This is a genomic window from Paenibacillus sp. CMAA1364 (assembly GCF_054373195.1).
Genome location: NZ_JBITNB010000002.1, coordinates 288358 through 343225, shown reverse-complemented (window position 1 = coordinate 343225; position 54868 = coordinate 288358). Strand labels below are relative to the sequence as shown.

57 protein-coding genes and 5 tRNA genes (1 of these 62 cut by a window edge) are annotated in these 54868 nt (G+C 40.8%); 7 read left to right on the top strand and 55 right to left on the bottom strand.

Going from position 1 to position 54868, the window contains the following annotated elements; all coding sequences use genetic code 11:
• Positions 1-111 precede the first annotated feature (111 nt).
• From ACH8E3_RS03355 to ACH8E3_RS03290, 14 genes are all read right to left on the bottom strand, one after another.
• The gene (locus tag ACH8E3_RS03355) at positions 112-873 is read right to left on the bottom strand and encodes a hypothetical protein (protein WP_458631175.1); all 762 of its coding nucleotides are present in this window, start codon (positions 871-873) and stop codon (positions 112-114) included.
• 114 nt (positions 874-987) lie between these two features.
• A tRNA-Pro gene (locus tag ACH8E3_RS03350) sits at positions 988-1059 on the bottom strand.
• Positions 1060-1488: 429 nt separating this feature from the next.
• Positions 1489-2040, bottom strand: coding sequence for a hypothetical protein (locus ACH8E3_RS03345; protein WP_458631174.1), 552 nt, complete (start codon positions 2038-2040; stop codon positions 1489-1491).
• Between the two features lie 322 nt (positions 2041-2362).
• Positions 2363-2461 carry a terminase small subunit gene (locus ACH8E3_RS03340; protein ID WP_458631173.1) on the bottom strand — a complete coding sequence of 33 codons (99 nt, stop codon included), beginning with the start codon at positions 2459-2461 and terminating at the stop codon, positions 2363-2365.
• Positions 2462-2671: 210 nt separating this feature from the next.
• Complete coding sequence (locus ACH8E3_RS03335) at positions 2672-3208, bottom strand: hypothetical protein (RefSeq protein WP_458631172.1); 537 nt, start codon at positions 3206-3208, stop codon at positions 2672-2674.
• A gap of 68 nt (positions 3209-3276) precedes the next feature.
• Entirely contained in the window at positions 3277-4383 is a 1107-nt protein-coding gene (locus ACH8E3_RS03330) for a hypothetical protein (RefSeq protein ID WP_458631171.1), read from the bottom strand.
• A 168-nt stretch (positions 4384-4551) separates the two neighbouring features.
• A complete protein-coding gene (locus ACH8E3_RS03325) occupies positions 4552-4980 on the bottom strand; it encodes a hypothetical protein (RefSeq protein WP_458631170.1) in 429 nt (142 codons plus the stop codon).
• Positions 4981-5306: 326 nt separating this feature from the next.
• The gene (locus ACH8E3_RS03320) at positions 5307-7751 is read right to left on the bottom strand and encodes a virulence-associated E family protein (protein ID WP_458631169.1); all 2445 of its coding nucleotides are present in this window, start codon (positions 7749-7751) and stop codon (positions 5307-5309) included.
• 5 nt (positions 7752-7756) lie between these two features.
• On the bottom strand, positions 7757-7975 hold the full coding sequence (locus tag ACH8E3_RS03315) for a hypothetical protein (protein WP_458631168.1): 219 nt from the start codon (positions 7973-7975) through the stop codon (positions 7757-7759).
• Positions 7976-7988: 13 nt separating this feature from the next.
• Positions 7989-8174 carry a helix-turn-helix domain-containing protein gene (locus tag ACH8E3_RS03310; protein WP_458631167.1) on the bottom strand — a complete coding sequence of 62 codons (186 nt, stop codon included), beginning with the start codon at positions 8172-8174 and terminating at the stop codon, positions 7989-7991.
• Positions 8167-8451: a hypothetical protein gene (locus ACH8E3_RS03305; RefSeq protein WP_458631166.1), complete on the bottom strand. Its 285-nt coding sequence runs from the start codon at positions 8449-8451 to the stop codon at positions 8167-8169. Before ACH8E3_RS03305 ends, ACH8E3_RS03310 begins: the two co-directional genes overlap by 8 nt.
• Positions 8444-8797 carry a hypothetical protein gene (locus tag ACH8E3_RS03300; protein ID WP_458631165.1) on the bottom strand — a complete coding sequence of 118 codons (354 nt, stop codon included), beginning with the start codon at positions 8795-8797 and terminating at the stop codon, positions 8444-8446. Before ACH8E3_RS03300 ends, ACH8E3_RS03305 begins: the two co-directional genes overlap by 8 nt.
• Positions 8798-8830: 33 nt before the next feature.
• Positions 8831-9160, bottom strand: a complete 330-nt coding sequence (locus tag ACH8E3_RS03295; RefSeq protein ID WP_458631164.1) for a hypothetical protein — start codon at positions 9158-9160, stop codon at positions 8831-8833.
• A 134-nt stretch (positions 9161-9294) separates the two neighbouring features.
• The gene (locus ACH8E3_RS03290) at positions 9295-9537 is read right to left on the bottom strand and encodes a helix-turn-helix domain-containing protein (RefSeq protein ID WP_458631163.1); all 243 of its coding nucleotides are present in this window, start codon (positions 9535-9537) and stop codon (positions 9295-9297) included.
• A 190-nt stretch (positions 9538-9727) separates the two neighbouring features.
• Between ACH8E3_RS03290 and ACH8E3_RS03285 the strand changes: the two genes are divergently transcribed.
• The 3 genes from ACH8E3_RS03285 (at position 9728) to ACH8E3_RS03275 (ending at position 12477) form a co-directional block, all read left to right on the top strand.
• Positions 9728-10306: a helix-turn-helix domain-containing protein gene (locus ACH8E3_RS03285; RefSeq protein WP_458631162.1), complete on the top strand. Its 579-nt coding sequence runs from the start codon at positions 9728-9730 to the stop codon at positions 10304-10306.
• Between the two features lie 282 nt (positions 10307-10588).
• Positions 10589-11929, top strand: a complete 1341-nt coding sequence (locus tag ACH8E3_RS03280) for a site-specific integrase (protein ID WP_458631161.1) — start codon at positions 10589-10591, stop codon at positions 11927-11929.
• Positions 11930-12198: 269 nt separating this feature from the next.
• Positions 12199-12477: a group-specific protein gene (locus tag ACH8E3_RS03275; protein WP_458631160.1), complete on the top strand. Its 279-nt coding sequence runs from the start codon at positions 12199-12201 to the stop codon at positions 12475-12477.
• Between the two features lie 152 nt (positions 12478-12629).
• Here ACH8E3_RS03275 and ACH8E3_RS03270 read toward each other — a convergent pair.
• Positions 12630-12701, bottom strand: a tRNA-Val gene (locus ACH8E3_RS03270).
• A gap of 362 nt (positions 12702-13063) precedes the next feature.
• On the opposite strand from ACH8E3_RS03270, the gene ACH8E3_RS03265 reads away from it, so the two are divergent.
• Complete coding sequence (locus tag ACH8E3_RS03265; RefSeq protein ID WP_458631159.1) at positions 13064-13516, top strand: GNAT family N-acetyltransferase; 453 nt, start codon at positions 13064-13066, stop codon at positions 13514-13516.
• 82 nt (positions 13517-13598) lie between these two features.
• Here ACH8E3_RS03265 and ACH8E3_RS03260 read toward each other — a convergent pair whose 3' ends face one another.
• From ACH8E3_RS03260 to ACH8E3_RS03245, 4 genes are all read right to left on the bottom strand, one after another.
• Positions 13599-13763, bottom strand: a complete 165-nt coding sequence (locus ACH8E3_RS03260; protein ID WP_458631158.1) for a hypothetical protein — start codon at positions 13761-13763, stop codon at positions 13599-13601.
• A gap of 61 nt (positions 13764-13824) precedes the next feature.
• Positions 13825-14271 (bottom strand): NucA/NucB deoxyribonuclease domain-containing protein, encoded by a 447-nt coding sequence (locus ACH8E3_RS03255; protein ID WP_458631157.1) that lies wholly within the window; start codon positions 14269-14271, stop codon positions 13825-13827.
• 73 nt (positions 14272-14344) lie between these two features.
• Positions 14345-15013, bottom strand: a complete 669-nt coding sequence (gene ung / locus ACH8E3_RS03250; RefSeq protein ID WP_458631156.1) for a uracil-DNA glycosylase — start codon at positions 15011-15013, stop codon at positions 14345-14347.
• A gap of 261 nt (positions 15014-15274) precedes the next feature.
• On the bottom strand, positions 15275-16162 hold the full coding sequence (locus ACH8E3_RS03245) for a hypothetical protein (RefSeq protein ID WP_458631155.1): 888 nt from the start codon (positions 16160-16162) through the stop codon (positions 15275-15277).
• A gap of 441 nt (positions 16163-16603) precedes the next feature.
• Here ACH8E3_RS03245 and ACH8E3_RS03240 point away from each other — a divergent pair, with 441 nt between their 5' ends.
• Complete coding sequence (locus ACH8E3_RS03240) at positions 16604-16792, top strand: IS3 family transposase (RefSeq protein WP_458631192.1); 189 nt, start codon at positions 16604-16606, stop codon at positions 16790-16792.
• Between the two features lie 645 nt (positions 16793-17437).
• Here the strand turns inward: ACH8E3_RS03240 and ACH8E3_RS03235 are convergent.
• Positions 17438-17523 (bottom strand) — tRNA-Leu (locus ACH8E3_RS03235).
• Between the two features lie 173 nt (positions 17524-17696).
• On the opposite strand from ACH8E3_RS03235, the gene ACH8E3_RS03230 reads away from it, so the two are divergent.
• Positions 17697-18470 (top strand): VCBS repeat-containing protein, encoded by a 774-nt coding sequence (locus ACH8E3_RS03230; RefSeq protein WP_458631154.1) that lies wholly within the window; start codon positions 17697-17699, stop codon positions 18468-18470.
• Between the two features lie 564 nt (positions 18471-19034).
• Here ACH8E3_RS03230 and ACH8E3_RS03225 read toward each other — a convergent pair.
• The 13 genes from ACH8E3_RS03225 to lspA form a co-directional block, all read right to left on the bottom strand.
• Positions 19035-19108, bottom strand: a tRNA-Ile gene (locus tag ACH8E3_RS03225).
• A 40-nt stretch (positions 19109-19148) separates the two neighbouring features.
• Positions 19149-19225 (bottom strand) — tRNA-Met (locus ACH8E3_RS03220).
• A 76-nt stretch (positions 19226-19301) separates the two neighbouring features.
• Positions 19302-19466, bottom strand: a complete 165-nt coding sequence (locus tag ACH8E3_RS03215) for a hypothetical protein (RefSeq protein ID WP_458631153.1) — start codon at positions 19464-19466, stop codon at positions 19302-19304.
• Between the two features lie 175 nt (positions 19467-19641).
• Positions 19642-20283 (bottom strand): orotate phosphoribosyltransferase, encoded by a 642-nt coding sequence (gene pyrE / locus ACH8E3_RS03210; protein ID WP_458631152.1) that lies wholly within the window; start codon positions 20281-20283, stop codon positions 19642-19644.
• Positions 20280-21017 (bottom strand): orotidine-5'-phosphate decarboxylase, encoded by a 738-nt coding sequence (pyrF, locus tag ACH8E3_RS03205; RefSeq protein WP_458631191.1) that lies wholly within the window; start codon positions 21015-21017, stop codon positions 20280-20282. The genes pyrE and pyrF overlap by 4 nt, the downstream gene beginning before the upstream one ends.
• Before the next feature lie 8 nt (positions 21018-21025).
• Positions 21026-24247 carry a carbamoyl-phosphate synthase large subunit gene (gene carB / locus ACH8E3_RS03200; protein ID WP_458631151.1) on the bottom strand — a complete coding sequence of 1074 codons (3222 nt, stop codon included), beginning with the start codon at positions 24245-24247 and terminating at the stop codon, positions 21026-21028.
• Positions 24240-25379, bottom strand: coding sequence for a carbamoyl phosphate synthase small subunit (locus ACH8E3_RS03195; RefSeq protein WP_458631150.1), 1140 nt, complete (start codon positions 25377-25379; stop codon positions 24240-24242). The genes carB and ACH8E3_RS03195 overlap by 8 nt, the downstream gene beginning before the upstream one ends.
• A gap of 71 nt (positions 25380-25450) precedes the next feature.
• Entirely contained in the window at positions 25451-26740 is a 1290-nt protein-coding gene (locus tag ACH8E3_RS03190; protein WP_458631149.1) for a dihydroorotase, read from the bottom strand.
• A 101-nt stretch (positions 26741-26841) separates the two neighbouring features.
• Positions 26842-27750, bottom strand: coding sequence for an aspartate carbamoyltransferase catalytic subunit (locus tag ACH8E3_RS03185; protein WP_458631148.1), 909 nt, complete (start codon positions 27748-27750; stop codon positions 26842-26844).
• The gene (pyrR, locus tag ACH8E3_RS03180; protein WP_458631147.1) at positions 27747-28334 is read right to left on the bottom strand and encodes a bifunctional pyr operon transcriptional regulator/uracil phosphoribosyltransferase PyrR; all 588 of its coding nucleotides are present in this window, start codon (positions 28332-28334) and stop codon (positions 27747-27749) included. The genes ACH8E3_RS03185 and pyrR overlap by 4 nt, the downstream gene beginning before the upstream one ends.
• 260 nt (positions 28335-28594) lie before the next feature.
• Complete coding sequence (locus ACH8E3_RS03175; protein ID WP_458631146.1) at positions 28595-29851, bottom strand: LL-diaminopimelate aminotransferase; 1257 nt, start codon at positions 29849-29851, stop codon at positions 28595-28597.
• A 96-nt stretch (positions 29852-29947) separates the two neighbouring features.
• Positions 29948-30874, bottom strand: a complete 927-nt coding sequence (locus tag ACH8E3_RS03170) for an RluA family pseudouridine synthase (RefSeq protein ID WP_458631190.1) — start codon at positions 30872-30874, stop codon at positions 29948-29950.
• 29 nt (positions 30875-30903) lie between these two features.
• Complete coding sequence (gene lspA / locus ACH8E3_RS03165) at positions 30904-31395, bottom strand: signal peptidase II (protein ID WP_458631145.1); 492 nt, start codon at positions 31393-31395, stop codon at positions 30904-30906.
• A gap of 228 nt (positions 31396-31623) precedes the next feature.
• Between lspA and ACH8E3_RS03160 the strand changes: the two genes are divergently transcribed.
• Positions 31624-32346 carry a TraR/DksA C4-type zinc finger protein gene (locus ACH8E3_RS03160; RefSeq protein ID WP_458631144.1) on the top strand — a complete coding sequence of 241 codons (723 nt, stop codon included), beginning with the start codon at positions 31624-31626 and terminating at the stop codon, positions 32344-32346.
• Here ACH8E3_RS03160 and ACH8E3_RS03155 read toward each other — a convergent pair.
• The 22 genes from ACH8E3_RS03155 to ACH8E3_RS03050 all read right to left on the bottom strand — a co-directional run.
• The gene (locus ACH8E3_RS03155; RefSeq protein WP_458631143.1) at positions 32343-32666 is read right to left on the bottom strand and encodes a DUF5665 domain-containing protein; all 324 of its coding nucleotides are present in this window, start codon (positions 32664-32666) and stop codon (positions 32343-32345) included. The two genes, ACH8E3_RS03160 and ACH8E3_RS03155, sit on opposite strands and share 4 nt — an antisense overlap.
• Positions 32667-32802: 136 nt before the next feature.
• Positions 32803-35892 (bottom strand): isoleucine--tRNA ligase, encoded by a 3090-nt coding sequence (gene ileS, locus ACH8E3_RS03150; RefSeq protein WP_458631142.1) that lies wholly within the window; start codon positions 35890-35892, stop codon positions 32803-32805.
• A gap of 152 nt (positions 35893-36044) precedes the next feature.
• Positions 36045-36209, bottom strand: coding sequence for a hypothetical protein (locus tag ACH8E3_RS03145; protein WP_458631141.1), 165 nt, complete (start codon positions 36207-36209; stop codon positions 36045-36047).
• An 816-nt stretch (positions 36210-37025) separates the two neighbouring features.
• Positions 37026-37511, bottom strand: a complete 486-nt coding sequence (locus ACH8E3_RS03140; protein ID WP_458631140.1) for a DivIVA domain-containing protein — start codon at positions 37509-37511, stop codon at positions 37026-37028.
• 103 nt (positions 37512-37614) lie between these two features.
• On the bottom strand, positions 37615-38400 hold the full coding sequence (locus ACH8E3_RS03135; RefSeq protein WP_458631139.1) for a YlmH family RNA-binding protein: 786 nt from the start codon (positions 38398-38400) through the stop codon (positions 37615-37617).
• A gap of 5 nt (positions 38401-38405) precedes the next feature.
• Positions 38406-38675 carry a YggT family protein gene (locus ACH8E3_RS03130; protein ID WP_458631138.1) on the bottom strand — a complete coding sequence of 90 codons (270 nt, stop codon included), beginning with the start codon at positions 38673-38675 and terminating at the stop codon, positions 38406-38408.
• Positions 38676-38682: 7 nt separating this feature from the next.
• Positions 38683-39126, bottom strand: coding sequence for a cell division protein SepF (locus tag ACH8E3_RS03125; protein ID WP_458631137.1), 444 nt, complete (start codon positions 39124-39126; stop codon positions 38683-38685).
• Positions 39127-39128: 2 nt separating this feature from the next.
• A complete protein-coding gene (locus ACH8E3_RS03120; RefSeq protein WP_458631136.1) occupies positions 39129-39818 on the bottom strand; it encodes a YggS family pyridoxal phosphate-dependent enzyme in 690 nt (229 codons plus the stop codon).
• A gap of 13 nt (positions 39819-39831) precedes the next feature.
• Positions 39832-40677, bottom strand: a complete 846-nt coding sequence (gene pgeF / locus ACH8E3_RS03115) for a peptidoglycan editing factor PgeF (protein WP_458631135.1) — start codon at positions 40675-40677, stop codon at positions 39832-39834.
• A 48-nt stretch (positions 40678-40725) separates the two neighbouring features.
• Positions 40726-41022, bottom strand: coding sequence for a YlmC/YmxH family sporulation protein (locus ACH8E3_RS03110; RefSeq protein WP_458631134.1), 297 nt, complete (start codon positions 41020-41022; stop codon positions 40726-40728).
• Between the two features lie 188 nt (positions 41023-41210).
• Positions 41211-41993, bottom strand: coding sequence for an RNA polymerase sporulation sigma factor SigG (gene sigG, locus ACH8E3_RS03105; RefSeq protein WP_458631133.1), 783 nt, complete (start codon positions 41991-41993; stop codon positions 41211-41213).
• A 114-nt stretch (positions 41994-42107) separates the two neighbouring features.
• Positions 42108-42833 carry an RNA polymerase sporulation sigma factor SigE gene (sigE, locus tag ACH8E3_RS03100; protein ID WP_458631132.1) on the bottom strand — a complete coding sequence of 242 codons (726 nt, stop codon included), beginning with the start codon at positions 42831-42833 and terminating at the stop codon, positions 42108-42110.
• 105 nt (positions 42834-42938) lie between these two features.
• A complete protein-coding gene (gene spoIIGA, locus ACH8E3_RS03095) occupies positions 42939-43913 on the bottom strand; it encodes a sigma-E processing peptidase SpoIIGA (RefSeq protein WP_458631131.1) in 975 nt (324 codons plus the stop codon).
• A gap of 232 nt (positions 43914-44145) precedes the next feature.
• The gene (gene ftsZ / locus ACH8E3_RS03090) at positions 44146-45261 is read right to left on the bottom strand and encodes a cell division protein FtsZ (RefSeq protein WP_458631130.1); all 1116 of its coding nucleotides are present in this window, start codon (positions 45259-45261) and stop codon (positions 44146-44148) included.
• Positions 45262-45323: 62 nt separating this feature from the next.
• Entirely contained in the window at positions 45324-46589 is a 1266-nt protein-coding gene (gene ftsA, locus ACH8E3_RS03085; protein WP_458631129.1) for a cell division protein FtsA, read from the bottom strand.
• Between the two features lie 214 nt (positions 46590-46803).
• Positions 46804-47577, bottom strand: coding sequence for a cell division protein FtsQ/DivIB (locus ACH8E3_RS03080; RefSeq protein ID WP_458631128.1), 774 nt, complete (start codon positions 47575-47577; stop codon positions 46804-46806).
• Positions 47578-47638: 61 nt separating this feature from the next.
• Positions 47639-48922 carry a UDP-N-acetylglucosamine 1-carboxyvinyltransferase gene (murA, locus tag ACH8E3_RS03075; RefSeq protein WP_458631127.1) on the bottom strand — a complete coding sequence of 428 codons (1284 nt, stop codon included), beginning with the start codon at positions 48920-48922 and terminating at the stop codon, positions 47639-47641.
• Positions 48923-48938: 16 nt separating this feature from the next.
• Positions 48939-49844: a UDP-N-acetylmuramate dehydrogenase gene (gene murB, locus ACH8E3_RS03070; protein WP_458631126.1), complete on the bottom strand. Its 906-nt coding sequence runs from the start codon at positions 49842-49844 to the stop codon at positions 48939-48941.
• A gap of 182 nt (positions 49845-50026) precedes the next feature.
• On the bottom strand, positions 50027-51124 hold the full coding sequence (gene spoVE / locus ACH8E3_RS03065) for a stage V sporulation protein E (RefSeq protein ID WP_458631125.1): 1098 nt from the start codon (positions 51122-51124) through the stop codon (positions 50027-50029).
• A gap of 52 nt (positions 51125-51176) precedes the next feature.
• Entirely contained in the window at positions 51177-52598 is a 1422-nt protein-coding gene (murD, locus tag ACH8E3_RS03060; RefSeq protein ID WP_458631124.1) for a UDP-N-acetylmuramoyl-L-alanine--D-glutamate ligase, read from the bottom strand.
• Positions 52599-52600: 2 nt separating this feature from the next.
• Complete coding sequence (mraY, locus tag ACH8E3_RS03055) at positions 52601-53566, bottom strand: phospho-N-acetylmuramoyl-pentapeptide-transferase (protein WP_458631189.1); 966 nt, start codon at positions 53564-53566, stop codon at positions 52601-52603.
• Between the two features lie 4 nt (positions 53567-53570).
• Positions 53571-54868, bottom strand: the 3' portion of a protein-coding gene (locus tag ACH8E3_RS03050) for a UDP-N-acetylmuramoyl-tripeptide--D-alanyl-D-alanine ligase (RefSeq protein ID WP_458631123.1). Its footprint extends 121 nt past the window's final position; 1298 of the gene's 1419 nt are visible here — the last part of the coding sequence; the start codon falls outside the window, past its right edge; the stop codon is at positions 53571-53573.

Genomic DNA, 54868 nt, shown 5'->3' with positions numbered 1-54868 from the left:
CTACTTCAAATTGCCTAGTCTTTTTTTAATTGTCCTTTACAAAGGGTACATTTTATGCACTAGGTTGGCTTTTTATGTTGCGACAAAAGAAAAAGCACCGGTTAAGGTGCTTTAGGATGTGGAATCGATAATCTGATAAATATCAAGTAGGGAATCTCCAATTCGTTTAAACTCCTTCTTCAACGCTAAAATATCTTCAGACGTAGTTGGCATAGGAGCTTTATGTCCAATTCTTAATGGGGTAATGAATACAAAATCATCAATTGAATTCTCAATCGTATAAATTGAAATTTTCAAGTCTTCTGGCAGTACGGATATGTATCGCTGTATGAACCCATCAATAACAGTTTGTATTTTCGCTTTAAAAATGTACTCGCAGAATTCTTGGTAATTAATAATACTTTCGTTCGGTATTGTCATTTTACTCTCATCAACAATATAACAACTGATAGGTTTTGATCGAAAGCCCGCAGCTACATGTTTATCCAAATCGTTTAAGATTTCCACTATTATATCTTTATATTCATGTAATTTAATATCCTTGCTCAATTCAGCTGGTTTCTTCAGCACAAAGTTCATATAGACTGTAGATACTTCTGTAAACAGCCTTCTGAGACGATTACCAAGAACGCCACTAATTAAGTCCTTATATTCCTCTTCCATTTGTTCTTTTAACTTTGTTTGTTTTTTAACCTCTGCCCGTTTCACAATCCGATCGATCAAAAAGACTGTAATAAAGATACTTATTAGCTCAGTTAATAAACTTCCAAGTAATGAGTCTGTATCTTGGATAGTCCAAGATGATATAAAACGCGTTTTCACTATAACTATCGAAATAGCCGCAACTGCAATTATCCAAAAACTATTCTTCACACTTCATCTCCCCCTATCTCTTGTCATATTTCGACGTTGGGGAAGGTTTTACCTGCAATAAAAATACCGACACCCGTGAAGTTGTCGGCAAGTTAGGAGGAAAACTATGAATAATACGAATGGCAGGATTTGACCCTGCGACTACTTGCTCCCAAAGCAAGTGTGCTACCGCTACACTACATACGTATAATGCGAAAAGAGTCCAATAGCCGAACTGCATAGCCTAAAGGTATGCTATCTACACTCTTATAATTATTGTCTAATTGCCTCTTCAGTACTGTTCTGTAACTTAGCATTACTTAGCATTGTTCTGTTGTCTTAACGCTCTCTAAACACTCCCTAGATAGTTCCAGCAACCTTATTTTCGTAACGTCCTCACTTCTGCTCTAAGGCTGTACAGTGCTCTGATAGCCGTCTCTGTGGGCGTTAGATTCTAACAGGCGTATTATGTTTGTGCGTCGGATCGCCTTCATGTAGACCCCTTTAAATGCCGATAGGCGCACCCCTTTGTTTGTGTGCACTCTTTTTACGTTCCATCCACGGTGTTGTGTTGGTTTTGTAAAATCCATACCTTGTGAAAAGCAAAAGAAAAAGCACCGTTAGGGTGCTCGAACATTAAATCGCTCCATTATTTCTTAAATTCACCATGATCTGCGGATTATCTTTTTCTACGCTGTAAAAAAACACTTCGTCTACGTTGTTCTCTACATCACACTCTTTTATGCTCCACTCATTTGTAGTAATCAGTATGACTTTTCTTGATTTTGTGTTTTTAAGTTCGGTTAGAAAATTATTATACCGCTTAGAATCATCTAATACTGATTGAACAGGAAAAAATAGTGTGAAACTACTATCGTTACCTTGGGGATTAGATCTGGTTGAGGTAACATAGCTGTTTATATTAACAGTCATCTTCCCTAGATCGTAATTAGTTGTTGACTTAATTGTATTCGGTAAAAGCTTTTTGTTAAATGCGCGGTTGATAAAGTTTGATATATCTGACATAGCAACCGTTCTAATTATCCCCTTATCAAACTCTCTATTCAAACAAGATAGAATAACCCTTAATTTGGCGTCACTATCATAACCTCTTACCAAAAGTATCTTTTTAGTGTCATCCTTTAAGAAATTTAGTACAGCTTCAATAGCTTGCTGTTCATCACTCACTACACTCGCCTCTCTCCCGTCGATATCCTAAATAAGGGGTAAGCTTCGCTTACCCCAAAACATATAAATTCTTATATATTAAAATACTTCGACTTCAGGAAGTCTTCACCTCTTACACACAATCTTTCTTACTAAAAATCTGTTTAGTTCCTGTCCATTCTCACTATATGCAACTAACGCACTTCTCCAGCTGTATGTTAGTTTAGTAAGGGAACCATCATCTTTTGTACCTCCAGTTGAGCACTGGGTTTTATTGGGATATTACACCCTGTTAATATCATCTTGAATGTCTGGTTTTGTTAGGTTGCCATCAAATTGACGATTAACCCATATCTACTTGAATAGCTTCTTGAATACTAACATTTGCTAACAACCTAGCCCCTTGTTCATTGGCTGTTTTGGCGCTAAATCCTGCGCGCACTGCCCCCACTGTCCATTAAGATCTACCATTATTCATTATGCTTATCATCTGCCTTCTCGGCTCCAACGCGTTGCAACGTTGCCAACCACAGCTTTAATAACCTTCATCGTAAGACTCTCTTATTTCTAAGGGGCTGCCAAAAGAAAAGGATCCCTTCGGGGACCCCTAAAACTTCTCCTTTCATACTAAGTGGATTTTAATAGAAATACGTTATTCCTTCAATCCTGTTATCTGAACCTCAATGTCAGCTAGTTGCTTTTGCGCATCTACTAGATCAGATCTATATTGCTCTAGGTCTTTATTTATACTTTCTAACCATTCTTTCCGTTGGGTTTCAACAGGAGAATCCTTAGCTTCTTCATATCGTTCTTTTGCCCTTGGAATAACATCAGTTTCATATTGCATTATTGCCGCTTCAGATATCTTTATTCTTCGTAATACGGCATCCTTTTGTATATTTATATCATCTAAAATGGCGTTATTTTGCTGAGTTCCACCCAATGTAATCACCTTTCCCTCGACTGTTATTGGTGTTCCAGTGGCTTCTGCCATCACGCGCACCGGGACATATGCCGAACCATTTATTATTGCGCTTTCAGCTATCTTCTTTCCGTTTTTCTCAATCGTGAATACCCCCGTAACCTTGGATCCCACTAAACTTTTAACACTGTTAGCGAGTGCTGGGATGGATCCGAACAACAATGCCCCAATAAAGATACCTATCACAAGTGTAGCTAATCTTTTCAATTCAATTCCTCCTCTTAAGCGTTAATCTAGTTAAACCTATTAACGCTTAAAAGAGGAAAAGGTTTCAATTATGGAATATTTACTTGTGCAAGAAGTTGCGACCCCTGACTCCACAGCTTCAAATTTCTTGTAGTGGGATCAAATGACATATTTATAGCTAACTTATCAAGAGCATCTTGAAGGGATCCACCATCACGTTCGGATTTTATAGTATCCCAGCTCAGGATACTTACCCCTATATAACCACGAAGGTATACATTAAGAAATTCCATAGTAAGACTAGAACCGTCCATATAAAGACCGGTAGATGCACTCGGCAAACTCATTTCAGCGTAATTACTACCATTTTGAAATCTGATATGTGATAAAGCGTTAGTCCCCGCTGAACTCATCTCAATACTTGAACTGGAAGAAGCAGCAACCTTGAACATTTTACTGGTATTACTCATCTCAGCTCTGGGGAAGATACCTGTTGCAGCTGTTTGGATCAATGCTCCGGTAAGATAAAGTCCTCCCCTAAAACCATTAAATACATCCTCGTAGTAACGCAATCTTACAGTCTCCTCAATTGGTCGTTCTGGTATGAATTCAATACCATCCTTATTAAGTATCGCAACAGTGATCATACCGCCCACACTCTCTCCTGAAAGCTCTTTAAATACATAATCTATCATCTCTGGAGCTGACTTGCCCCCATTACGTAGCATAGGGTCTAATAAGGACAAGGCTTCATCAGCGAACACTCCACCCGTATGGGGTCTAGTTTCTGAATCTGAGGCAGTATAAGAGTGAATTTCATAACCATCACTTGGTTGGATTGTATGAACTATTACACCACCATTCGAATACTCTGCTGCAAGCACCCCAACACCCCTATCGACTTCTTCCAGTGAGGCAACCACCTCAGGATGAGATTCTGAAAAGTCTTTGGAGCTACTCACCACAGCTTTTTTGAGGGTGTGTATTGTCTTTAGACTCTCTTGTTGGAATGTTTCCATCACTATCCTAGCCACATCTGCACTACCACTCATAAATATCAAGAGGTTACCTATCTCTACTAACTTTCTAAATGGCTTCTTAAATCTAAGAAGTTCGTCGTTATATTTCATTATTAATGCTGTATCTGCCGCGATCACTATCTCGTTATTATTCTGTAAACAAACACATAGACTCATATAATTCCCACCTCATGTTTTTTTAGAAAATATCCAGACTATTCTTAGGTTTTCTTAGGGTGTACAACATTAAAATTGATTGAGTTTGTTTTGAAAAGATGCACCCTTTTTTTAGGGTGCCGAAAGTGCCGATTTGCCATAAGTAAACGTAATGGATTATTCCATGTTTCATACGGTTTCCAACCCTAAAGCATACCCGATAATGGTCAATGCTCTATTCTTAATTACATCTAATTCAGAAAGTGTCAACTCTAAAGAGTTAGCAATATCATTCCTCTCCCAATCAAGTGAAAGGAACGTTCGGTTAATAATTGACAACTCAAGTGGATCTAAGACACTTAAGGCCTTTTTAATGACAGCAATCCTCCGATCCAATAGCTCAAGTTCATCCATAACACGCTGCCGTGATGTCTCTCGGTGAATAACCTCATTCTCTACAGTTGATTTAGGGAGCCCTCCTTGAGCCTTCGGCATGCCGTCGAGATTTGATATATTCGGTCTGATATCAGAGTCCATCTGGTAGAGCCTCTTTACTATATCCGCTCGATCCTCAGCCATAGTGTTGTAGGCCATCAACTCTTTACGAACAAAGCGCATCCTCTCCAACACCCTCTCTCACAAGAACATAAAACCTTAACAAACCTTAACAGCTTTCTTCAATACCAGAACTTTAAACCATACTGGCTGTGACAGGAGTAACAGTAAAGGGGGCATTTCTTAAGCACACCTTATATAATCCTGTTTAGGTTCATTAGCTTACGTTCTGCATATGCTCCTATAACCTTATTAACATTTAATCTCTTTAATATAGATATGGTGTCACACCTGTTACGAAGGGTCTTACGACCAACCGTAGTAAGTCTTTAGGTGTGACAGTAGCATTCTTTTTGCTGTCATACTTACTGTTACATGTGTTGCGCCTGTTACATCAACTGTGATGGCATGATTTCCTTTACTGTTACACTGTTAAGTTTTTCAAAGACTGTTTGGGTACCATATACAGGGACGCGGACACGCCCTTTTCTTTGATCCCAATTTGGTATTTTACGAAGAATGTTATAAATATCCCTTGCGTCCCAAGACCGCATATCACCAAACCTCTTTCCATAGCACTCAACCCATACCTCGGCTGCGCACACACGGTCTCGCTCAATTGTCCCGATCGGCATATCCAAATATCCACGGCGCTCGTATTCGCCCAAATCTAACCAATTCTCAGGTAATGGCTTCTCTAAATATTCTGAAACCATGCCTACCCTCGGATCTTCTTCCAAGTGCTCTTCCTGGATATGTTTTGCCATAATATCTATATCAACGGGAAGTTCCAAACTTTCTCCCTGTCCGTGATAATGTAACGCCTCAGCCCATAACTGGTCTATTTCGTATTCAGTTAAATCCGTAAAGACATCCTTGATTCGTTTGTCTGGAACCACATCTATGGGCCAAAATCTTCTATTTCCCGTTGAATCCTTCAAAAAATTATAATTATTAGTAGTGCCGAAGAACACACATTTCCTCGGGAAAGTCGTTACGATACGATCATAAGCCACTCGGTACTTATCACTGGTCTTTGTGATGAATGCTTTGACCTCATCCACTTCTGATTTTTTCATAGCAGCCAATTCACCAAATTCGAATATCCAAGAGCTCTGCAGATGTTCGCCTGCTTCCTTTGAATCAAATGACTTCAAACTATCACTAAACCATTGACGGCCCATCATTGATAGAATCGTACTCTTTCTTGCGCCCTGTGGACCAACCAGCACAAGCATATAGTCGAATTTGCAGCCGGGATTAAAGACCCGACTTACAGCAGCAATGAACATCTTACGTGTTGCGGCTCTTACATAAAGGTTGTCTTCGGCTCCGTTGTAGTGGATGAATAAAGTTTCCAAACGCTCAATACCATCCCACTTTTGCGATAGAAGATATTCCTTGACCGGATGAAATTCGTTTTGGTGGACAACAGCCTTAAAGGCATTCATGATTATAGCCTTTGAGTTAATGCGATACACCTTGCCGAAGTAATGCTGCATAACGTTATCATCATGACCTAGCCACGGTTCATAGTCTGCATCCGTCCGCTTCCTACCTCTCCATGGTAGACGGTCACGAATGACCTCTGAATTTAGGAACTCATCATAGGCTAATACGTTTTTGAAAGGCCCATTCTTTAGGATGAGCTCCGCATTATGTGATGACGATAATATTTTCTTTGGATCCCTTTTATCAGTCTCTAATTGATGAAACCAATCATCATCGTCACGATCTAAACCACCCTCGCCCAAATCCTTATCCATACCACCGAAATCTTCTTCAAGAGAGATTCTTCGAACACGCTCATTCGATCCTGCAAACTCTCTCATGGCTTTTTGACTAGGGTAGTCCATTATGTTTGTATGCTTACTGGTGTCCAAGTCCATATGGCCGAATAGATGAATACGAACCATGTCATATGCGTTATAGCAATGCCCTGTATTGGCAGGATCTGATTGATGTTCTGAATACATATGGCCATCAGGATATATGCGCATTCCCCCATCTGATGTACCTGGTACATAGGTCCAGCGGTCATCTTGTCCTAAGACTGGTGTGTACACTTCCTGAATAAACTCAGCTATGGCTTCTTCTGGACTGAATGCCCGATTAAATTGTCCTACAAGGCCCTCTTTATCTCGAGAGTCCTTCAACTTTCCCCGTACTTTGGAAATATCACTATGATCTCCGGGATGTCTGTGCCACTGGCTCATATCCATCCAATTTTCGTATTCTGCTAATAGGGCATCAACATCAACCGGCTCACCTTCAAATGCCTCAAAGATCGGCTCTGCATCCTTAGAACAACTCGGAAGGTACATGAGCCTGTTCACATCAAATGTCGTTTTATCGAAATATTCCATACCTAGGATATATGCAAGTCTTCGACTAGCTGCAGCGTATTCATCAGGCGTCATATCTCGCGAGGCCAGAGCTACAATTCTGTATTTAGGTTTATCTTCTCGGTGACTATGTGTAGAGTAAATAACGTGAGCAGAACCATTTAAAGCTAAAATTTCCGCCAATTCAATAAAACCTTCATTCGCATGATCAACATCTAGCGTGAACAAGCAGCGACTTTCAACACTCCCCCTGATCCGACGTCCACCACGCACAAACCCTCCCACAAAGGATGGCCCATCTTTGACCCTACCTTTCTGTGCATCAGTCATAGAGTCGTATTGAGACATACTCTCCTCAGTCCTGCGCAAGTTCCGTAATCGATTCACAAATTCATTCCATGTTACGTAATCATTTTTCCAGTGTGTATCTGTCCGGTTTTTGCCGAAAGCTATCGTTATTTCCCTTTCCAATAATTCTTCACTGCTCAATAATCTCAGCCCCTCAAATGCTTCAAATAATCAAGATCATAGATGTTGAAGCCCGATACGAACTTCTTACCTTTAAATATCTGAACGACAATGCCGCTATGATCTTCAACATCCATACGGTCCTGGGTATGTTTGAGCGCCGCTTCCATTTTATTAATCGGAACGCGCTGCCGATTAACCCTATTACCAGCCCTGTTCATCAGCCAAATTTCAACCATCTTCAAGGTAATCAGCTCCTTACTTTGCTTCTACAAGCTGCAGTTCTCCGCGCACCCACTGCTCAATCATGTCCCTGTGGAAGAGTATTCTACCTCTCACTTTCACATGGGGGATTTCATTCTGTCTTGCCATGGTGTATATAGTCGCTGTCGATACACCAATCAGTTGAGCTGTCTCTGCAACCGACAAAGTAATCTTAGTCATTGTCTTCTTCCTCCCTTTGAAAAAAGTCTGTGTACAAGGCATCCTGCTCTTCCTCGATCTGTGCAATACGAGCACGAATTATAAAGAGTGAATCTGAAAATACGGGTAATTCCTCACGTATATGCTCCAGTTTTGCATGTTCTTCTGCTAATAGAAGCAAATCCTTAGCATATTCAGGTGATCCCATAACCAAGGAATAAAGGGCGTACCTTTCAGCAAGTGCATTTTTATCTTTATCTGACACTGGGTACTTTCTACTTTGAACAGGGTTACTCATAGACTCTACCTTCCTCATCTACAGATAACTTGAAACTACAACATTGACAATTAAGGATTAAATGGCGTTTATCCGATGCCAAGTTCTTTTGGATTATCGCCTTCACAGGCTCATCGCAATGCTCATAATGTGCGATACCTTTGACTAATCCAGCTTCTACATCGCCCCATACATCATCCCGAATATATCTTTTTTCTTGTTCTGACTCGGATCCGTCCCACTTGAACTCATCTCGAATGATTTGTGCAGCAGTGACGAATATCTGAATAGCCTTTCCTTTACTAGCAAACTTCTCGAAGAATGCCACAGTATCGAAAGTTTCTACGTTGCTAAGTACGGTTTGCATGGGCCAATCCCTCCTCTTATTAGTAACAACCAGTTAATAATCTGAATTGCAATATGCTTCCTTTGCTTCTTCCAGTGTCTTAAAGTCAAACCGGTTATTCATGCTGTGGGCTAGCTTCCTTCTATGCGTCTCATCTAAGCCCATCATTTCAGCAGCTAACAACGCATAGCCTAGACAAGCGTTATTGCTCCATTCTAGCGGTACTGTGCGCTCTGCTGCTTGATAGCCTGCTTGGTATGCCCTGCTAAGCAGCTCCTGCACATCATCCAGTAGCTTAATAGCATCTGCAGGTGTACCTTGTGGGAAATGCTTCTGTTCTAGTTCAATGCGTCTTCTAGCGCTCGTTAGCATAAGTCTATCCACCTGTTGATAACCCCCTCTTTTCAATACATAGGTCATGACTGACTACTGCATACTGATTAGTAATTTAAATAAGATAAGATTGCCTCCACAAGTGCGAACGTATAAGCGATTTCCTACTTTAACACCGTAGAGCTTCATACCGCTGCTCCTTCTTTGATCTGCTCAACTGATACGATTTTAAAGATCTCATCAAAGTCCACACCTAGCGCATCAACGATCTTCTTTGCAACAGCAGGACCAGGGTTGCGAGTACCACCACAAATATGAAGTACTGTGGAAATCCCAACATTTGCGTTTTTAGCAAATCCTCGTCTAGTCAATCCGTTACGAATAATTAGTTCGTTGAACCGGCAAAGATCTTTTACAACTACTTTCATAAAGAAATCCACCTCACTTCAATCAATATTCACATCATATCAACCAGTACTATTATCATAATAATCAATTGTCTGATCAACACGATAAGACAATAGTATATTTCAAACGATTACTTGTCAACCCTAAATAATCAGACTATTGATTGATTTGATTGCATTAGGTGTTATAATGCTTACAGGGGGGATGAATATGATAAAATGTAATCTTGCGGTTTTAATGGCTGAAAGGAAACTCTCGATACAAGACGTTGCTGATAATACAGGTCTTTCAAGAACTACAATTTCGGCATTGGTTAACGAAAATGGAAAAGGTGTTCAATTTGAAACCATGGATACGCTCTGCGAACTTTTAAAAGTTACGCCAGGAGAACTTTTTTCTTACGTTTTAATAAAAGTTGATATATTTATCGATCAAGTAGAAGAAAGCGAAGAAGAAGTATTATACGGAGATGAAGAAGGCAATCCAGGAGTAATCGAAAAGGACTTTAATTTAACTATGACAATTAATATTCGTTGCGAAGATTCTGTGTTTTCAGATTCTATCTTCATAACAATTCCCTCTTCGTTTGATGATATTAATGGTTCAGCGCACTATGAATACGCTATAGACGATATACAATTAACTTCATATCTTCAGAAGCTACCCTACTACCACAGAGAACGTATAAAAGATGCAATCGAACAATACCTTTTCGAAATATTTATTGTAGGCCTTCCAGAGTTCAAAAATGCCCAAGCAAGTTTCATCACTCCTAAGTGGAGCGTTTAACTTTATGGACATGCTCAAAGCACTCTTTCCTGAATACCAATCACCTGAGATACAGGACTAAGCCTATTCATTTACTGAGCGCAAACCTGCGCCTAGTAAATATTTGTTATATGCCCTCAGATCTGAGGACACTAAGATCGACAATGGAGAATCCCACTAAGCGTAAAATTATGCTCAGTGAACTCATCCGCCAATTTTGGAGAATAAGAAGGCAAACCTTGAAATTCACGATTCGGCAATTTCGCCGATCCGAAAACCGACCAAATGAAAGGAGTGTGAAAGGTGGCTAACTTTAGGCAGCGCGGTACAAACACATGGGAGTTTACTGTGAGCATGGGAAAAGGGCCGAACAACAAATATGATAGACGGTATAAAACGATTGAAGTGACTGAAAAGATGAGCCCTAAGAAGCTCCAGGAGCATCTGGAGTTTGAATATGCAAAGTTTAAACAGGAATTAGAAACTGGTGAGTACATTACACCAGGGAAGAAAACATTTAAAGAATTCATTCCTATGTGGAAAGATAATTATGCTGCTATGAACCTCTCTCCCACAACTCTGGAGGTTTATGAGAGTCATATCGAATCCAGATTGATCCCTACCTTTGGCCACTTATATCTTGAACAAGTTAAGCCTGGTCTGATACTAGACTTCCTGAAAGCCTTAGAGAAGCCAGGGGCTCGATTAGATAACCGCAAGTCAAAGATACCTGTGGAACTCTCAAGTACACCAAAAGAGACGGAACCAAAGCCCTTAGACTTCGGTACGATCGGTTACATATACAGAGTGCTAAAGAATATATTAACTAGGGCTGTAGAGTGGAAGATGATTTCATCAAATCCTATGAGTGGGATTAAGAAGCCTACTGCAGATAACGAAACAAAGAAGCGAAAACAACTGGAACAGAAGAATAATCCACAATACTACAATGAGGATGAAGCACAGGCTGTAGTGGATGCTCTATACAAGGAGTCTAGGAAGTGGCGACTATTCATACTAGGGTCAATGATCGGCGGTTATCGGCGCGGGGAGCTTGTAGCCTTGGAATGGGCTTCAGTATTGTTTGATGAGAATAACATCTCAATTGAGAACAACATTCCAATGACTAAGAAAGGTAAAGCCATTGAGAAGGATCCCAAATCACTAAGTTCTATACGTACCGTTGATATGCCTGAATGGTATATGGAAGAATTGCAATTGTACTATAAGGAGTGGGAAGAAGATAAGGAGAACCTAAGGGATAAGTGGTTGGGTGAAGATCGTCAATTCGTCTTTCATAACGGCACTGGCAATCCATACTACTATAAGCACCCATCACGTTGGTGGGAACGCTTCTGTGAACGCCATAGCCTAAGGTACATCAAGTTCCACGGACTACGCCACAGCATGGGTACACTCCTCATAGAAGATGAAGATGAATCACAGATTGATCATATATTAATGGCCATACAGAAAAGATTAGGTCATTCCAGACTTTCAACCTCCGCTGATATCTATGTTCACCTAACGAAAAAAGTTAAGAAACGGACATCCGGTAAATTTGATAAATTCGCTCGTAAGGATACACCTCTCATCGATCCCGTGGAGATATCCGAACCGCCGCAATTGAAACGGGTTAAATAATCGGTAGTTTATTACTCAAAAAAAGAGTAACTGGCCAACGATCGTCGTAAATGGATTCCTAAGATTATTGGTTTCACTTTTTTTGTGAGACCAATACGATTTCATTGAGAATGTGGATTTTACAAGTGTTAAACGTTTTACGGTTATTAATAACGGTGCAAAGCGTGAAAAGTCTGCTTCTTACAGTTAATATGTCGAAGGAATTATGCATGCTTCAACGCATTGAAAGAGTGGGTAATTATTCTTGTAAAATGAAGGAGATGCCTTATATGAACAATATCCTCGCTATAAAGATTGATGAAGAGGAAATTAAAAGATTATGTTGGGAAAAGATCAGTGAGCTAGTTAAAGAGGTCGATAGCGAAGATGTATTTTGGGATACAGCCGAGCTTAAGAAACGAACTTGTATGAGTTGGAATACAATTCAGGATAACTTTTTCTTTGACTCTAGATTTATTAAAAGGAAAGTTGGGGGTAAGTGGTACTTTCCAGCTAGAGAAACGAGAGCGTTCCTAGTGGAGTGGATGTTAGAACAGCCTGAGTTTTGAAGTATGGAATGATATATTTTGTGATAGTTTATGTTGTTTTAGAAAGAGGCATGAAAATATTTTGCGGCACTTTTGCGGCAGAGTAGGAATTGCAGCAATATCATCAACCCTTTAAAAACTGAAAACCCTTGATACACAAGGGTTCTCGCTGATGATCTGTACTGGATTCGAACCAGTGACCCCTACCCTGTCAAGATAGTGCTCTCCCGCTGAGCTAACAGATCTAAATAATTTTATTGGTCAGTGACAACAATTATCATACCAGTCGGAGCAAGGGGGTGTCAACCTACCTTTTTACCAGAAATAACATTATACAGATATGTTTGATCTAAGCAATATATTTCAATCTTCATCCCACTTGCGGGAATAACCTTTCTTCGTGACATAATAGAAAGAGTACATAAGGACGAGGGTCATGATGACCACGATCGTAATGGTAATGCCCATACCCATGAATATATTCGACTCCTTTCGTGTTACACTAAGATCTTGCGCATTATTAAAACTATACAGCAATATCATAATTTTGTATAATGGTTCGATTGGAAAATGATTAGCAGACATAAGTTAGGAGAGAGGTCGGGAAATGGCAGCAGAAATTATACATGTAATAACAGAAGAACAATTGCAATATGGCATTGATATTCGAAAAAAGGTATTTGTGGAAGAACAACAGGTACCCATGGAGCTTGAAGTAGATCAATATGATGTAATTAGCCCTGATGTGCATCATTTATTAATACAAGATCATGGAGACTATGTTGCTACAGGCCGGATTATCTATTACAACGAAGATACGGCCAAGATGCAACGTATTGCTGTAATCCAAGAATACCGTTCTAAGGGATTCGGACGCGTATTGTTAATTGCCATGGAGAAGTTGGCGATGGATCTTGGCCTGCAATATGCGATACTGGATGCACAATGCCAAGCGGAGTCCTTTTACGCTAAACAAGGGTATGAGGTCATTTCTGATGAACCATTCGATGATGCTGGAATTCCACATGTGCGTATGAAGAAGAAGTTATCTTTGGATTAATAAACAATAGAACCTGTTCCTACAGCCTCTCAGCTGGATGAACAGGTTCTTTTAGTTAACATCGAAAAGACATCCACACTGATTAAGTAGCTATAAACTGAATTATTCCGACACTCATTAGAAAAATGACAATTCCTAAGATAACAGACAACACTATTTTCAGCATACTTGTGCTTCCCTTTGAATTATTCTCCAACAATTGAACACGTCTCTCAAGCTCTTGAATTCGCTCTTCACGATTAGACAATACATCACCCCTTTATCCATAAATACCTTTTATTACTATAAAACATAGCATTAAAAATGAATTAAGGGAATATGAATTCCACACGACTTCCATTCGGGTAATTCTCCAGTTGATTACCTACCCAGCTGCCTGCGCCTCTGTTATCTCCAGGTGATATGTATTCAATATGTGCACCATCTCCGCCTTCCTTACACATTGCCATGGGCCACTCATCACGGTCGAATCCCTTCTTCGTTGGAATGCCACTTAATGACTTCGCACGATTACCCTCTGCTCCCTCTCGGTCAATCGTACAGATGGACGAATGTCCAGTCTGTATAGCATCCCTGATATGGGCACCTGTCTCTGGGTATCGATCCATTGGAAATTCTAGATAGTAATCGGCATCTATAGACACCTCAACAGGTGAATTCTGATCCGAAATATCTATAAGATCGAAATAATACACACCAATCAATACGACCATTGCTAATATTAGACGAACAACAGATTTCTTTAATTTCTTCAAGTCATATACTCCCCTTATGTAAAAAGTCTTCTGTAGTACTTCGTAATATTTATTTATATGTCATAGGTCATCTTTAAAGATTAGGGATACGCCAATCGATTGGTTCTACACCTTTATTCATCAAGAATTCATTCGTCTGAGAGAAAGGCTTACTTCCGAAGAATCCGCGGTATGCAGCCAACGGACTTGGATGACTTGATTGAATGACTTTGTGTTTACTCATATCGATCAAGGATGTCTTCTTGTGCGCATGACTACCCCAGAGCATGAATACTAACGGCTGATCACGTTCGTTCAATTTCCGTATGACGAGATCTGTCAATACTTCCCAACCCCATCCTTCGTGTGAAGCAGGTTTGCCTTCCTCCACAGTAAGAACGGTATTAAGCAATAGAACACCTTCTTTCGCCCAATGTTCTAAATAACCGTGATTGGGTATACCTACAGACAGATCTGCTTCAAGCTCTTTAAAGATATTCCTTAATGATGGTGGGACGCGTACGCCGGGCAATACGGAGAAGCTTAGTCCATGGGCTTGTCCAACCCCATGATAGGGGTCTTGACCTAAGATAACGACTTTTGCTGTTCCATATGAGGTAAGTTTGAGTGCTTCATATACATGCTCTAGTGGTGGTAGTATCGTCTTATTACTATATTCCTTCGCTATTCTAGCTTGCAATTCTAGGAAATAGGGCTTAACGATTTCATCTTGAAATTGTTCATCCCAATCATTACCGAACATTCTATTCAACCCTTTCTACTACCAAATCGTTACAAAAAAAAGCCAGCTCCATTATCCGGAGCCAGCTTATCTCTTCCATACTTCATTCAATCATGCTGACATAACGGAAATCTAACCCGTACGGTAGTCAGCTACCCTATGAGTATAGTTACTTTCGCTATTATATCAATAGCAAGAAATAAGTCAAGGTAAAAGAGATTATAGAACCCATGAGAATCCTTGTAGAATTAAGGATTTCCATCAACTTCTCAGATGAACAATCTATTGGTTAGCCGTGCCACTAAGTGCGTGTAAGATAAACGCTTTTCCCTTTAAGTCATCGTCTGCCAACACACCTGCTATCATCGTTAACGAATTGATTGGTAAGCTGGAAGCCAATGAGGTATCTGTGAGGTCTATACCAACAACCACTTGTTGTCCGCTCTCCACGTCCTTCAAGCCTTTCAATCGTATATCATCCGAAGCAAGTCTTCCGTCTGAAATAATAGACTCCAAATCCTGAAGTCCTTCCTGCTGGCTGATCCATGCGAGAGTAACTTCATCCATGATAATAATGTCAGGCTTATTAGCAGCCAGTTCCACCATGGCCCGTTGCAAATAAGCCATATCAAATGTCTCCATGCTATTTCCAGTCGATGGAAGATTAACCACACTTGTCTCCACTCTTTTCCAATCCGGATACTGCTTAACAATTTCATTATTTAGATCGTCATAGTTCCCTTCTGGGTCCTGTAAGGCATAATTACCTAGAAACATAATCTTAGCATCCACTGGAGGCAACGAAGCTAAATATTTCTGTTCCTGATTATGTTTATAAAGAGCGTTCCCACTAAAAATCAATACAATTAGAACAATAATAGAAATAACGGTATGGATTTTGTATAGTCGAAAAAAATTCTCTATTGATCTTGCAACGTTGGCTTGACTTCCCCATTTTTCCATCCTCTGCTCTTCTGCTTCCTTAATTTCTCGTTGATCTAATTCATCAAGAATGAATTTGAACGCCTGAAATTCCTCTTCATAAGAACTATCGGCGGGATTATAGCGTTGCCGTTTCAGAAGTATGTTAAACTTTTTGTCCAGTTCCTCACGTGTAATGTCTTCAGCCAAATTTAAATATTTATAGGCTTGCGTTAGCTTCACATTCAAATTTAAACTTCTCCTTCCTAATACTGGTCGTTGTTTTAATTATAAATGAGATTATCATAGGAATATATAATTATATCATGATATTTATATAAAGGCTTCTTGATTATTCGAGACGGATAGGTAGCACACTTCGCTTCGCCCCCGAAACACTTTTCCAAACAAAACATCCATTATCGCCTTACCACCTTGACTGCTGAGATACCAAACATTTAGAATCGAAGCCAAATACGGAAAATAGGCATCTTTCGCACGAGTATATCGTGAAAAGGATCCTATGAGCCAAAATTCATATTTGGAGTGAATGAAGGATACTGTTCGAAGCAGCGAAGATGACGGAATTGTTCTGGAGAAGTGTAAGCTTTCGCCTACAAGCTTTCCAAAGGAAAGCTACATCGAAAGCATAAGCTTGCCCTCTGTTTTCAACCGCTGTAGCGGTATACAATCAAAAAATCGGAGGGTAACAGCGAGCGGAAGGACAATCAACTCATTGAACTATTTTGGGGTACTTACAAATCAGAAAGCTATTATTTTACAAAGTATGACACCTACGATGACGTCCTCAATGACGTTAGCGAATATATTCGCTATTACAACAACTACCGCTATACAGAATGTTTGGATGGCTTGTAATCCCCCAATGAAAGCGGTTCCTCAAACCTTGACGGATCTCATATTCATCATCCACTATAAGTATACTAAGCATCTGATTCACCCTCCTGAGCCTTATCATTCTTCATCTATTTTTTAAATAAAAATTCTCTTTAGCTTCATAATACTCGACACCAGTTTAGATTACACTGTGGTAATCCATAACTTTTATAGGTCGATATTAAATCACTACTATACATGTGCCTGAATCCGTGAATTAGTAAAAACCAGAGAGACCTCTCACCTTGACTTGCAACGACTTGTGTAACAAGCAAGTTGAAGAAACGACAGTCAAGGAATTTATCACTTACCTTTCTATCACAATGACATAACTAATCATGGTATACCCTGTTTTGAAAAAAAGCTTCTTCTAAAAGAATTATTACCGTATCACATTCAAGATTACTATCAGTACGAATTTGACAAAAATGGCTGGGACACAGCAACTATTCTACTGCACCCGATATTTATTCTTACTCGGAATACAGCTCCAAAGTATCATCAGCATCAACAATCAGTGGTGTTCTGATTTTTAAACAAAAAAAGATCGCACTGACCTCAATATTACATGAGAGTCATGCGATCTTCTCCTTCTTATCTCTTCGAAAAAAACCTTATAAATCATGATGCCGAGAACCGGAATCGAACCGGTACGATAGTCACCTACCGCAGGATTTTAAGTCCTGTGCGTCTGCCAATTCCGCCACCCCGGCTTAACATAGGTATGAATTCTTTGATTATAGTATGAATATTTCTCGAATTCAACTTTTTTATTATATATGATATTCCAAACAATTTCAACCTATTTCATAAAATAATATTTCACACCTCCATCCACTCTTTCATAGTCTATGGGTAAATACCTATTCCCGAAGGAGCATGACCTATGATGCAACACATGAATAATGTCAATCAAAAGCCCAATATGCCGTGTAAACAAACTGTGAATCGTGAGATCATTCTAGATCATATACTGGCAGATGTAACTGGTGACTGCATTCTCGATCAAATATGGCTAACAGGAATTCAATCTGATCCTACTAGTCCATTCATTACAGATATCACTATTGTGTTTCAAGATAGTGCAACATCTAGATGTATAAGGATTCAACCACATGAGAATGCAGGATATAATCCCCGACTTTTTGTAGGTGACTTCACAGGTGATGCGATTGCAGATCTATTATTGACCATTGATAGTGGTGGATCAGGAGGAACCACATTTAATTATTTGTACACATTTACTAAGGCTAAGCCTCAATTGATTTTCAGCTCCGACGTATATAACGACTATTGGAAGTATAAAGTTACCTATTTAGATGGGTATCGTCTTCAATTGATTTGCATCAATACGAAGCAAGTCTACACATTGGACATCACTTCCCGCGGCAAGGATTACTTAAATGAAATATACAATGTAGATGGCACATTAAAAGCACCAATAGAGGGATTTGTAGACCCTCTTAGCGGATTATATCCAGTTGACTTTGACCGAGATGGCGTTTATGAGTTATTGGCTTTTCAAGGCGTAAGTGGGCTGTATCATGCTGATCGATTTGGATATATTGAGAATCAATTGAAGTGGCAAGATAATGGCTGGCGACTACAGAATCAATGGTTTGCAATCTACGGAAGCCCTATTCCTTCTAAACAGAGCTAAGAGTGAAGTTCAAAGGACCAGCTGGGGAAAAATCACAAGGATTTATTATTTGGGATGAGAGCTGGCTATAAAACTAGATTACGGTTAACATTATTCACATCTGTTCATAACGATACATTATGTTAGTAAATCCGTCAGCAAGTCCATTGATAATGGGCTTGCTATTTTTTAATACTATGAAAATAACTCAACGTCCCACCAATATATGTTATATTTATATAATCAAAAAATAAGGAGGACATATGATGTCAAAAGCTTCGAAATCGTGGACTATCCTTACCGCTTTTCTTTCTGCCCTTGTATATATTGATATATTTTATTTATTTAGTGTTTTTTTTATTACGATTCCCTTGGCCGTTGTATCAGCTTCCATTGCTATCTTCTTTTCTTATAAAGAAAAGAAAAATCTATATATTTTCTTAAACTTATTATTCGCATGTATTGCTGTCATCTCTTTTATAATAATTCCTTGGTAGTTATCCATCATGGTAACTGTCATTTTCAAAAACATAACATCCCTATAGACAACAAAAAACCCTTACGCTGTAAGGGTTTTGCACGCTATGGGCCTTGAGGGACTCGAACCCCCGACCAATCGGTTATGAGCCGACCGCTCTAACCAACTGAGCTAAAGGCCCCTAATAATATGTAAACCACAATAAATAATGGCAGTTTAATTGGTTGCGGGGGCAGGATTTGAACCTGCGGCCTTCGGGTTATGAGCCCGACGAGCTACCGTGCTGCTCCACCCCGCGACATTCAATAATTCAAATAGCGACAAGAATTAATATACAACATTATCGCCCCATACGTCAAGTGCTTTTTTTAAATTCAAGGAATAAAGCGAACACCATACCGCCCTTTACGAGAACGGAATATTTCGACAGAAGCAGGCTCATGATACCCATAAATCCATCCATCCTGTTCTAATCTTTTGGCAAGTGATCCTGCTTGAAATTTAGTCTTATACAGTTTACTGAAATATACCCACTGCATGGCCATCCCTCTTTCTCATCATGCGTATATAAGATATCGATGGTAGTGTTGCCTTGTTCAGCAAGTTACATTCAAGTTAACCATCATTCCATAACCTACATAAGATCCAAAAATAGACCAGCCCACCTCTTTCGAGTTGGACAGGTCTACTTATTTCGATCTCATATTAGTTACATTAGACTCCAAAGGAAGATGGATCTTCTCTCCATGCCTTCAAAGCATCAACGTCGTCCGCTTCAATCTTGCCTTGTTGAAGAGCAACTTCCATCAAAGCCTCATAGTTAGATAAGCTTAATAAAGGAATACCCTCTTGTGCAAATGCATTCACAGCTTGCTTCAACTGGTAGCTGAATATAGCTAGAACTGCCAAAGGTTGTCCTCCTGCTTCCTTAACAGCTATGGCTGCTTTCAAAGAACTTCCTCCAGTAGAGATCAAATCTTCGATGACAACTACTTTTTGATTTGATTTAATTAAACCTTCGATCTGATTCTGTTTACCATGTCCTTTAGCTTTATCTCGAATATATGCCATAGGAAGATTTAACTTCTGAGCTACCCAAGCTGCATGCGGGATACCAGCTGTTGCTGTACCTGCGATAACTTCTGCATTGGGATAGTGTTCACGTATGACTGCTGCAAATGACTCCGCAATGTAATCGCGAACTTCTGGATAGGACATCGTTAAACGGTTATCACAATAAATGGGTGACTTTATCCCTGAAGTCCATGTAAATGGTTGTTTTGGACTTAATGCTACAGCTTCAATCTCTAGTAAATAACCTGCGATCTTCCCAGGAATCTCTGTCAGTTGTGTCACGCTTGGATCATCTCCTTAATAATCAATTCGGCTGCTTCACGGGGATTACTCGCGCCTGTGATCGGCCTTCCTACAACAATATAGTGACTCCCTTGCCTTATCGCTTCCCTAGGCGTTAATACTCTCGATTGGTCCCCTATGTCACTTCCTAGCGGACGAATACCTGGTGTTATCGTGAGGAAGTCTCTACCACAGGCTTCAGCAATGGACGGCACCTCTTGAGCAGAGGCCACAACACCATCTAATCCTGCTGTAGCGGTTAATCCAGCATACCTTACAACAGCATCTTGTATAGGACCTGCAACACCAATCTGTTCATTTAGAACTTCTTGACTCGTACTTGTTAGATGCGTGACCGCTATAATCAATGGCTTCACTAAAGAGGGGTCCTTAGCTAACGCTGTTGTCATGCCTTCATAAGCCGCCTGCATCATCTGAGTTCCGCCTGCTGCATGCACATTGAACATATCTACACCAAGGCGTGTGATGCTCTCTGCACCACCCCTAACCGTGTTAGGGATATCATGCATCTTCAAATCTAAGAACACAGCATAACCTTTAGCCTTCAATTCTCTTATGAAGTCCGGGCCTGCAGCATAGAACAATTGCATCCCAACCTTCATATAACAAGGAATGCCTTGTAATTGCTCAACCAAGGCCGATGCCGAAACGGCATCGGGATAATCCAAAGCTACAATCAAACGACCTGCCATTTGGTTAAATTCAGTATTCATCATTTCACCTATTGCCCAATGAATGCTGGCATAGCTTGAGATGAGAAGTTGATCGTATCTAACATACTGAGCAATGCTCTAACTGTATCTAGTGATGTCATACATACAATACCATTCTCAACAGCTTCACGTCTGATTCTAAATCCATCACGCTGTGGCAATTTACCCTTAGTAAGTGTATTAAACACATACTGTGCTTCACCAGTACGAATGAGATCCAGAATATTCGGTGTCCCTTCGCTTAACTTATTCACAGTCGTTACTTCAATACCCGCTTTAATTAGAGCATCTGCTGTGCCGCCTGTTGCATATATTTTATAACCCAATCTCTTGAATCCAGTCATAAGCTCTACAGCTTCATCTTTGTCCTTATCCGCAACAGTTACAATAATGGATCCCGTGGAAGGTATCTTCATGCCTGCTCCAATCAGCCCTTTGTATAATGCTTTCGCATATTGAAGGTCACGACCCATAACTTCACCCGTTGACTTCATCTCAGGCCCTAATGTGGTATCTACTCTACGCAACTTGGCAAAAGAGAACACTGGAACTTTCACGGATACATATTCACTTTCTTTCCATAGTCCTTCTTGGTATCCTAAGTCTTTCAATTTCGTACCTAGAATGGCTTGCATAGCAAGATTAGCCATTGGAATCGTTGTAACTTTACTTAAGAATGGAACCGTACGAGAAGAACGTGGGTTCACTTCGATTACGTAAACTTCGTCTTGATGAATAACAAACTGAATATTCACTAGACCGATCGTCTTCAATTCCTTGGCTACTTTAATCGTGATATTAACGATCTTTTCTTTCAGATGATCTTCTAGGTGTTGTGGCGGATAGACTGCAATGGAGTCACCTGAGTGAACACCAGCGCGCTCAATATGTTCCATGATTCCTGGAATCAATACCGTATCACCATCACAGATTGCATCGACTTCCACTTCTTTTCCAAGCATGTAACGATCGATTAGTACAGGGTGTTCCGGATTAATCTTAACTGCATGCTCCATGTAATTTAGTAACTCTTCATCAGAGTAGACAATTTCCATTGCACGTCCACCTAATACATAGGAAGGTCGAACTAATACCGGGTATCCAATTTTCTCTGCAGTAGCAACTGCTTCATCTACAGATATAACGGTCTTTCCGTTAGGCTGGGCTACATTCAATCGAGATAACAATGCTTCGAATTTCTTACGATCTTCTGCTTCATCGATACTTGCAAGTCCTGTACCTAATATTTTCACACCTGCTGCACTCAATGGCGCCGCTAGATTAATGGCCGTCTGACCACCGAATTGCACAATGACACCAATAGGCTTCTCCTGTTCAATGACGTTCATGACATCTTCGAAGAACAAAGGCTCAAAATATAAGCGGTCTGATGTATTGAAGTCGGTCGATACCGTTTCAGGGTTGTTGTTGATAATAACTGCTTCATAGCCTGCTTTTTGAATTGCCCACACCGCATGAACCGTCGAGTAATCAAATTCAATTCCTTGTCCGATTCGAATTGGACCTGAACCTAGCACTAGAATTTTCTCTTTGGATGACTGAATCACTTCATTCTCCGTCTCATAAGTAGAGTAATAGTATGGTGTAGAAGCTTCAAATTCAGCTGCACATGTATCAACCATTTTGAACACTGGACGAAGGTTATGACTTAATCTGAACTCACGCACTTCTACCTCAGTTATCTGAAGACTTGTTGATATATTTTGTTGGCGAATTTCAGCTATAGATTTATCTGTGAATCCAAGTCTCTTCGCTTGGTATAACGTTTCATAAGATAGTATTTGTTCTTGTTGGATGCGTGATTCGAACTTGATAATCCCTTCAATCTTGTCAAGGAACCACCAGTCCACTTGTGTTAAGTCTTGGATCTGTTGCAATGAATAACCACGACGGAAAGCTTCGGCAATAAGGAAGATCCGCTCATCATCAGGTTTCTCTAAGCGCTCGTTAAGAACCTCTTCGCTTAACAATTCTGTTCCCTCTAGATAGAAGCGATGAACACCAATCTCTAACGAACGAATGGCTTTATGAATGGATTCTTCAAATGTACGACCAATCGCCATAATCTCGCCAGTTGCCTTCATTTGCGTCCCTAGTTTACGGTTAGCATTAACGAATTTATCAAAAGGCCAGCGTGGTATCTTACTAACGATATAATCCAATGTTGGTTCGAAGCAAGCATACGTCTGTCCTGTAACAGGGTTAATAATTTCATCTAAGGTATAACCCATAGCAATTTTCGCTGCCATTTTGGCAATAGGATATCCTGTCGCCTTGGAAGCAAGGGCCGATGAACGACTCACACGAGGGTTAACTTCGATAACATAATACTGGAAGCTCTGTGGATCTAGCGCAAACTGTACATTACATCCACCTTCAATATTCAATGCACGAATAATTCTGACAGAAGCTGTTCTTAGCATTTGATATTCACGATCTGACATCGTTTGGCTTGGGGCCACAACGATACTATCACCCGTATGTACGCCTACAGGATCGAAGTTCTCCATGTTACACACAACGATACAGTTATCGTTCGCATCACGCATCACTTCATACTCAATTTCCTTCATACCTGCAATGCTCTTCTCAATCAGACATTGACCGATAGGACTATAACGAATTCCAGATACAACTGTTTCACGTAGTTCTTCCTCTGTTGCACAAATTCCTCCGCCTGTCCCACCAAGCGTATAGGCTGGACGAACGATCACTGGATAGCCGATCTCGTTAGCGAAATCAAGCGCTTCTTGTAGAGAGGTAACGATAACACTCTCCGGTACTGGCTGGTCAAGTTCGCGCATTAATTCTCTAAACAAATCACGATCTTCCGCTTTCTCAATTGAGCTTAGCTGCGTTCCTAACAATTTCACATTCTCTTGCTCAAGTACGCCTGCACGGGCTAGTTCTACAGCCATGTTGAGACCAGTCTGTCCCCCAAGGGTAGGTAGAAGACCATCTGGACGCTCTTGGCGTATAATTTGTGTAACAAATTCCAATGTGATCGGTTCAATATATACTTTATCAGCCATATTCGTATCGGTCATGATGGTTGCAGGGTTACTATTAATAAGTACGACTTCTATTCCTTCTTCTTTTAGAGCTTGACAAGCTTGTGTACCGGCATAATCGAATTCTGCTGCTTGACCAATGACGATGGGACCTGATCCAATAACAAGTATTTTCTTTAATTCATTATTCTTAGGCATGTAGTTGAGCTCCTCTCGCAATTGCAAATATTTCAGCTTGTCTAGATTGTACCGGGTTATTCACTTTATGATCAGCAATCATTTGTAGAAACTCATCGAATAAATAGTTACTTTCTTGTGGCCCAGGTGCTGCCTCTGGATGATATTGTACCGACATCGCTGGATGAACACGATGCTTCAGACCTTCAACAGTCTTATCATTATTGTTAATGTGTGTAATTTCTAATTCAGTACCTTCAATTGAACTTTCTGTTACGGCATAACCATGATTCTGTGATGTGATATAACAACGATTCGTAGCTAGGTCTTTCACAGGATGGTTACCACCACGATGTCCGAACTTTAATTTCTCCGTATCTGCACCAGAAGCTAGAGCGAATAGTTGATGTCCTAGACATATGCCGAAGATTGGAAATTCTCCGATCAATTCTTCTACTGTACGTATGGCATGTGGAACATCTTTAGGATCCCCAGGGCCATTAGATAGAAGGACACCGTCAGGACGCATACGGCGAATCTCCTCAGCCGTTGTGTCCTGTGGAACAATGACAACATCACAGTTACGAGCGTTGAGTTCGCGTAGAATCCCGTTCTTTGAACCAAAATCCATAAGGACAATTCGTTCTTTAGAACCTGGGCTCGTATAGATCGTCTTCGTGGAAGTACGAGCTACCTGATCTGTTAATATCTCACTACCTGTTAATCTTTCTTGCAACTCTTCAACTGAAGCTGCTGAAGTTGTTAGAATACCCTTCATCGTTCCGTGACTGCGAATGATTCGAGTTAACATACGTGTATCGATCTCGCTAATGCCTACGATACCATGCTCCTTTAGAAGTTCATCAAGGCTATACTGTGCACGCCAGTTACTTGGAACAGGTTCGTGTCTACGAACAACAAAACCATGTATAAAGGGTATGTATGATTCGAAATCATCACGTGTAATTCCGTAATTACCCATCAATGGCTGAGTCATCGTTACAATCTGTCCACAGTAAGATGGATCAGACAATACCTCTTGATACCCAGTAATTCCTGTATTAAAAACGACTTCACCTGTTGATTCGCCTTCTGCACCAAATGCCAATCCTGTAAACAGAGTACCATTGTCTAATAATAATCTTGCTTGCATTCCTATACACTCCCCTGTCATATGTTCATGTAATATTTATAATTCAGTCACTGATAGCCATTCGTATTATGTTATTCAGACCATACCAATTTCCCATCCACCCAAGTCTTCACTGGCCAACCTTGTAATTCCCAACCTGTGAATGGTGTATTGCGTCCTTTTGAAAGAAATTGTTCTGGGTCTACGCTCTTTATAGTATCCAGATCTATCATCGTGAGATCAGCCGGCTTACCAGCTTCAAGCAATCCTGTATTCAGACCGAACACTTTCGCAGGATCTGCTGTCATTCGTTGAACAAGGAGTGATAAATCCCATAATCCAGTAGCGACAAATTTAGTGTATAGAAGAGGAAATGCTGTCTCGAATCCAACAATACCAAATGGAGCTAACTCCATCCCTTTGGCCTTTTCTTCCGCACTGTGTGGTGCATGATCCGTAACGATCATATCTAGTGTTCCATCCAGTAGACCTTCAATACAAGCTTCAACATCCCGCTTCGAGCGAAGAGGTGGATTCATTTTCCAATTAGCATCAAGCCCTGGAATATCTTCTTCCGATAGTACCAAATGATGTGGACATACTTCGGCAGTTACATGAATACCGATCGCTTTCGCTTGACGAATCAATCGAACGGATTGTTCCGTGCTAACGTGGCAGACATGATAGTGTACACCCGTTGCTTCAGCTAACAGTATGTCGCGTCCAACATGGATAGCTTCTGATTCATTTGGGATACCTTTCAACCCGTGTTTCTTAGCGAATTCACCTTCTGCAACACATGCTCCAACCACTAATGAATTATCTTCACAGTGAGCGATAACCGGCATATTAAGCTCTGCAGCAATCTTCATCGCATCTTTCATCATTTGTGCACTTTGTACACCTACTCCATCATCTGTGTAACCAATGGCTCCTGCTTCTTTTAACGCTGCGAAATCCGTAAGCTCTCGGCCAAGTTCATTCTTAGTGATTGCGGCATAAGGGAGAACCTTTACCATTCCAGCTTGGCTTGCTTTCTCTAGAATAAGCTTAATCACATCTGGATTATCCGTTACAGGCCGTGTGTTAGGCATGCATGCGATCGTTGTAAAACCACCTTTAGCTGCGGAACGGCTTCCGCTTTCGATCGTTTCTTTATGCTCAAATCCAGGCTCACGTAAATGTACATGCATATCTATGAATCCTGGCGTTACTAATTTTCCTTGCGCATCAACAACTTCTGAGTCCCCTGCTGTTATTTCCGAAAGACTTGTCTGTGCATCTACAATGGACTTAATTTTTCCATCTTCAATTAGAATATGTTTGTTCTCGACATGACCTTGTTGATTCAGTACACTGGCATTTGAAATAATAGTTAACATAATAACCTCCGCTCATGAATTGCTCACTTAGCTTCCATTCATTGTATAATAAAAATTCATATTTGTGTATATTTATTAGTAAGTTTATACTTTGTTATTTCTTAAAGACGTAGAGCTCGTTCAATGACCGCCGTTCTAATCGGTACGCCATTACTAATTTGTGGGAAAATCATCGACTGAGGACTCTCCACAATCGCATCATCCATCTCTACATTACGATTCACTGGACCCGGGTGCATAATAATTGTATCCTTAGCTAGCTTCTCTGCCCTTGCTTCCGTCAATCCGTATTGCTCTCTGTAATCTTTAGATGACTTCAATAATCCTGTATCATGACGTTCCAGTTGTACCCTTAACATCATGACTACATTCGACTGTAAAGCTTCATCCATCGTGACACATGGGGCGTATTGTTCTAGTTCAGGTGCCATCATGCTTGTTGGTCCACAGAATCGAACCTCAGCTCCGAATTTCTGTAGTGCCCATAGATTGGAACGTGCAACCCGACTATGTCGGATATCTCCGATAATGGATACTTTGAGACCCTTTAATTCACCAAATTGCTTACGCATCGTATATAAATCTAGCAGACCTTGGGTAGGGTGTTCATTATTTCCGTCGCCTGCGTTAATTAATGGAATACTAACTTTCTCTGCAAGCTGTTGCAACACACCATTAGGCTTTAATCGAATAACACCAGCATCAATCCCCATTGATTCAAGGCTTCTTACTGTGTCGTAGATAGATTCACCCTTCTCGATGCTCGAACTTGCTGATGAGAAATTCAGCACTTGTGTACCAAGACGTTTCTCCGCCATTTCAAAAGAAAATCGTGTTCGGGTACTATCTTCAAAAAACATATTTGCAACAAAATGTGAATTAAGTATGGGTACAACTTTCTCATTGTTGGCTTCCCAATATGCAGCTCTATCCAGAATAGATTCAATTTCATTCCTGCTAATATCCTTTAGTCCTAATAAGTTACGATCTCTAAGGTTAGTTGCTATCATAATGAATCTCTCTTCTCTCTGTTGTGTATGATCCTAACTTCATCCTTACCGTCAAACTCCATCAGAGCAACTACAATCTCTTCATAATTAGAAGTTGGAACGTTCTTACCAATATAATCTGGTCTTATCGGTAGTTCCCGATGTCCACGATCCGCTAACACAGCCAACTGAATCATTCGTGGTCGACCGCAATCCATCAAGGCATCCATCGCCGCTCGAATGGTACGACCCGTGAAGAGAACATCATCGAACAATATAACCGTCTTGTCTTGTATACTTACATTTCCCAAGCTATTCTGTAATATGCTTGCAGGCAACGCCTCATCTCCAGACGCTTGGTTATACTCTTGTAATCTATCATCGCGATACGCTGTTACATCCAGTTCACCACAAGTAATGGGCGTGCCTTCAATCTCTTGAATTCGCTCAGCGATTCTCTGTGCTAGGTAAATTCCGCGTGTTCTTATTCCAATTAAGATGCAATCTTCAATCCCCTTGTTCTTCTCTAAAATTTCGTGGGCTATTCTTGTTAGTGCTCGTCTAATGGCAGTCTCATCCATAATCACATGTACTTCTTTATTCATTATTCATTACTCCTCTAAAGGAAATTCCTTCATTCCCCCGTAATTAACCAAAGAAAACTCCTTACCCAAAGGGCAAGGAGTTCGCATTGTCATTCATCCGATATCTATCGAATGAGTGACAGGTCGCCACATAACCTCTCGTATATAAATATACGAGTATTAAGCGGTGAACCTCGGTTCACGTAACCTTGCCAGTCTCACGGGACTGAATTAAAGGTGCTATTCATCTACAAGGATTATGACAGAATGAAAAACAGTTGTCAACCAAATTCAAACTCAACATCGACTAGTCGGCGTTTCAATTCTTGTATCACTTCTATCTCATCCTCAACACCTTGGGATGCGAAAGTGACTGAGAATCGGATGTAATGCCCGGCATCATCCCAGGGCACCGTTGATATTAATTTCTCCCGAATTAGGAACTGGGAGAACTCTTCACCAGAATTGAATCGACGCCCACCCTTTATTCCTATAGGAGCTTCAACGTATAGAAAGAAAGAACCCTTTGGTTTCTTAGCCACGAATCCCAATTCATTCAATACATCTACAAGTAACTGATGACGACGAGAATATTTAGTAGCCATTTGCTCCGTTATTTCCGGATATGTTAGCGCAAAGGCTGCTGCCTTCTGAATTGCTATGAATTGACCAGAATCATGATTATCTTTCACATCACTGAACGCATTAATAATCAATGGGTTACCCGCTACAAAGCCAATTCTCCAGCCTGTCATGTTATATGATTTAGATAACGAATGCAGTTCAACCCCAACCTCCTTCGCTCCAGGAATGGAAAGGAAACTTAATGGCTTCATACCATCGTAAGTCAGTGCTGCATAAGGTGCATCATGTACAACAACAACCTGATATTTCTCAGCCCATCTTACCACTTCTGTAAAAAAATCAATCGTTGCACTAGCACCCGTAGGATTATTAGGATAATTTAAATATAAGAGTTTAGCACGCCTTGCTACATGCTCAGGAATCTCTTGTAGATTAGGCAGGAATTGGTTCTCTCTACGTAATGTTATTGTAAATACTTCCCCGCCTAAATATTGCGTATGTGTCCCCATAATTGGATATCCCGGTATAGTCATAATTGTAATATCTCCTGGATTTATGAAGCAGGTAGGTAACATAGCTAAAGCGGACTTCGAACCAATGCAGTGGACAATTTCGTCGATCGGATCGATTCCTTTAACTCCGAATACCTCATGCAAATACCTTGCACAAGCTACTTTAAACTCCGGTATTCCATTATCTGCGTACCCTCTATTCTCTGACTTATTCGCTTCTTCCGCTAGCTTGCTTATTATTCTATCATCCGCCATCTCATCTGGTTCACCCACCCCCATATCGATCAACTCGATATGGGGGTGTTCTTTCTTAGCGGCCACCTTAGCACGCTTAATCTTCTCAAATTTATATATGGCAGTGTCTGTACCATAGTTAGAACCACCTAGTCGATCTGCAATATTTGTTCGAATGTAGGTCATTGGATCATTATTTCTACTCATAGCACTTCCATCTCCAATTCAGCCATATTTATATCTATAAATATGAAGAAGTCCATGGCTCTTAGCCATGGACTATACTCTGAATATTTTGTACTATTAGCGACTACGTAGACTCGTAATCAGATCCTGTAAGTCTTCAGGTTTATCAGCATTAAACTCTAAGTACTCACCACTTGATGGATGAACGAAGCCTAATACTGCCGCATGAAGAGCTTGCCCAGTAAATTTAACGCCTTTACCACGACCATAGATGGGATCTCCAACTAAAGGATGTCCAATAAACTTCATGTGGACACGGATCTGATGCGTCCGACCAGTCTCCAATTTAAGTTCTAGCAAGGTGTAATCTCCTAGACGTTCTTGTACTGTAAAATGAGTTACAGCTTTTTTACTATTGGATTCCTTCACGGTGTACATCTTACGATCCATTGGATCTCGTCCAATGGGAGCATCCACCGTGCCATGATGATGTGCGATATTACCATGAACCAACGCTACATAACGACGGGTGACCGAATGCTCCTTCAACTGTAATGCTAGCGAAGCATGCGCCTTATCATTCTTCGCAGCCATAATGAGCCCCGAAGTATCTTTGTCAATGCGATGTACTATTCCAGGGCGTAACTCACCATTAATGCCAGATAAATCTTTACAATGATACATTAGTGCATTCACTAATGTTCCCTGCGAATGACCAGGGGCAGGATGCACAACCATTCCTCTTGGCTTATTCACTACAATAAGATCCTGATCTTCATAAACAACATCAAGCGGAATATCTTGTGCTACAATTTCTACCGATATAGGTTCGGGAACGATAACTTGAATCTGATCACCCACAGAAAGCTTATAATTCGCCTTAACGGCCTTCCCATTTACTGTGGCATGTTCATCCGCAATCCATAATTGGACTTGGGAACGGGAGACTTCTTCTCCCCACATCTCGGTAATATATTTATCAATACGCTCTTTAGCCGAGCACTCTTCAACTACAAAATCTCTTGTATCTAGATCTTCGTTCAATACTTCTTCTTCGTAATTCTTGCTGTCATTCACGCTTCTTCATTTCCTTCCGTATTCGGTTTGGCTGGATTTCTTTTAATATCAAGGAAAGAGTCAACAATAATTAATCCAACTCCAACAACGATACATGAATCTGCAATATTAAAAATCGGAAACGTATAACTTCCAAAGTTGAACTGCAAGAAATCCACTACTTCTCCAGCAATCACGCGATCAATAAAGTTACCGAGCGCTCCTCCTAGTACCAAACTCAGTGCAAGAGGTAGTATCTTATTACTTGTTTTCATTACTTTTTGTAAATACCAAACAATCGCAATGACTACAACGATCGTAATGGCGATAAAGAACCATCGTTGATCCTCAAGTATTCCAAAGGCTGCACCACGGTTACGATGTGATGTTATAAGGAAGAAATTACCGATCACTGGAATCTGTTCAGTTAGTTCCATTCGACTTGCAATCAAATATTTCGTTCCTTGATCCACCAGGAAGGCAACTAACGCAATTATGTAATATATCATAGGTCAAGTCACTCCAATCTTATGGTCTCCACCATTTTCATTAATCATTAGTCTATGGTAATAAATACGAATTACAGACCTATTCATTGTATCACAGGCCATCTAAAGTCGTCCATAAAGGACCATTACGGAGATTATTTCCCTCACTTAAAATCCATTCATTCCGCACACTATATAATAAGACAATAATAACTCCCTACACCCAACCGATGTAAGAAAGGAGACGCTATGACACCAACCTTAACATTAACACAGATCAAACATTTGCAAACACAGTTAGAACTTGAACAAGAGGATATTATTCAACGAACCAAGGACAATGATCATCACGGATTGGATGAATCCTTCCGCTTTTCAACAGGTGAATTGTCGAGTATTGATAACCATCCTGCTGACGTTGCAACAGATCTTTATTATAGAAGTATGGACATTTCGCTTGTAGAACATGATGAAATGCAATTGGAGCGAATTGAGTCTGCCTTGGAGCAGATTAGCAAAGGCACGTATGGGAGTTGTCATGTATGTCACAAGGCTATTCCTTATGATCGATTAATAGCAATACCAGCAACAAGTTACTGTAAGGAACACTCCGACAGACAGACTGTCTCCAATAATCGTCCTGTGGAGGAAGAATTTCTAATGCCACCGTTTGGCCGAACCAGTCTAGATGAACGTGATAATCAAAATGGATTCGATGGTGAAGATACCTGGCAAATCGTAGAAAGCTGGGGCACATCGAATTCACCCGCTATGGCAGAAGATCACCAGATCGAGAGCTATGATGACATGGCCATTGAAGCTGACAACGAAATAGAGGGATGTGTCGAAGCCATTGAAAGTTTTATTGCAGCAGATATTGAAGGAAAACCAATAGGTATTATACGTAATAGTCATTACCAACAGTACATGGACACAGGTGAGGGTATCGATACATTCTCAGCACTGGATTAATAATTCAATTCCAATTGTCTTTGCACAATACGTACAATGTCTGCGATATAATCCCCAATAATAGGTAAATTCAGAGCACCGAGAATTTGTAGTAAATAGATAATGGTAGCAGCAAAAAAAGTGAATCCAATAGCAATCCCTACACCACGTGCTGTACCTGAAAGTACATTCAACCAAATTAAACGCCATGGCCGATGTAACAATGCTGTGTATTCTGCAATTCGCGATTTCTCTAAACTGTTCGCCAACTTAGTTAATAGATTATAGGTCTCTTCTGAGTGATCGATTTCGACAGAAGTATCTTTGTTCTCTTCTACCATGGCTTTTCGCTCCTTCTGGAAATCACTTATGTCAAGAAGAACGAGCCTTAGTCCGTTCGGGATGTTAAATTCCCAATAACCGGCTTAAGGCTCGTTCTCATGTCATTACATCTATTATGTTCAAAATGGTTTCTAATTAATCTGCGATATAGATACCCACTGACTTCCCAGCTAGATCAACTCGTTCCATGGATTCCATCGAACCAAACATAAACTCATTGACCAATACGTTCTCGCGTAATACATGATCGAATGCTGTGATAGCCTCTTTTAGCTCATCATCAACATCTAGCGTCAAGATCACACGTTTCTCGATTGGTAAATCAAGCTTTTTGCGATAATCTTGCACAGCGCGAATCACTTCACGCACCCATCCTTCTTGTACCAGATCCGACGTAATCTCTGTGTTCAATGCAACCGTAATCCCATATCCTGAAGCGGAAGCGAAACCAGATTTAGCCTGCTTATCAACAAGTAATTCTTCTGACGTGATATCGAACTCATCCCCATCAGGTGAAGTAATATGAAGAATGCCACTCTCTACAGCTTCGCGTGTAGCTTCAGAAGACATACCCTTGAAGTAGTTCTGCAAGAAGCCCACATGCTTACCATATTTCTTACCACCAATTTTCAAGTTAAGTTTGAGTGTAAGATCAACAAATCCACTATCATCCGCCTGAGTCACGATTCTTTTCACATTAATCTCTTCGGTAATGATATCCTCGTATCCCGGTAGATCAAACCCATGATCAATGGAGACAATGAGTTCAGACAATGGCTGTCGCGTCTTGATTCCTGTCTCATTACGAACGTTACGTGCTAATTCAACAATACGGCGTGCGGTCTCCATATCCTGCTCTAGCGCCTCATCAATCAAAGCTTCATTCGCTTGTGGATAATCGTCCAGATGGACACTCTCTCCACCACTCAGATTCAAGTAAATATCTTCAGCCAACATCGGTGTGAATGGTGCAATTAGCTTCGCTGTAGTAAGCATGACTTCCGTCAATGTACGGTAAGCATCTAATTTATCTTTGGTAAGACCACTTCCCCAGAACCGATCACGGGAACGACGAATATACCAGTTACTCAATTCATCCACAAATGCTTCAATCGCTTTGGAAGCATTCAGGAAGTCATTAACGCTTAACCCTTTATCCACTGTCTTAATCAGACTGTTCAGACGCGACAGTATCCAACGATCTAACTTATGATCCGATGGCTCAAATGGATGCTCCGATGGTTGATAGCCATCAATACTCGCATATAACGTTAGGAATGCGTGTGTATTGACAAGGGTATCAACTAACTTCGATTTCGCTTCCCCCACAATTCCTTTGGAGAAACGTTTACTATTCCAAGGTGCACTATCTGATAATAACGCCCAACGGAACGCATCCGTTCCATACTCCTCAATGATCTCCCATGGATCGATAACATTTCCTTTGGACTTAGACATCTTCTGCCCTTGTTCATCCAGCACATGTCCTGTAGCCATAACTGCCTTGTAAGGTGCTTTCCCTGTAAGTAGCGTCGATACAGCTAGAAGACTATAGAACCATCCACGCGTCTGATCAATACCTTCACAGATCATGTCAGCTGGGTACTGTTGTTCAAACGTCTCTTGATTCTCAAAAGGGTAATGTTGCTGAGCGAACGGCATTGAACCACTATCGAACCACACGTCAATGACTTCTGGCGTACGTGTCATTATATATTTGCCACATGTACTGCGAACCTTCACTTCATCCACATACGGCTTGTGTAACTCTAAATCTGCAGGAATATCTCCAATAGCACGCGCTCTAAGCTCTTCTATGCTATGTGGTGCGAACTGCTCCCCTGTTTCTTCACAGATCCAGATATTCAGTGGTGTACCCCAATAACGATCACGGCTAATATTCCAGTCCACTAGATCTTCTAGGAATTTACCGAAGCGTCCTTCGCGAACATGGCCTGGATACCATTCTACCTCGCTATTGTTCGCAATCAGTTGATCCTTGATTGCAGTTGTCTTAATGAACCAACTATCCATTGCATAGTACAGTAATGGTGTATCACAGCGCCAGCAGAAAGGATAGCTATGCTCATATTTCTCCTTACTATAGAGCAATCCACGCTCTGAGAGCATTTTGACAATATCAATATCACAATCTTTAACGAAACGACCAGCCAACTCCGTCACTTCATCAACATAGCAACCTTGAAGATTCACGACATTTACGAAATCAATATCATTTTCTTTGCACACTCTATAGTCATCTTCACCATGTGCAGGAGCCATATGAACGATACCTGTACCGCTGGCATCTGTAACAAATTTAGCACCCAAAATGACATTAGACTTTTCTAATTGGGTATACGTAAACGGTGGATCATATGTCTTACCTACTAACTCAGAACCCTTCAGTGTACTGAGAACTTCATGCTCACCACTGATGACGCTATCTACCAAGTTTTTGGCCACGATATAAATGCTATCATCCTGCTGTACACGCGCATATTCCATATCCGGATTCACAGCTAGAGCAACGTGCCCTGGCAGCGTCCAAGGTGTAGTTGTCCATGCAAGAACATATTCACCACTATCATGTAATTTAAATTTAGCCGTGGCACTCAGATCTTTAATATCCTTATATCCTTGTGCAACCTCATGAGAACTGAGAGACGTCTGGCAATCTGGACAATACGGACTCACGCGATGACCACGATATAACAAATCTTTATCATGAACCGTCGCAAGGATGTTCCACACGCTCTCAATATATTTGTTATCTAACGTGATATAGGGATCATCTAAATCTGTCCAGTAGCCGATAGCTTCTGTAAGCTCACGCCATTGCTCTTCATACACAAATACACTTTCCTTACACTTCTTAATAAAAGCTTCAACACCATATTCCTCAATCTCGTGTTTATGCGTGATCCCAAGTTGCTTCTGCACGCCTAATTCAACCGGTAGACCATGCGTATCCCATCCTGCCTTACGTACAACACGGTAGCCCTTCATCGTCTGGTAACGACCTACGAAGTCCTTAATCACTCGTCCTAGTACATGTCCAATATGCGGTTTCCCGTTAGCTGTTGGAGGTCCTTCATAAAATACAAAATTCGGCTTACCCTCACGGCGATCTATAGATTTACGGAATGTTCCTTCTTCATTCCATTTCTTCAACACGCGTTGCTCTCTAGCACGCGCCTTTTCTTTGACATCGACTCTTTGCATAAATGATCATTCCTTTCAAAATAAGTCGCGGAAGCCATCCCCCTAAGTCCCCCTTTGTAAGGGGGATTCCAAGGGCTAGCCCTCTGGACACCCAAAATTTCATCGTAATAACTACATCGTCTGTTTAAAGTTCAATGGGAGCGTATCCCCTCTTACCGCCTTTTGCTAGCAAAAGGCCCGCTCTCAGGTAACTCAGAACCTAAGTGAAAGGAACCCGTAGACGTCCCCGCAGGGGAGTCGAGGTGGGGACTTTCACCACACACCCATGTAACTCCCAACCGCCACGCTGCATCATTCGTCTGTTGATCCACACTCAAGCAACTCACTCCAACAGTGAAAGGAACCCGTAGACGTCCCCAGAGGGGAGTCGAGGTCGGGACTTTCACCACACACCCATGTAACTCCCAACCGCCGCGTCACATCATTCGTCTGTTGATCCGCACTCAAGCAACTCATTCACCCAAGTGAAAGGAACCCGTAGACGTCCCCAGAGGGGAGTCGAGGTTGGGACTTTCACCACACACTCATGTAGCTCCCAACCGCCACGCTCCATCATTCGTCTGTTGATGCACGTCATGCGAAGCGACCAGGCAGAGCTCCCATGGAAGGTGGCCGAAGATGATCCCGCAAGGGGAATCGAGGAAGAGCCGCTCCCGCCTCCACCATGACTCCCCTCCGCGCACGAACACCATCCACCAAACTTTCAGGTGTCCAGAGGGCGGGCCCTTTGGAATCCCCCTTCGAAAGGGGGACTTAGGGGGATGGACACGCAAAAAAAGCCCCATCCCCAAAGGGACGAGACTTTAGCTCGCGTTACCACCCTAATTTCACTTATCAGAAAATCTAGATAAGCAATATCTCATGTCCTTGCTGAATTACAGCAGGGAGCCGATATAACGTTCGGCAGACCGGTTCAGCCTACTAACGTCAAAGACGTTTTGAGCATCACTTCTCCGGGAGGATCTTCCACATTACGTTCTGAACATTGGCTCTCAGCATTACGCCAACTCTCTGGTAGAACAGCTCATAAAGGTACTTGTCCCATCATCAAATCATTATTGGAGCATTTATTTACATAATAATATGAATATAGTTATAGCCTTTTACGGATAAAATGTCAATTCATTAAAGAATTATAACAATTCCTTCATCTCGTCACGATTGTCTAAAGTATCCCAACCATCCATACTTAATAATTCTAACTGGGCTTCAACAAGTGTCCGGAACCGAGTACGATAAATGGAAGCTTGCTTCTTCAACTCTTCGACTTCCATGGCAATTTTTCTAGATTTAGATAATGCTTCATTAATAATTCGATCCGCATTTTTCTCTGCTTCTTTAAGAATCAATTGAGACTCTTTCTTAGCGTTCGATTTCACATCATCAGCTGCTTCTTGAGCAACAATAATAGTCTTAGAAAGAGATTCTTCAATATTAACAAAGTGATCTAGTCTTTCTTGAAGATTGAACATTTGATTGTGTAATTCCTTATTCTCGCGAATTACACCCTCATAATCCTTAATGACTTGATCTAAGAATTCATTGACTTCATCTTCGTCATAACCGCGGATACGGCGACCAAATTCTTTGTTATGTATATCCAATGGTGTTAACGACATGGATGTGCACCTCCTGTAATTTCGGCAATCAATTTAAATCGTGACACAAGATTCTTCTTGGATAACTCAATTCGACAAGAACCGCTCACTTCCTGCAAACTACTTATACAAATTTTCCGATCCTCACTCGATAACGACCTTTTTTGGTTAGTCCGCCTGCTTCTAATACTTTGAAACGTCCACATCCCTGCAAAGAAATCATGTCCCCTTCTTTCAAGACAGCGGAAGGGTCAATGATCACTTTCCAGTTCACTCGGCATCGACCAGCTTTAATAGGAGCTAGAATCTTGCTACGACTTAATCGATATACATCTGATGCAATTCCATCTAGACGCAAGGAAGCCACCGTAAGGTCCATGGTCTCCAGTGAGGCTTCGCTTGTCCTAAGTTGATCTAGGGGCAATATCTCACTTTGTACATGAATACGATGCACTTGGTCTAATTGCATATGAAGATATGAGGAGATGTCTTCACTAACAATGCAATGACATCCATTGTCCAACACATGGATGTCACCAATCTTACTCCGCTTGATACCTAGACTCAGAATAGCACCCATGTAATCAGCATGTTCAAGTTCTAGAAATTTCTGATCTCCGGAATAGATACTAAGTACAACTAACCCCATGGGTTCATCTTCAAGAATACGATAATCAGGAGCAATGATTGCACGGCATCTTTCAGCGCCATCATAACCACCATCTAAGTGAATTTGTGCATCAGGATGCCTATTCACTAGCGTCTGCAATATATATGCTTGCCTTGGATCTACGAAATCGGTCAATTTCTGTTCATGGTACTGACCTGCATGAATTACCCATTCCCACGCTCTGTCAACGAACTCTTTCTCATCATGATTGAAATGATCTAATATATCCTTCACCATCATAGGTCCTAAAAGAAAATGGAGTGGATAAGAAATTTCAAGCCAAGTTGTACAAATTGCAATACAAACAAGCCAATGATTGGTGAAATATCAATCATTCCCATAATAGGCGGAATGAATCGACGGAATGGAGCTAGATACGGTTCAACTAATTTGGTCAATAATTCACCAATAAAATTGTTGCGTAAATTGGGTAGCCATGACATTAATACATAAATAACAATCATGTAAAAATAAATTTCAAATAATAAGTTGAGAATTCGATCAATTTGGATCAATACGGTTTCACCTCATTCTGTTGTGTTCAAGCTCTTCAGCCAAAATCTCGGAAATATTCCCTTGAATTTCAACTGTATCTGGGGTGCACAGAAAGATGTTACCTCCTATTTTGGATATGCTTCCACTTAATGCATAAACAGTTCCACTGACAAAGTCAATAATACGGAACGCTTGGTCATTTCGAACACGTTGTAAATTCATAACAACCGTGCGATGTGAACGCAAATGGTCGGCAATCTCTTGTGCCTCATCATACGAACGTGGTTCGTATAATACTACTTTAACATTTTTTTGTGAGTGAATGCTAACAACATTACTCCTTTGATTCTTACGTGGCTCCGCATTTAAAGTTCCAAATTCCTCTTCTTCAGTAGCGAGAGGTTCACGCTCTACAACTTCCTCTTCTTCCTGTAGACCCATGAAGTTCATAAATCGATTCATAACTCCCATATTTAACCCTCCTCTTTCCCTGTTAGAATAGATCCTAAACGTATCCACGTAGATCCTTCTTCAATCGCGACTTCAAAGTCATTCGACATTCCCATAGATAATTCTGTCATAGGTTCGCGGGTAATGGACTGGCGATTAAGATCATCTCTTAAATTTCTCAGACTTCTGAATATTGTCCGTGTATTCTCGGCATTCTCCTCGAAGGGAGCCATAGTCATTAATCCTACAATTCTAATATGGTTGAATCCTTTTATCTCTTCTAGAAATGGAGCTACATTCTGAGGTGCTAAACCATATTTCGTGTCTTCACCAGAGATATTTACTTGAACAAATACATTCACAACAATACCCAATTGACTTGCTTTCTTCTCAAGTTCCTGAGCAAGTGATAGCTTGTCTAGTGAATGGATATATTGGAACTTATTGATAACATCCTTCACTTTATTACTTTGAAGATGACCAATGAAATGCCAAATTCCCATTTCGCCTAATACATGCCACTTCTCTTCGGCATTCTGCCAACGATTCTCCCCAATATGCTTACATCCATGACTGAGAAATTCAGCGGTTCTTTCCAAAGATATATATTTCGTAACTACAACGGTATTTACATCTTCTCTTAATCTTCCACTTCTTATGCAAGCATCGTTAATTCGAGATTCTACGTCACTTATTCGATCTACAATTGTCAAAGAAAATACCACCTCACTTTAAGCCGATCCAGCTAGCCATACGTCCTGTAACTCCTGCATCTTTACGAAACGAGAAGAATACATCATTGTTACAGCTTGTACACCAAGTAGTACATTCGATATGTATCGGCATTATTCCTGCTTTTATCATAATGTGTCGATTGATTTCTTTCAAGTTCAACATGCTCTTTCCTGCGGTCTTATTCTGGTACCAAGTAGATGATGGTGTTGCGTGATCACCTATTTCCTTTTCTAATGCATACACATGCGACATCACCTTATCATCTACCTCATAACAACAAGGCCCTATGGATGGTCCAATAGCTGCTTTAATATCTGCTACATGACTACCATATTCTTGTTTCATTTGATTCACCATGTTGGATGCTATCTCTGACACGGTTCCCTTCCAACCTGCATGGGCAAGCCCGACGACCTGTTTCTGAGCATCATAGAAGTATAGCGGCACACAATCTGCATAAAAAGAAGTTAACAGTATACCAGGGACATTGGTTAGTAATCCATCGGTATTCTGAAATGCCGTCGATCTATCCTTGTTCCCGCGCCCTTTATCTTTTGCATAGACGATCTCTATATGATTGCTATGAACCTGTTCACCACAAGTCCACGCATCTAGGTTCATACCTAATGATTCAACAAGTCTCATTCGATTATGGATAACATCTACTTCATGATCCGCAACATGAAAAGCACAATTCATACTATCGTAGGGAGCTTGACTCACTCCACCTTGGCGTCCAGTAAATCCTGCAGTAATGGTTAATTCCTTATCCCATGACTCTAATATGAATACTTCTGGTTGATTCACTTCACAATTCCTCAATACAAATGGCTCCATAAAATTCACCTCTACTCCAGTGTATCATATATCTTTCCTAAGAACCCCTTAGTAAGGACGTCGATCCGTTCGCTCCAATCGATCTGCTTCTTTGTCATCTCTAATAGATTTAACCTCTTCCATCTTGACCAAAACAACATCAGATCCAATCTTTACAATTTGGTTCCATGGAATGATTAGTTCGGTTCGACCTCCAAACAGCCCCATTAACTTACTATAACTAGGGACTACGATAGCATCAATCCTACCCTGACGAAGGTCAAGCTCGAGATCGCTGATCTGGCCCAAACGTTTACCATCAATAATATTTATGACATCCTTTGTTTGAAAATCGGAGATCTTCATAGTTTAACCACCATACCTTTTTGTGAAGTCATTTTTTAAACAAATCTCAAAAGAGCTATATGGTTAATATATGTCATGACCCAATCGACAACCACTAAATATTAAATGATCACATCATGAAAAACAAAAAAAGCGATCACTTAGGATCGCTATATATATGCCTTCATATCTAATTATGTTCTCGCTGATTATGTCTTAACATATTTCTGCATTTGCTGAATCGCTGATTTCTCTAATCGTGATACTTGGGCTTGTGAAATCCCAATCTCATCCGCTACCTCCATCTGTGTTTTCCCCTCAAAAAAACGCATCGAGAGGATTAACTTTTCACGTTGCCCTAATCTATGCATAGCCTCTCTTAAGGCAATTTCCTCAATCCACGAAACATCTTTATTCTTATCATCGCTGATTTGATCCATGACATAGATCGGATCACCACCATCGTGATATATCGGTTCAAATAATGATACAGGATCCTGTATAGCATCGAGTGCAAACACGATATCTTCCTTAGGTATATTGAGTGCAACCGATATTTCAAATATGGTAGGTTCTCTACAGTTCTGATTCGTTAAGGCATCTCGAGCTTGAAGCGCCTTGTAAGCAATATCGCGTAGAGAACGAGATACCCTTATTGGATTATTATCCCGTAAATACCTTCGGATTTCACCGATAATCATCGGTACTGCATACGTAGAGAACTTAACATTTTGAGATAAGTCAAAATTATCAATAGCCTTCATTAGTCCAATACAGCCAACTTGAAACAAATCGTCGACGAATTCACCTCGATTATTAAATCTTTGAATAACACTTAGTACTAATCTTAAATTTCCATTGACCAATTTTTCCCTAGCTGAACGGTCATTATCCTGTTGTAAGGAATGAAACAACAATCGCATTTCCACATTTGTTAGAACGGGAAGCTTTGCTGTATCTACTCCACAAATTTCAACTTTGTTTCGGGTCATGATGATTTACCTCCCAAGGAGAAACATTACTGTACATTATCTCCTCAGAGGCTCATTTTATTCCTTATTTTCAAACCACTTTTCAAAAACTCACCAAACAAGTATCAATAATACTTATACCATTTTATTAAATTCTTTACGCAACCGTTTGATAATACGCTTTTCTAGTCGAGAGATATAGGACTGTGAAATGCCCAACATATCAGCTACATCTTTTTGTGTTTTCTCTTCGCCATCTTGTAATCCGAAGCGAAGCTCCATAATTGTTCGCTCTCTATCCGTCAATTTCTCAAGCGCTTTATGCAATAATTTGCGATCCACTTGCTCCTCAATATTGCGATAAATCACATCATTCTCCGTACCCATCACATCGGATAATAATAATTCATTACCATCCCAATCAATATTTAACGGTTCATCAAAAGAAACTTCACTTCTAATCTTATTATTTCTTCTTAAATACATGAGAATCTCATTCTCAATACAACGAGATGCATAAGTGGCAAGCTTGATTTTCTTCTCTGGATCAAATGTATTGACTGCCTTAATGAGACCTATTGCACCAATGGATACTAAATCTTCAATATTGATACCGGTGTTCTCGAATTTACGAGCAATATACACAACCAACCTTAAATTACGCTCGATCAACATCGCTCGAATAGCTGCATCCCCTGTGGATAACCTTTGCAGTAAATATTCCTCTTCATCCCGTGTCAACGGTGGAGGCAGTGCCTCACTACCACCAATATAATATATCTCTTCACTTTTGAGTCCAAATACAAATAGAATGCGATAATATTGTACTTGTGCAACCAATCTCCATTTTGCTAATATCATTTCATTCCTCCTAAGAGTTTTCTGTAAGAAAACTATCTTCGTAAGCATAAGCTGAGTTTTCTGTAAGAAAACTATCTTCGTCCCGAAATCATTCTTATGGTTAAATCACATCGTAGGCGGACTACCCACGGGAATCTCAATCTGACTTGGAGTGGCTGAGTCATCCTGTACAAGCTCTGGATGAATGATGGCTCGATATGCTCCTTCACCAGATAGCTCACCTCCATCAAGCCCTATAAGTACTCTTGTAGTTGTTGTTGTCATACCATTAATATTAACTTCAACAAGATCCGGTTTAAGGGCTAACATGAATGCTGCACTACGGTTCACACCCCGATACGGAACTAACCGGATACGATCTTGCCACAGAAAATTAGATTCTTCCCCCATTTCCATAATGAGTTTGTCCGCTTCTCCATCAGCAAGCTTGCCTTTCCATGATTCAGGAAGATGGTCTTGCCATAATGTCGCCTCCATCACCATGACGGGTATACGAGTTAGAGGGTCACATAGCTGATTACCTGTATCCAGAAGCCCCCTACATCTCACCTCTTGATTAGAGATCACTACCCTCACTTCCGCTAAATAGACTTGTCTATCGTCGAACTTCCGCTTCGAGGATTGCACCACTTTGAACCCGTACATAACAACAAAGAACATAATGATAATAAACCAGAAACCAATACCTAATTCAAAAGCAAACCCTCCCGATGTTGTGAACCGTATTCCGTTCCAAATATCACCTGTGTTTTGTAGCAAATAATGAATTCCAACAATTCCACCAGCTGCCGCAAAATTAATCATATAGAAAGTCCCTAAATTCCTAATATAGTGTTGTAAACTCTTAAACCCAAAGGCAATCCACAACATCATTAAGGATAATCCGAACTTAATAAGAAAGGTATACATGAAGCTAAGAACAGGTAAGAACATCATAATGACATAAAGGGCACCCAATAATGCGGATAGAAGGATTCGCCACCAAGGCACTTTAAGCTTTCGCATCCATCCCGTTAACCACAATACCGTTGCATCAATAACTAGATTAAAGATAAATATAAGATCGATATAGACAACCATAACCCTCACCTACCTGAAATATTATCTACGAGGAAGGATGTCAGCAGAACCTAGTGCTACTTTTTTAGAAGATAAATTTAGTATAGAAAAGTCTCTATCCAAAGTCTGTCTAATCATGGAAGTCAAATTGGCTATATTTTTGTCGAAATCTAACAAAAGAAACGTAAAAGGGTTCGATTTTCCTAGTAGGAAAATCGAACCCTTTTACATGGGATTATTAAATGCATGTGATTTAGTCGTTATTCGGACGTGTACGATTCCGTAAAAATGTAGGTATATCCAGTTGATCACTAGAGGCTTGATTACCAAATGGACGTAAGTTTTGGTTCGTCTTATCAGCAACTTCATTCTCAGGCGTTACGGTCTTACGAATTTGAGTATGTGGAATCGCTGGCTTGTGCTCAAATCCAGTAGCAATAACAGTAACTTTAATATCATCTTTTAAATCTTCATCAATAATTGCACCGAAGATCATATTCACATCAGGATCAGAAGCAGATGTAACAATCTCTGCAGCTTCATTCACCTCATATAGTGATAGGTTTGAACCGCCTGTGATATTCATGATCACACCACGAGCTCCTTCGATAGACGTTTCTAGTAAGGGACTCATAATGGCTTTGCGTGCGGCTTCAGATGCGCGGTTCTCACCACTAGCTACACCTATACCCATCAACGCTGATCCACGTTCTGTCATAATGGTCTTAACGTCAGCAAAGTCTAAGTTTATGAGACCCGGTACTGCAATTAGGTCAGATATACCTTGTACAGCTTGTCGAAGAACATTATCCGCTTCTCTAAAGGCTTCTAGCATCGGTGTCTTCTTATCTACGATTTCTAAGAGTCGATCATTCGGAATAACGATCAATGTGTCTACTTTTTCTTTCAGCGCTTCTATGCCAAGTTCAGCATGTGAGAAACGTTTTCTACCTTCAAAAGTAAATGGACGAGTAACGACGCCCACAGTCAATGCTCCACATTCTCTTGCGATCTCAGCTATAACTGGAGCTGCACCTGTACCCGTTCCTCCACCCATACCAGCAGTGACAAATACCATGTCAGCACCTTTAAGTGTATTGGAAATAAGTTCCCGAGATTCCTCTGCTGCTTTTTTACCAACATCAGGATTTGCACCTGCTCCAAGACCTCTTGTCAGCTTATCACCAATCTGTAACTTATGTTCAGATTTAGCCATATGCAGTGCTTGAGCATCTGTATTGACTGTAATAAACTCAACACCCTGGACACCATTTTCAATCATTCGGTTAACAGCGTTACTACCACCACCACCGACACCAATAACTTTAATCTGAGCTAAGCTCTCCATTTCAAAATCAAATTCCAACATACTGTTCCATCTCCCCCTCATTGTGCATGCATGGATGGCTCGTTCATTTTGATATGAACACCTTATATAAACTCACTGAACATATTCTTCAAACGTTCCATCATCCCCGATTTCTGGGGCTTTCCTTGTTTTGATGCAGGATTCACTTTATTATTGCGATTCATGGGGTTCTTATTGTTCACAGACGCCGTATTACGAATTCGATAGTTTCGTATAACGTTATGAATAATTCCGACTCCGCTTGTAAACCCGGGGTCTCTTACACCTATATAGTCTGGAACTGCTATTCGCACAGACGCAGCTAGCTCAGCCTGTGCTACTTGAAGAACACCTGGCATCGTTACTGTTCCGCCTGAAAGGATATACCCTCCAGGAAGTTCCTTGTATCCTAGACGCTTCACTTCTTGATGAAGGAGATAGAATATTTCTTGAACTCTAGGCTCTATGATAGCCGCCAAGTCTTGTTGACTGAATTCTTTTTCGACGTTACTACCAATTCGTGTTACTTTGAATATAACATCTGGTGCCGCATCGTCAATGAGGGCGCAACCATATTTAAGTTTGACCTTCTCTGCTTGATCCGTTAATGTCCGCAGTCCATAAGCAATATCATTAGTAACGTACTCTCCACCAATAGGCAACGTAGACGTAGCTACCATGGCACCTTCTTCAAAAATAGACACCGTTGTCGTCCCTGCTCCAATATCAACAAGTACGGAACCCATCTTCTTCTCATCTTTGGATAAAGCCATCTGACCTGCACCTAGTGACATGAGCACCAAATCTTTAACTTTCAGATCAGATTTCTCTACACAACGCAAAAGATTATGTATCGCTGTCTTGGCACCTGTAATGATAATTGCCTCTACTTCCAAACGAACACCAATCATACCTCGTGGATCTTGAATACCTTCAAGACCATCCACAACGTATTGCTTTGCTACGACATCAATAATTTCTCTATCGGGTGGTAAAGCTACAACTTCAGCCGCTTTTAGAACACGTTCGATATCTTCTTCTCCAATTTCTCTATCCTCGTTCGATACTGCCACGACTCCGTGGCTTGATTGAAGTCCAATATGATTCCCTGAAATGCCGACATATACTTCAGATATTTGAATGCCAACCATACGCTCTGCGTGCTCAACTGCATTACGAATAGATTGTACGGTTTGGTCAATATCTACAATTGCGCCTTTGCGAATTCCCTCTGAGTCGGCAGATCCAACTCCAATAATATTAAAGGCTCCATTAGTTACTTCACCAATAATAGCACGAACTTTGGATGTACCGATGTCCAAACTAACAATGATGTCATTGTTGCTCAACCGTGGCACCTCCTGTTCAATAATAAATTAAAATACCATTTTGTGTAGATTCTCATTTTTGTGTAGATTCTCATTACTTATTCAACATACCTTTATCTATTCCTCTTTTTTCTACATTATTTTTACTTTTGTATTAATAGAATGTAAAAAAAGTCTATCATTTAATTTTACGAGAAAGAAATAAACTTGTCCATAAATCTGATTGTAGCATTTTTTACTTGCTATTAGTAGTCCCATCCACTTCTTCAGCCTTACTATCTATTGGTAAAAAAGGAACATAAGCATCAGCTTCAAGCATGGTGATCACTCCTGGTTCCTCCGTCTCGATAACTTGATTAAGATATTCTACTTTATCCTTCAGTAAAGATACCGCAGTAATCACCTCGAATTTAGAACGAGTATACATTTTAATACGGTCTGGAAAGGATAGCGTAGGCGATGGAATGATTTCAGAGATATCTGATGTTAATTGATTAGGAATAACTCCAAGAATCTTACAGAGTTCTACTTTATAGGGGTCTTTTGGATCCCATTGCATCAATATAGGCTTCTCAACAGCAATACCACTTGTATCCACAGATACCCTAGCACCATTGGATAGAATCGCCATCAAATCCCCAACATCTCCTAGTTCATAAGCTACTGTTGAATACTCCTGAACAATAATTTTGATTTTCCCAGGGAATTTCTTGGTCACTGTGACATTCTGTATGGAATCCACTGCTGTTAATCGCTTCTCAAGTGTTGAAGCAGATACACCAAAAAATTGATCTCCAACACCAATCTCCACAACTTGTTTCAATTGTTCATTCGAAGAGAATACATTACCTTGAAATTGAATTTCGGCTATTCGACTGATAGGTGATCTGAAGAATAATATAGCTAGTACAACTACAAACAATAAAAAAAGAATGATTAAGATCTTGCGACTAGCTTTTACCTTCCGTGGATTGCTAGTTTTTAATGCAGGAATAGAAGTTCTCTCCATATCAACTCTCCATAAAATGCCCCTTACCCCCTCTTTAACTAAAGAAGGGATAAGTAGGACCTTAGTTCGCCAAATCGAGCTGTTTGGGCACGGGCGTATGCCGGTGAATGTCCGCTCCAAGCTTCTGGAATAACAATTCAATTCGATCATAACCCCTGTCAATATGATGCACTTGTTCTATGATTGTCTTTCCCTGTGCAGCCAGACCAGCAATGACTAGAGCAGCACCCGCCCTCAGATCTGTTGCTTCTACGGTAGCTCCATACAATCTTGGCACGCCGCGTATAAACGCACAATTAAGATCAATAGATATATCTGCACCCATCACAGTCAATTCGTCGACATGTTTAAATCTTCCCTCAAAGACGGTTTCCTTCATGACACTAAATCCATCCGATAACGCCAACATCACCATCACTTGAGATTGAAGATCTGTTGGGAAAGAAGGATAGGGTGAAGTGACAATTCGGTCTATAGCTTTTGGTCGACCCATACAACTTAAGGTCATTATATCATTGCATACACCAATTTGAATACCAGCACGCTTTAGGACATGAATTAAAGAGGTCAGATGGGCAGGATTGCAATGTGTAAGCGTGACTTCTCCCCTTGTTACTGCAGCTGCAATCATAACCGTACCTGCTACAATACGGTCTGGAATAATATGATACGTACAAGGATGTAATTTTGTGACCCCTAGTATAGTAATGGTGTCCGTTCCTGCGCCAATAATGCTTGCACCCATCTCATTCAAGAAATTCTGGAGGTCCTGTATTTCCGGCTCTCTAGCTGCATTTGTGATCGTAGTTGTACCTTCAGCAAAGACCGCTGCCATCATAATATTTTCTGTCGCACCAACACTTGGGAAATCCAAATGTATGTCTGCACCTATCAATTTACTCGCTTTACACAGAATCTGTTGGTCCTTCTCTTCAATCACTGCACCTAAGGCTTTTAATCCTTGTAGATGAAGGTCAATCTTCCGTTCACCAATCGCACATCCACCAGGCTGGTAAATAGTTACTTCACCAAATCGACTGAGTAATGGCCCCATCAGAAAAATAGATGATCTCATCTGTTTCATTAAATCTTCTGGTACATGAAACGAATTGGCGGACGACGTGTCCACAATGATTACTTCCTGCTCACGCTTTACTTGACAACCAAGTCTTTTCAGGATGTTCATCATGACTTCAATATCCAAAAGCCGAGGGACATTATGCAAGTGAACTTCGCCATCAGTTAGCATACATGCAGCTAGAATAGGTAAAGCTGCATTTTTAGCACCATCGATACGAATGCTTCCCGATAAGGCTTTGCCTCCCTCAATCACCAATTTGTCCAATGCTTCACCTCCGAGTTTACTGCTCACCGATTATAAACACTTCTGGGATTAATGAGATCCCATATTCAGTTGATATGACATCCTGAATTTTGTGTATAAGGGTTAGCACGTCCTCTGCTGTCGCTTGACCAGTATTTACAATGAAATTGGCATGTTGCAATGAAACTTCTGCCCCACCTACACGATAACCTTTGAGTCCAACAGCCTCAATTAGTCTTGCTGCATGGTCCCCTGTGGGATTACGAAATACACTTCCTGCACAAGGTGACTTTAAAGGCTGAGTTCTACGGCGCCGGTCTTTAAAAGATGCTAGTGCTGCAGCTATTTCTCTGCGTTCTCCATAACTAAGCGTGAATGTCGCTTCTAACACAACGCCTCTTTTCTCATGTAGAACAGAATGTCGATAAGCGAATTCCATTTCATTAGCAGTACATGTAATCAATTCTCCTGTCTCCAGTACAATCTCAGCGGACTTGAATATGCGTGATACATCAGACCCATGGGCACCAGCGTTCATGTATACGGCTCCACCGACAGAACCGGGAATTCCCCCTGCGAACTCCATACCTGTCAACGCATGTTTACCTGTCAGTAAGCTCAATTTCACTAATGAGCAAGCTCCGCCCGCAATCACATGTTCCCCTTGAACAGTGGCATATTCCAACCCTGAACCCAATTTGATGACAACGCCTCGTATCCCCTTGTCTGTGACAAGTATATTAGAGCCGCGTCCAACTTGAATCCATGGAATCTGATGTCTATGAAGGAGTCTTAAAAGATCTTGCAACTGTTGCTTGGTTTCACAAACAATGAGCGCATCGGCAGGTCCACCTATTCTCCAAGTCGTATGACTACTCATGTGTTCATTGATTCTAATGTCCCCAACATTCACATTTGTGAATAGGGATTGCCATTGTTGCACTGCACACCCTCCCTTCCTTTATTAGGAACAAGACCATCTTCCAGTGGATTAGAACCCTGCTACGTTGTGATTCAGATAAGATATTACTGTGTCCATGGGCGATTATCACGGTTATACGGTATCTTATGTAAGCCCACTTAGGTGTGTGACAATCCACGCATGAAGAAAAACTTCCCTCTACCTCAGTCGACATGTCTGGATAAATTCAGGAGAATTCCTAACGCGGTCAGCATTAAGGTTAACGAGGAACCTCCATAGCTAATTAAAGGGAGTGTGATCCCAGTTACTGGCATCATTCCAATAACGACACCTATATTGATAATAACTTGAATAGCAAGCATCCCGATGATGCCTACAGCAAGTAGACTACCGAATCGATCTTGAATCGTCATTGCAATTCGCATGCCACGCCACATCAAGACTAGGAACAGCAGTAATACGATCATCCCTCCAATAAATCCCAACTCTTCTGCTAATATGGAGAATATGAAATCAGTCTGCGGTTCTGGCACATAACTATATTTTTGACGGCTCATTCCGAGCCCTAATCCACCTAGACCACCAGGACCTATAGCATACAAAGACTGAATAATCTGATACCCCGCTCCTAACGGATCAGACCATGGATCAAGGAAAGCCGTAATTCTCTTCAATCGATAAGGTGCTGCTAGAATTAGACCCGCAAATCCAACCATACCTACAAGAGCGAGCATCCCTAGATGCTTCATTTGTGCACCTGCTGTAAAGACAATCATCATCGCAGCACCAAACATGACGCTTCCTGTTCCTAAATCAGGTTGTAGCATAATCAACCCGAATGCAGTCCCGATTAACGCTAATGGAGGGAGTAGACCTTTACGGAAAGATGTAATATCCATATGATCTCGGCTCAACCATTTGGCAAGATATAGAATCATTCCTAGCTTCATGAACTCCGATGGTTGAATCCCAAACGAACCAATACCTAACCAACTACGTGCTCCTCCGCGCACATTCCCAATTCCAGGAATTAGAACCATGATAAGCAAAATAAAGCAGATCACTAGACCTGCTTTTGCATATGTAAGCCATATTCGATAATCCAGACTTGCGGTAACAAACATTGCCATGACACCTAATGCTGCAAATATCCCCTGGCGTTTAACGAAATAAAAAGAATCTCCATAGTTATGGAAACCAAGAACAGAGCCTGCACTATACACCATGATTATACCGATGGTTAGGAGGCTCATTATACATAGTAGGATCCATAGATCTGGGCTTGAGCGTGTTTGATTCATGAGAAGCCACCTCTTACTTTGAAAAAGTAGGGGCTTATCCACACCCCCCTACTTAAAGATTATGCACTGCCTCCTTAAAAATGCGTCCGCGTTCCTCGTAGGAAGTAAACATATCCCAACTTGCACAAGCGGGAGATAGGAGTACGATATCACCTTTCTCTGCATAACTAGCCGCTTTCACTACAGCTGTCTTGAGAATCGTTCCTGCATCATCCTCAGTATCGACGAGAGAAATATGTTCTAATCCAGCCATCTCAGCTATTCTGGCTATTTTATGCTTGGTCTCACCAAATAGAATGATCGCTTTCACATGTTCTTGAAAGACCGATAGTAATTCACTATAATCCGATCCACGATCTAATCCACCTGCAATTAGAATAATAGGTTCTTGAAACGATGTAAGTGCCATTGTAGTTGCCTTAGAATTTGTCGCTTTGGAGTTGTTGTAATACGTCGAACCATCTATCTCTTTCACAAATTCTAATCGATGTTCGACACCACGGAATGTTGCAAGCGGAACAGCAAGTTGATCAACTCTAACCCCAGCTGTAAGCCCAATTGCGCATGCTGCAAGAGCATTCTCCACATTGAATCGTCCCTTGATACGAATGTCTTCAACAGGGATGATCTCATGAATTACGCCATTATGATCACGGTATACAACGGTGCGCATTTGCGAATCGTTGACACCAGCTTGATAGGGTGGACTTACGAACACGCCTTCTAATAACGCCTCATTCATTGAAAAGGGAAGTATTTTTCCATTTATCTGTGTTGCTAATCCACGGCAAATAGGATCATCCCAATTGAGGATTGCCGTATCGCCTTCCCCTTGATTATCGAACATCTTCAATTTCGATGCTATGTAATCATCCATGTCTCCATGATAATCCAAATGTGTCTCTGTTATATTGAGTAGACACCCAATTCTTGGCTTGAATTGCTGTGTGCCTTTCAACTGAAAGCTGCTTAATTCAACAACCATCCAATGATCATCCGTTGCTCCCTGTACTGCTTCAGATAAGGGTGTTCCAATATTGCCAGCAACAATTGGAGATAATCCCGCATAATGAAGAATTTCTCCTACCCATGTCGTTGTCGTTGTTTTTCCATTAGATCCTGTAATACCTATCATTGGCGCTTCACACAAATGATAGGCTATCTCAACTTCTGTCACAATTTCTATCCCTAGTTCCTTCGCTTTCACTAAAGGAGGCACGGTATAGGGAATGCCTGGGTTCTTCACAACGAGCTCAACGCCAGAATGAATAAGTTCATCCGGATGGCTTCCGCAAATAACACAAATGCCCAAAGCCTCTAATTCAGAAGCCTCGGGACACTGTTCTATCTCTTTTTTATCATTCACTTTAACTAAAGCCCCTAGTTTATGAAGGACTTTAGCAACTTGCACACCACTTTTAGCTAATCCAAGAACAACAACTTGTTTACCTCTATATGCTTCTGGATGATTCATAATTACAACCCCTTGTTAATATAAAGTCCAAGGCAAGCCAGTACGATACCGACAATCCAAAACGTAATAACAACTCGCCATTCTGACCATCCTGAAAGTTCGAAATGATGATGAATAGGGCTCATTTTGAATATTCGCTTACCTCTAGTCTTAAATGAAGCCACTTGTAGAACAACAGAGAGCATTTCTACAACAAATATTCCTCCGATAATAAGAAATAATAATTCACTTTTCGTTACGATAGCAATGGCACCGATGGCTCCGCCAATCCCTAAAGATCCCGTATCGCCCATGAATACTTTAGCTGGATGTGTGTTGAATACTAAGAATCCAAGCACAGCACCGATCATGGCTGCCGCACAGAAGGCTGCAGGCATAGAAGTTGCTTGAATTGCTACGAGTGCAAATGCAGCAAATGCAATCGCACTAACTCCTGAGAGTAGTCCATCTAATCCATCTGTGAAGTTAACAGCATTACTAATCGCTAACAACATAATGATAATGAAAGGATAATAGAACCACGGGCCTAAATCGAACCCCCAAGATGTACCAGGTATGGCAATGGATGTTCTATGGCCATTCTGAAATAATAAATAACAAATGATACCAGATATAAGTAATTGCCCTAGTAATTTCTGACCCGCTGTCAATCCTAATGATCTTTTAAACACAATTTTAATATAATCATCTAAGAAACCTATTAATCCAAAACCAAGTGTTGCAATTAATAAAACATAAAAATCAGTATCTACTGTAGAGAATTTCAGGAATGACAATGTAAATGCGAGAATAATTACGATCCCACCCATTGTAGGTGTTCCTGATTTAGCTAAGTGACTCTCTGGTCCATCATGTCGTACCTGCTGTCCAAATTTCATTCGACGTAGCAAAGGAATGAGTATAGGAGCAGCGATCACCGCAAGTATAAATGATACCCCAATCGTTAGTAATAATAATTGAATGTCCACACCTTCACCCCTTCGGTTCGTCGATTCTACTAGTGTTCCCAATAATCGCATTCACTACCTCTTCCAACTTCATCCCCCGTGAACCTTTCACAAGCACGATATCTTTAGGCTGAATCTCTTTCATTAGTTGCACAATTAAGGCTGCCTTATTTGTAAATGCATGCACATGTGCATCAGTAAGGATCTTTTGTGCCTCCTGTGCTGTATGAGAGGATAATGAACCAAATGTATACAGAACATCCACTTTGTCAGCTGTCACATAGCGACCTATTTCAGCATGATATTCATTTTCTTGCTCACCAAGCTCCAACATGTCTCCGAGCACTGCAATTTTACGTCGATAACCCTTCATATTGTGGAGCACATCAATCGCAGCCTTAACAGAAGTTGGACTAGCATTATATGCATCATTTAACACAGTTAAGCCACTGCTTGCAACAAGCTGTTCAATGCGCATTCCTGTTAATTGAACACGGGATAGTCCCTCTTTCAACTGATCTTCAGTCACTTCAAAATGTCTTGCAACAGCAAGTGCAGCCAGGGCATTAAGTACGTTATGTCGACCTAGCATTGGAAGATCAAATCCGAGATCTTCGTGAATATGCGATGTGAAAATAATACCTTGACTATGAAACATCATACCTGTCGGATAGTCATCATTAAGAGTATCAAGACCGAACGTAAATACTCGTAAGTCATCTGGCTTCACACAAGATGAATCAGCTAATGCTTGTGGGATTAAAGGTTCATCTCCGTTATAAATCAATAGCCCATCCGCATTCATTCCACTTACAATCTCAAGCTTAGCTATGGCAATCTGTTCGCGTGACCCCAACTGTAAGAGATGAGACTCACCAATGTTGGTTATGATAGCAACATCAGGTCTAGCAATTGCCGCAAGAGATCTAATTTCATTAGGTCCGCTCATACCCATTTCAAGAACGACAATCTCAACGTCTTCTTTCATCTGAAGAATGGTAAGAGGAAGCCCAATGTGATTATTATAATTGCCCTCTGTTTTATGGACATTATATCGAGTCTGAAGTATGGATGCGACCATATCCTTCGTTGTGGTCTTACCATTACTGCCCGTAATACCAACAACTTTACAGCCTATATCTAGCAAATAGGACTTGGCAAGCAACTGTAACGCATCCAATGTATTATCCACCAAGATGATAGCACCATCTGGTTGTTGCGCATAATCGCGTTGCCACAGTGTGGCACCTGCCCCATCTACCAATCCTTTAGCCGCAAATTCATGTCCATCGTAATGTTCACCTACGAGTGGCACGAATAGGC

Excerpts from the sequence above, each read along its gene's own strand:
- ACH8E3_RS03215 (WP_458631153.1), bottom strand. The coding sequence starts at position 19,466 with ATGCAGTGGGTATATTTCAGTAAACTGTATAAGACTAAATTTCAAGCA.
- ACH8E3_RS03135 (WP_458631139.1), bottom strand. The coding sequence starts at position 38,400 with ATGATGGTGAAGGATATATTAGATCATTTCAATCATGATGAGAAAGAG.
- ACH8E3_RS03300 (WP_458631165.1), bottom strand. The coding sequence starts at position 8,797 with ATGCAAACCGTACTTAGCAACGTAGAAACTTTCGATACTGTGGCATTC.
- ACH8E3_RS03310 (WP_458631167.1), bottom strand. The coding sequence starts at position 8,174 with ATGACTAAGATTACTTTGTCGGTTGCAGAGACAGCTCAACTGATTGGT.
- ACH8E3_RS03140 (WP_458631140.1), bottom strand. The coding sequence starts at position 37,511 with ATGTCGTTAACACCATTGGATATACATAACAAAGAATTTGGTCGCCGT.
- ACH8E3_RS03265 (WP_458631159.1), top strand. The coding sequence starts at position 13,064 with ATGGCAGCAGAAATTATACATGTAATAACAGAAGAACAATTGCAATAT.
- ACH8E3_RS03175 (WP_458631146.1), bottom strand. The coding sequence starts at position 29,851 with ATGAGTAGAAATAATGATCCAATGACCTACATTCGAACAAATATTGCA.
- ACH8E3_RS03080 (WP_458631128.1), bottom strand. The coding sequence starts at position 47,577 with ATGGAGAGAACTTCTATTCCTGCATTAAAAACTAGCAATCCACGGAAG.
- ACH8E3_RS03330 (WP_458631171.1), bottom strand. The coding sequence starts at position 4,383 with ATGAGTCTATGTGTTTGTTTACAGAATAATAACGAGATAGTGATCGCG.
- lspA (WP_458631145.1), bottom strand. The coding sequence starts at position 31,395 with ATGATATATTACATAATTGCGTTAGTTGCCTTCCTGGTGGATCAAGGA.
- ACH8E3_RS03325 (WP_458631170.1), bottom strand. The coding sequence starts at position 4,980 with ATGCGCTTTGTTCGTAAAGAGTTGATGGCCTACAACACTATGGCTGAG.
- ACH8E3_RS03190 (WP_458631149.1), bottom strand. The coding sequence starts at position 26,740 with ATGTTAACTATTATTTCAAATGCCAGTGTACTGAATCAACAAGGTCAT.
- ACH8E3_RS03160 (WP_458631144.1), top strand. The coding sequence starts at position 31,624 with ATGACACCAACCTTAACATTAACACAGATCAAACATTTGCAAACACAG.
- ACH8E3_RS03125 (WP_458631137.1), bottom strand. The coding sequence starts at position 39,126 with ATGGGAGTTATGAATCGATTTATGAACTTCATGGGTCTACAGGAAGAA.
- ACH8E3_RS03305 (WP_458631166.1), bottom strand. The coding sequence starts at position 8,451 with ATGAGTAACCCTGTTCAAAGTAGAAAGTACCCAGTGTCAGATAAAGAT.
- sigG (WP_458631133.1), bottom strand. The coding sequence starts at position 41,993 with ATGACCCGAAACAAAGTTGAAATTTGTGGAGTAGATACAGCAAAGCTT.
- carB (WP_458631151.1), bottom strand. The coding sequence starts at position 24,247 with ATGCCTAAGAATAATGAATTAAAGAAAATACTTGTTATTGGATCAGGT.
- ACH8E3_RS03290 (WP_458631163.1), bottom strand. The coding sequence starts at position 9,537 with ATGAAAGTAGTTGTAAAAGATCTTTGCCGGTTCAACGAACTAATTATT.
- ACH8E3_RS03285 (WP_458631162.1), top strand. The coding sequence starts at position 9,728 with ATGATAAAATGTAATCTTGCGGTTTTAATGGCTGAAAGGAAACTCTCG.
- sigE (WP_458631132.1), bottom strand. The coding sequence starts at position 42,833 with ATGATATTAGCAAAATGGAGATTGGTTGCACAAGTACAATATTATCGC.
- ACH8E3_RS03110 (WP_458631134.1), bottom strand. The coding sequence starts at position 41,022 with ATGAAGATCTCCGATTTTCAAACAAAGGATGTCATAAATATTATTGAT.
- ung (WP_458631156.1), bottom strand. The coding sequence starts at position 15,013 with ATGTTCGGTAATGATTGGGATGAACAATTTCAAGATGAAATCGTTAAG.
- spoIIGA (WP_458631131.1), bottom strand. The coding sequence starts at position 43,913 with ATGGTTGTCTATATCGATCTTATATTTATCTTTAATCTAGTTATTGAT.
- ileS (WP_458631142.1), bottom strand. The coding sequence starts at position 35,892 with ATGCAAAGAGTCGATGTCAAAGAAAAGGCGCGTGCTAGAGAGCAACGC.
- ACH8E3_RS03230 (WP_458631154.1), top strand. The coding sequence starts at position 17,697 with ATGATGCAACACATGAATAATGTCAATCAAAAGCCCAATATGCCGTGT.
- pyrR (WP_458631147.1), bottom strand. The coding sequence starts at position 28,334 with ATGAATAAAGAAGTACATGTGATTATGGATGAGACTGCCATTAGACGA.
- ACH8E3_RS03155 (WP_458631143.1), bottom strand. The coding sequence starts at position 32,666 with ATGGTAGAAGAGAACAAAGATACTTCTGTCGAAATCGATCACTCAGAA.
- spoVE (WP_458631125.1), bottom strand. The coding sequence starts at position 51,124 with ATGAATCAAACACGCTCAAGCCCAGATCTATGGATCCTACTATGTATA.
- ACH8E3_RS03275 (WP_458631160.1), top strand. The coding sequence starts at position 12,199 with ATGAACAATATCCTCGCTATAAAGATTGATGAAGAGGAAATTAAAAGA.
- ACH8E3_RS03185 (WP_458631148.1), bottom strand. The coding sequence starts at position 27,750 with ATGATAGCAACTAACCTTAGAGATCGTAACTTATTAGGACTAAAGGAT.
- ACH8E3_RS03195 (WP_458631150.1), bottom strand. The coding sequence starts at position 25,379 with ATGCAAGCAAGATTATTATTAGACAATGGTACTCTGTTTACAGGATTG.
- pgeF (WP_458631135.1), bottom strand. The coding sequence starts at position 40,677 with ATGGAGCCATTTGTATTGAGGAATTGTGAAGTGAATCAACCAGAAGTA.
- pyrF (WP_458631191.1), bottom strand. The coding sequence starts at position 21,017 with ATGAATACTGAATTTAACCAAATGGCAGGTCGTTTGATTGTAGCTTTG.
- ftsZ (WP_458631130.1), bottom strand. The coding sequence starts at position 45,261 with ATGTTGGAATTTGATTTTGAAATGGAGAGCTTAGCTCAGATTAAAGTT.
- murD (WP_458631124.1), bottom strand. The coding sequence starts at position 52,598 with ATGAATCATCCAGAAGCATATAGAGGTAAACAAGTTGTTGTTCTTGGA.